Source organism: Pseudoalteromonas sp. Ps84H-4 (assembly GCF_024124645.1).
GTDB lineage: Bacteria > Pseudomonadota > Gammaproteobacteria > Enterobacterales > Alteromonadaceae > Pseudoalteromonas > Pseudoalteromonas lipolytica_C.
Window position 1 is genome coordinate 1 of record NZ_JAMXSK010000020.1, and the last position, 57,671, is coordinate 57,671.

At 39.2% G+C, this 57,671-nt stretch carries 44 protein-coding genes, 19 tRNA genes and 3 pseudogenes (1 of these 66 running past the window's edge); 31 read left to right on the forward strand and 35 right to left on the reverse strand.

The window, feature by feature from the left end; genetic code table 11:
* The first annotated feature begins 434 nt into the window (after positions 1-434).
* Positions 435-1,760: an arylsulfatase gene (locus NH454_RS16410; protein ID WP_253039669.1), complete on the forward strand. Its 1,326-nt coding sequence runs from the start codon at positions 435-437 to the stop codon at positions 1,758-1,760.
* 318 nt (positions 1,761-2,078) lie between these two features.
* On the opposite strand, the gene NH454_RS16415 is transcribed toward NH454_RS16410, so the two are convergent.
* From NH454_RS16415 to NH454_RS16425, 3 genes are all read right to left on the reverse strand, one after another.
* Positions 2,079-3,122, reverse strand: coding sequence for a GGDEF domain-containing protein (locus NH454_RS16415; protein WP_253039670.1), 1,044 nt, complete (start codon positions 3,120-3,122; stop codon positions 2,079-2,081).
* A gap of 110 nt (positions 3,123-3,232) precedes the next feature.
* Complete coding sequence (locus NH454_RS16420) at positions 3,233-4,060, reverse strand: mechanosensitive ion channel family protein (RefSeq protein WP_253039671.1); 828 nt, start codon at positions 4,058-4,060, stop codon at positions 3,233-3,235.
* A gap of 64 nt (positions 4,061-4,124) precedes the next feature.
* Positions 4,125-5,096 (reverse strand): calcium/sodium antiporter, encoded by a 972-nt coding sequence (locus NH454_RS16425; protein WP_253039672.1) that lies wholly within the window; start codon positions 5,094-5,096, stop codon positions 4,125-4,127.
* A gap of 397 nt (positions 5,097-5,493) precedes the next feature.
* Here NH454_RS16425 and NH454_RS16430 point away from each other — a divergent pair, with 397 nt between their 5' ends.
* From NH454_RS16430 to NH454_RS16450, 5 genes are all read left to right on the forward strand, one after another.
* A complete protein-coding gene (locus NH454_RS16430; protein ID WP_253039673.1) occupies positions 5,494-6,198 on the forward strand; it encodes a hypothetical protein in 705 nt (234 codons plus the stop codon).
* A 508-nt stretch (positions 6,199-6,706) separates the two neighbouring features.
* Positions 6,707-7,417, forward strand: a complete 711-nt coding sequence (locus NH454_RS16435) for a hypothetical protein (protein WP_253039674.1) — start codon at positions 6,707-6,709, stop codon at positions 7,415-7,417.
* A gap of 110 nt (positions 7,418-7,527) precedes the next feature.
* Positions 7,528-7,830 (forward strand): hypothetical protein, encoded by a 303-nt coding sequence (locus NH454_RS16440; RefSeq protein WP_253039675.1) that lies wholly within the window; start codon positions 7,528-7,530, stop codon positions 7,828-7,830.
* 80 nt (positions 7,831-7,910) lie between these two features.
* Positions 7,911-9,059 carry a hypothetical protein gene (locus NH454_RS16445; RefSeq protein ID WP_253039676.1) on the forward strand — a complete coding sequence of 383 codons (1,149 nt, stop codon included), beginning with the start codon at positions 7,911-7,913 and terminating at the stop codon, positions 9,057-9,059.
* A 104-nt stretch (positions 9,060-9,163) separates the two neighbouring features.
* Complete coding sequence (locus tag NH454_RS16450) at positions 9,164-10,144, forward strand: hypothetical protein (RefSeq protein WP_253039677.1); 981 nt, start codon at positions 9,164-9,166, stop codon at positions 10,142-10,144.
* 511 nt (positions 10,145-10,655) lie between these two features.
* Here the strand turns inward: NH454_RS16450 and NH454_RS16455 are convergent.
* From NH454_RS16455 to NH454_RS16465, 3 genes are all read right to left on the reverse strand, one after another.
* A complete protein-coding gene (locus tag NH454_RS16455) occupies positions 10,656-10,871 on the reverse strand; it encodes a hypothetical protein (RefSeq protein ID WP_199527584.1) in 216 nt (71 codons plus the stop codon).
* A gap of 517 nt (positions 10,872-11,388) precedes the next feature.
* Complete coding sequence (locus tag NH454_RS16460) at positions 11,389-12,027, reverse strand: hypothetical protein (protein ID WP_199527583.1); 639 nt, start codon at positions 12,025-12,027, stop codon at positions 11,389-11,391.
* A 14-nt stretch (positions 12,028-12,041) separates the two neighbouring features.
* Positions 12,042-12,359, reverse strand: a complete 318-nt coding sequence (locus NH454_RS16465) for a hypothetical protein (protein ID WP_199527582.1) — start codon at positions 12,357-12,359, stop codon at positions 12,042-12,044.
* A gap of 195 nt (positions 12,360-12,554) precedes the next feature.
* Here NH454_RS16465 and NH454_RS16470 point away from each other — a divergent pair, with 195 nt between their 5' ends.
* From NH454_RS16470 to NH454_RS16480, 3 genes are all read left to right on the forward strand, one after another.
* Positions 12,555-13,421 (forward strand): WYL domain-containing protein, encoded by an 867-nt coding sequence (locus NH454_RS16470; RefSeq protein WP_253039679.1) that lies wholly within the window; start codon positions 12,555-12,557, stop codon positions 13,419-13,421.
* Between the two features lie 129 nt (positions 13,422-13,550).
* Positions 13,551-14,486 carry a DUF1837 domain-containing protein gene (locus NH454_RS16475; RefSeq protein ID WP_253039681.1) on the forward strand — a complete coding sequence of 312 codons (936 nt, stop codon included), beginning with the start codon at positions 13,551-13,553 and terminating at the stop codon, positions 14,484-14,486.
* Positions 14,486-17,053, forward strand: coding sequence for a DEAD/DEAH box helicase (locus tag NH454_RS16480; protein ID WP_253039683.1), 2,568 nt, complete (start codon positions 14,486-14,488; stop codon positions 17,051-17,053). The genes NH454_RS16475 and NH454_RS16480 overlap by 1 nt, the downstream gene beginning before the upstream one ends.
* A gap of 1 nt (position 17,054) precedes the next feature.
* On the opposite strand, the gene NH454_RS16485 is transcribed toward NH454_RS16480, so the two are convergent.
* The 4 genes from NH454_RS16485 to NH454_RS16500 are packed head-to-tail and all read right to left on the reverse strand — an operon-like array spanning position 17,055 to position 22,858.
* On the reverse strand, positions 17,055-18,386 hold the full coding sequence (locus tag NH454_RS16485; protein WP_253039684.1) for a site-specific integrase: 1,332 nt from the start codon (positions 18,384-18,386) through the stop codon (positions 17,055-17,057).
* A complete protein-coding gene (locus NH454_RS16490; protein WP_253039685.1) occupies positions 18,383-18,937 on the reverse strand; it encodes a hypothetical protein in 555 nt (184 codons plus the stop codon). The genes NH454_RS16485 and NH454_RS16490 overlap by 4 nt, the downstream gene beginning before the upstream one ends.
* Before the next feature lie 5 nt (positions 18,938-18,942).
* Positions 18,943-20,892: a hypothetical protein gene (locus NH454_RS16495; protein WP_253039686.1), complete on the reverse strand. Its 1,950-nt coding sequence runs from the start codon at positions 20,890-20,892 to the stop codon at positions 18,943-18,945.
* Entirely contained in the window at positions 20,885-22,858 is a 1,974-nt protein-coding gene (locus tag NH454_RS16500) for a hypothetical protein (RefSeq protein WP_253039687.1), read from the reverse strand. Before NH454_RS16500 ends, NH454_RS16495 begins: the two co-directional genes overlap by 8 nt.
* A 358-nt stretch (positions 22,859-23,216) precedes the next feature.
* On the opposite strand from NH454_RS16500, the pseudogene NH454_RS16505 reads away from it, so the two are divergent.
* From NH454_RS16505 to NH454_RS16520, 4 genes and pseudogenes are all read left to right on the forward strand, one after another.
* Positions 23,217-24,092 (forward strand): annotated as a pseudogene (locus tag NH454_RS16505) (helix-hairpin-helix domain-containing protein); the annotation flags it as partial.
* Positions 24,085-24,429: a DUF3392 family protein gene (locus NH454_RS16510; protein ID WP_138557824.1), complete on the forward strand. Its 345-nt coding sequence runs from the start codon at positions 24,085-24,087 to the stop codon at positions 24,427-24,429. The pseudogene NH454_RS16505 and the gene NH454_RS16510, both read left to right, overlap by 8 nt.
* Complete coding sequence (locus tag NH454_RS16515; protein WP_135925429.1) at positions 24,426-24,914, forward strand: DUF2919 domain-containing protein; 489 nt, start codon at positions 24,426-24,428, stop codon at positions 24,912-24,914. Before NH454_RS16510 ends, NH454_RS16515 begins: the two co-directional genes overlap by 4 nt.
* 9 nt (positions 24,915-24,923) lie before the next feature.
* On the forward strand, positions 24,924-25,376 hold the full coding sequence (locus NH454_RS16520; RefSeq protein ID WP_135925427.1) for a hypothetical protein: 453 nt from the start codon (positions 24,924-24,926) through the stop codon (positions 25,374-25,376).
* A 49-nt stretch (positions 25,377-25,425) separates the two neighbouring features.
* On the opposite strand, the pseudogene NH454_RS22455 reads toward NH454_RS16520, so the two are convergent.
* Positions 25,426-25,512 (reverse strand): annotated as a pseudogene (locus NH454_RS22455) (hypothetical protein); the annotation flags it as partial.
* Between the two features lie 13 nt (positions 25,513-25,525).
* On the opposite strand from NH454_RS22455, the pseudogene msrB reads away from it, so the two are divergent.
* Positions 25,526-25,888, forward strand: a pseudogene (msrB, locus tag NH454_RS16525) (peptide-methionine (R)-S-oxide reductase MsrB); the annotation flags it as partial.
* Here msrB and NH454_RS16530 read toward each other — a convergent pair.
* The 10 genes from NH454_RS16530 to NH454_RS16575 form a co-directional block, all read right to left on the reverse strand.
* A complete protein-coding gene (locus NH454_RS16530; RefSeq protein ID WP_253039689.1) occupies positions 25,885-27,834 on the reverse strand; it encodes an ATP-binding protein in 1,950 nt (649 codons plus the stop codon). The pseudogene msrB and the gene NH454_RS16530 sit on opposite strands and share 4 nt — an antisense overlap.
* A 2-nt stretch (positions 27,835-27,836) precedes the next feature.
* Complete coding sequence (locus NH454_RS16535; protein WP_135925420.1) at positions 27,837-29,207, reverse strand: extracellular solute-binding protein; 1,371 nt, start codon at positions 29,205-29,207, stop codon at positions 27,837-27,839.
* Positions 29,208-29,214: 7 nt separating this feature from the next.
* Positions 29,215-30,849, reverse strand: a complete 1,635-nt coding sequence (locus tag NH454_RS16540; RefSeq protein ID WP_138557820.1) for a tetratricopeptide repeat-containing response regulator — start codon at positions 30,847-30,849, stop codon at positions 29,215-29,217.
* A 370-nt stretch (positions 30,850-31,219) separates the two neighbouring features.
* A tRNA-Val gene (locus NH454_RS16545) sits at positions 31,220-31,295 on the reverse strand.
* A gap of 177 nt (positions 31,296-31,472) precedes the next feature.
* Positions 31,473-31,548 (reverse strand) — tRNA-Val (locus NH454_RS16550).
* Positions 31,549-31,600: 52 nt separating this feature from the next.
* Positions 31,601-31,676: transfer RNA gene (locus NH454_RS16555), tRNA-Val, on the reverse strand.
* A 39-nt stretch (positions 31,677-31,715) separates the two neighbouring features.
* Positions 31,716-31,791: transfer RNA gene (locus NH454_RS16560), tRNA-Val, on the reverse strand.
* 43 nt (positions 31,792-31,834) lie between these two features.
* Positions 31,835-31,910 (reverse strand) — tRNA-Val (locus tag NH454_RS16565).
* A 26-nt stretch (positions 31,911-31,936) separates the two neighbouring features.
* A tRNA-Val gene (locus tag NH454_RS16570) sits at positions 31,937-32,012 on the reverse strand.
* 36 nt (positions 32,013-32,048) lie between these two features.
* Positions 32,049-32,124 (reverse strand) — tRNA-Val (locus NH454_RS16575).
* 656 nt (positions 32,125-32,780) lie between these two features.
* On the opposite strand from NH454_RS16575, the gene NH454_RS16580 reads away from it, so the two are divergent.
* From NH454_RS16580 to NH454_RS16640, 13 genes are all read left to right on the forward strand, one after another.
* Positions 32,781-32,856 (forward strand) — tRNA-Ala (locus tag NH454_RS16580).
* A gap of 39 nt (positions 32,857-32,895) precedes the next feature.
* A tRNA-Glu gene (locus NH454_RS16585) sits at positions 32,896-32,971 on the forward strand.
* A gap of 127 nt (positions 32,972-33,098) precedes the next feature.
* Positions 33,099-33,174, forward strand: a tRNA-Glu gene (locus NH454_RS16590).
* Between the two features lie 77 nt (positions 33,175-33,251).
* Positions 33,252-33,327, forward strand: a tRNA-Glu gene (locus tag NH454_RS16595).
* A 169-nt stretch (positions 33,328-33,496) separates the two neighbouring features.
* Positions 33,497-33,572 (forward strand) — tRNA-Glu (locus NH454_RS16600).
* Positions 33,573-33,830: 258 nt separating this feature from the next.
* Positions 33,831-33,906 (forward strand) — tRNA-Glu (locus tag NH454_RS16605).
* A gap of 169 nt (positions 33,907-34,075) precedes the next feature.
* A tRNA-Glu gene (locus NH454_RS16610) sits at positions 34,076-34,151 on the forward strand.
* Between the two features lie 258 nt (positions 34,152-34,409).
* Positions 34,410-34,485: transfer RNA gene (locus NH454_RS16615), tRNA-Glu, on the forward strand.
* 311 nt (positions 34,486-34,796) lie between these two features.
* Positions 34,797-35,744, forward strand: a complete 948-nt coding sequence (locus NH454_RS16620; RefSeq protein WP_138558602.1) for an HlyD family efflux transporter periplasmic adaptor subunit — start codon at positions 34,797-34,799, stop codon at positions 35,742-35,744.
* Positions 35,741-36,667, forward strand: coding sequence for an ABC transporter ATP-binding protein (locus NH454_RS16625; RefSeq protein ID WP_135925412.1), 927 nt, complete (start codon positions 35,741-35,743; stop codon positions 36,665-36,667). Before NH454_RS16620 ends, NH454_RS16625 begins: the two co-directional genes overlap by 4 nt.
* A 2-nt stretch (positions 36,668-36,669) precedes the next feature.
* The gene (locus tag NH454_RS16630) at positions 36,670-37,818 is read left to right on the forward strand and encodes an ABC transporter permease (RefSeq protein ID WP_135926295.1); all 1,149 of its coding nucleotides are present in this window, start codon (positions 36,670-36,672) and stop codon (positions 37,816-37,818) included.
* 67 nt (positions 37,819-37,885) lie between these two features.
* Positions 37,886-39,049, forward strand: coding sequence for an extracellular solute-binding protein (locus NH454_RS16635; protein WP_135925409.1), 1,164 nt, complete (start codon positions 37,886-37,888; stop codon positions 39,047-39,049).
* A complete protein-coding gene (locus NH454_RS16640; RefSeq protein ID WP_253039690.1) occupies positions 39,046-41,283 on the forward strand; it encodes an ATP-binding protein in 2,238 nt (745 codons plus the stop codon). Before NH454_RS16635 ends, NH454_RS16640 begins: the two co-directional genes overlap by 4 nt.
* 14 nt (positions 41,284-41,297) lie before the next feature.
* Here the strand turns inward: NH454_RS16640 and gloA are convergent, their stop codons facing one another.
* Together gloA and NH454_RS16650 are read right to left on the reverse strand one after the other, a co-directional pair.
* Positions 41,298-41,696, reverse strand: a complete 399-nt coding sequence (gloA, locus tag NH454_RS16645) for a lactoylglutathione lyase (protein ID WP_054553771.1) — start codon at positions 41,694-41,696, stop codon at positions 41,298-41,300.
* Positions 41,697-41,915: 219 nt separating this feature from the next.
* On the reverse strand, positions 41,916-43,823 hold the full coding sequence (locus NH454_RS16650; protein WP_135925404.1) for an aminotransferase class V-fold PLP-dependent enzyme: 1,908 nt from the start codon (positions 43,821-43,823) through the stop codon (positions 41,916-41,918).
* A 252-nt stretch (positions 43,824-44,075) separates the two neighbouring features.
* Between NH454_RS16650 and NH454_RS16655 the strand changes: the two genes are divergently transcribed.
* The 3 genes from NH454_RS16655 to NH454_RS16665 all read left to right on the forward strand — a co-directional run bounded on the left by NH454_RS16655 (position 44,076) and on the right by NH454_RS16665 (position 46,346).
* Positions 44,076-45,611 (forward strand): serine carboxypeptidase, encoded by a 1,536-nt coding sequence (locus tag NH454_RS16655; RefSeq protein ID WP_253039691.1) that lies wholly within the window; start codon positions 44,076-44,078, stop codon positions 45,609-45,611.
* Between the two features lie 196 nt (positions 45,612-45,807).
* Positions 45,808-46,044, forward strand: a complete 237-nt coding sequence (locus tag NH454_RS16660) for a type II toxin-antitoxin system ParD family antitoxin (protein ID WP_253039693.1) — start codon at positions 45,808-45,810, stop codon at positions 46,042-46,044.
* A gap of 5 nt (positions 46,045-46,049) precedes the next feature.
* Positions 46,050-46,346 carry a type II toxin-antitoxin system RelE/ParE family toxin gene (locus tag NH454_RS16665; RefSeq protein ID WP_138602595.1) on the forward strand — a complete coding sequence of 99 codons (297 nt, stop codon included), beginning with the start codon at positions 46,050-46,052 and terminating at the stop codon, positions 46,344-46,346.
* A gap of 23 nt (positions 46,347-46,369) precedes the next feature.
* Here the strand turns inward: NH454_RS16665 and nth are convergent, their stop codons facing one another.
* The 12 genes from nth to NH454_RS16725 all read right to left on the reverse strand — a co-directional run bounded on the left by nth (position 46,370) and on the right by NH454_RS16725 (position 55,814).
* Positions 46,370-47,002, reverse strand: coding sequence for an endonuclease III (nth, locus tag NH454_RS16670; protein WP_054553695.1), 633 nt, complete (start codon positions 47,000-47,002; stop codon positions 46,370-46,372).
* A gap of 38 nt (positions 47,003-47,040) precedes the next feature.
* Positions 47,041-47,739 (reverse strand): electron transport complex subunit E, encoded by a 699-nt coding sequence (locus NH454_RS16675; RefSeq protein WP_105175132.1) that lies wholly within the window; start codon positions 47,737-47,739, stop codon positions 47,041-47,043.
* Positions 47,739-48,374, reverse strand: a complete 636-nt coding sequence (rsxG, locus tag NH454_RS16680) for an electron transport complex subunit RsxG (protein WP_199526222.1) — start codon at positions 48,372-48,374, stop codon at positions 47,739-47,741. Before rsxG ends, NH454_RS16675 begins: the two co-directional genes overlap by 1 nt.
* Positions 48,374-49,429 (reverse strand): electron transport complex subunit RsxD, encoded by a 1,056-nt coding sequence (gene rsxD, locus NH454_RS16685; RefSeq protein WP_253039695.1) that lies wholly within the window; start codon positions 49,427-49,429, stop codon positions 48,374-48,376. Before rsxD ends, rsxG begins: the two co-directional genes overlap by 1 nt.
* The gene (gene rsxC / locus NH454_RS16690; protein WP_253039697.1) at positions 49,426-51,987 is read right to left on the reverse strand and encodes an electron transport complex subunit RsxC; all 2,562 of its coding nucleotides are present in this window, start codon (positions 51,985-51,987) and stop codon (positions 49,426-49,428) included. The genes rsxD and rsxC overlap by 4 nt, the downstream gene beginning before the upstream one ends.
* Before the next feature lie 8 nt (positions 51,988-51,995).
* A complete protein-coding gene (gene rsxB, locus NH454_RS16695; RefSeq protein WP_054563643.1) occupies positions 51,996-52,550 on the reverse strand; it encodes an electron transport complex subunit RsxB in 555 nt (184 codons plus the stop codon).
* Position 52,551: 1 nt separating this feature from the next.
* Complete coding sequence (gene rsxA / locus NH454_RS16700) at positions 52,552-53,133, reverse strand: electron transport complex subunit RsxA (protein ID WP_135925394.1); 582 nt, start codon at positions 53,131-53,133, stop codon at positions 52,552-52,554.
* Positions 53,134-53,310: 177 nt separating this feature from the next.
* Entirely contained in the window at positions 53,311-55,254 is a 1,944-nt protein-coding gene (locus NH454_RS16705; protein WP_135925392.1) for an EAL domain-containing protein, read from the reverse strand.
* 183 nt (positions 55,255-55,437) lie between these two features.
* Positions 55,438-55,514: transfer RNA gene (locus NH454_RS16710), tRNA-Asn, on the reverse strand.
* A 29-nt stretch (positions 55,515-55,543) separates the two neighbouring features.
* Positions 55,544-55,620 (reverse strand) — tRNA-Asn (locus tag NH454_RS16715).
* Positions 55,621-55,639: 19 nt separating this feature from the next.
* A tRNA-Asn gene (locus NH454_RS16720) sits at positions 55,640-55,716 on the reverse strand.
* A gap of 21 nt (positions 55,717-55,737) precedes the next feature.
* Positions 55,738-55,814 (reverse strand) — tRNA-Asn (locus tag NH454_RS16725).
* A gap of 1,066 nt (positions 55,815-56,880) precedes the next feature.
* On the opposite strand from NH454_RS16725, the gene NH454_RS16730 reads away from it, so the two are divergent.
* Positions 56,881-57,671: the 5' portion of an MATE family efflux transporter gene (locus NH454_RS16730; protein WP_138558020.1), read on the forward strand. 589 nt of this gene lie beyond the right edge of the window; only the first 791 of its 1,380 coding nucleotides appear in the window; the start codon lies at positions 56,881-56,883; the stop codon falls past the right edge of the window.

The following is a 57,671-nucleotide window of genomic DNA, read 5'->3' on the forward strand; positions in this document are numbered from 1 at the left end:
GTAGCGTTGCCATAGCAGTTTCGCTCGCGCGGAGAAAATTGCGATACTGAGAAAAAATCGATCGCAACCATCTTAAATGGTTTCAAACTAAGAACATACCCAAGACAATTTATTAAAAATTAGTTTTCACACAGTCTGGGCACAAAGCTGTCCTTAGGGGGTACTCTTTTTTGCCCCAAAATCATTCAGAGTAAATGCTCTATAGAGCTGCCTCGTTTCAAACGATAGCCTAAACATCGTTAGTATCGATTTGATACATATCAACTTATATATTGAATATGGTTGAATCGTTTGCATAAACTGAACAGCACGTTCATACTAACTTGGTGGATAAAAAGTAGTCGATGTTTTGCAAGATAATCAGTCAACCAGTCCTTTGATGATTTTCTTCACCAACACTTTATTTTTATTATTCTCAACAGGGAGAAAGTTAAGTGAAAAAGTTCATATTTTTAATATATGTCGTCATAACATGCTTCGCTGGATTCGCTTCAGCACAAGAAAAGCCCAATGTACTCGTTATTTTTAGTGATGATGTAGGCATCTGGAATATTAGTGCTTATAGTCGGGGTCAAATGGGGTATCGTACTCCAAACATTGATCGCCTAGCGAAAGAAGGGACCTTATTTACTGATTATTATGGTGAACAAAGCTGTACCGCTGGCCGAGCGGGTTTTATTACAGGTCAATATGCTGTTCGAGTTGGGTTACCAAAAGTAGGTCTAGTGGGATCACCTCAAGGGCTATCTGAAAAAGATCCAACAATTGCCGAGATGTTAAAACCCTTGGGGTATGCGACAGGCCAATTCGGTAAAAATCATTTAGGTGATCGTAATGAGTTCTTACCAACAGTGCATGGATTTGATGAGTTCCTAGGCAACCTTTATCATTTAAATACACACACTGAGTTAGAGGATGAAGACTACCCTAAAAACCCAGAGTTCCTTAAAAAATTCGGCCCTCGGGGGGTAATACACAGTTTTGCGTCAGACAAAGACGATAAAACGGTTGATCCTCGCTTTGGTAAAGTTGGAAAGCAAACAATTAAAGATACCGGTCCTCTTAACTCTGAACGCATAAAAACGATTGATGAAGAGTTCTTAGCTGGTGCAATGAAATTTATCCGCAATGCACACGAAGATGGAAAGCCCTTCTTCACTTGGTTTAATGCTTCCCGCATGCATTTCCCGACGATATTAAAAGACGAGTCTATGGGTGTTACGGGACAAGGTATTTTTGCTGACGGAATGGTTGAGCATGATGGTCATGTTGGTCAGCTTTTAGATCTATTAGATGAGCTAAAAATAGCAGACAATACGATTGTAATTTATACCTCAGATAATGGCCCGATGAAAATGAATTGGCCGGATGGTGGAACTGATCCATTCAGATCAGAGAAAGGAACTGGATGGGAAGGTGCATTCCGAGTGCCTGCTATGGTTCGTTGGCCCGATAAAATTCCAGCAGGAAATGAGATAAATGGTCTTATTTCACATCATGATTGGTTTCCTACTATTTATGCTGCTATCACAGGTGAGAATAAGCTAAACGAGAAGCTAGAAAAAGGCCTTAAGGTCTCGGGGAAAAAATATAAAGTCCACTTAGATGGTTACAACATGCTGCCTTACCTTACTGGTAAAGTGAATGAAAGCCCTAGAGAGTATTTTCTTTACTTTGGTGATGATACAAGTCTATTAAATGTGCGCTATAAAGACTGGAAATTCACATTCGCGGAGCAGCGTGCTGAGGCCGGAACATGAGATTTGTGGCGAGACCCATTTGTTGAACTTCGAGTTCCGAGGATCCAAAACTTAAGAAGAGATCCATTTGAGCGTGCTTCGGTAGAGAGTGTCCAATATCAGATGTGGATCCAAGAAAAGCAATTTATGCTAGTGCCCGTGATTAGTTTTGTTGGGGAAGCAATGGAGTCCTTTAAAGCATTTCCTCCAAGAGGACAGCCACTCAATCTATCGATGGCAAATGCGCTGAAGACTTTACAAGAAGCCTCTGCAAGATAACTTTAAACATTCAAAATGTGGTCATTACGTTCAGTAATGACCACAAAATCAATACAAGTTTCATTCATTAAATTCAACCCGATTTCTGCCATTTTTCTTCGCACGATATAGAGCTGAATCAGCTCGTTCAATTACTGTTAGCGTATTATCATCACGATGATTAATCGTCACTCCACAGCTGACTGACAATCTTTTTTCGTGAAAATGAATATTATTTATATCTGTAATAATGGTTGTTGCAATCTCTTTTGTTTCATCTAGGGTTGCCCCTTCAATAATGATTACAAACTCTTCGCCACCCCAGCGAGCACATACTGCTTTACTAGAAGATAAAGATTTGAGCTTACTTGCTACAATGACAAGTGCTTTATCGCCTTCTAAATGACCATAGGTATCATTTATTTCTTTAAAATAATCAATGTCTAGTAGTATGAAACCAAAATTCGAGCTTTTTAGTAAACTTGAAAGCGTTCTGTCTAGTTTTTCTCGGTTAAACAATCCCGTTAATTTATCGGTTTCAGCGAGTTTTTTAATAAGCCGATTCTTCTCAGCCAATGTATCATAGGCAGCAAACCGAGTTTTTTCATAGAAACGGAACAAGATAATATGAGCAATGGCAACTTCAATGATATTAAAAACGGAGCCAAGTCCAACTTTAACAGGCTCTGGGTTCTGTGAGTGTTGATATACTATAAATGCGCACACAGCGAAAGCGACAGCACTGAGTAGACTTCCCCAATTTCGGCCTACTAAATAAAATGAAAATGGAGGAATTAATGTTGCCCAAAATAATGAATAGGCCGCACCGTTAATTGAGATAATAAAGGTCAGTATTAAGCTGTTAATCAATAACACCACAGCCCATGAAACCGCTTCAATCTTTGAACCTTTAATGAACCAAGCATACAGCAAAATAGATAAAGCCAGCCCCACAGCATCAAGCAAAGCAATGTCATAGCTGTTGAATTTAAAGATATTGATAACAGTCAGTACGAAGAAGTAAACAGTACATATCAATAAAGAATGGGCAATTAAACGGCTTCGCCAAAATAGTTCAGGACTTTCAGGGTGTGCTGGAATGTTTTTATACCAATAATTGAGCATCGTAAATTCTGTTTTTTTTAATTATTACACGCGAGCTATGCTCTCAAGCAAAGGCTCAGTCCTGTTATTCTATCATAGAAAAACGCCCTAGGACTGAGCAAGGTTTTTCACTATTTTTTATCACCGTTTATTATGTGCAAATCACGTTGAGGAAATGGGATAGTAATTCCTTTGCTCTCCACTTTATCTTTAACTTTACGCTGTGTTTGCCAATATATATCCCAGTAATGTGGTGTAGCTACCCAAGCTCGAAGCTGCAAGTTCACAGAGCTATCTGCTAAAGTGTGGACTAAATACTGAGGGGCTGGCTCAATCAAAATTCGAGATTCTTCACTAACAAGCTCCCTTAATGCCGCAAGCCCATCTTCAATTGAATCACCATAAGAAATACCCACAGTTATATCCATGCGACGCTTTTCGTTTCTCGTAAAGTTTTTTATCGCATTTGCCCAAACCGTGCTATTTGGGATTGATACAAAAACACCATCGGCGGTTTCAAGGACTGTGGTAAATAGACCTAAATCTTTTACACTCCCTGTATAGCTTGACACTTCAACAAACTCTGCCTTTTTTAGTGGCTTTAAGAAAAGTAGCATGACCCCCGCAGCCACATTACTGAGCGTATCTTTTAGAGCTAGACCAATCGCTAAGCCTGCGGCACCGACGAGTGCGACAAGACTGGCCGTATTGACTCCAAATAAATCTAAAATAATCACAATTGCAATTAAATAAACCACATAGCCTGATAGCGTGGTAAGCAGCTTTGTAATGATTTCATCGTGCTTACTTAGTCTGTAAACACCTTTATGTACAGCTCGTTTAAGTAGCTTTGAGCAAATACTAGCTCCTATAAAGATGAAAATAGTAAGCAATGTATTCTTGGCTATCGCTATGAGTTGTAATTGGTGTTCAGAAAAAAAGTTTATGATGGTTTCCATCGGTGATTTCCCTTTAAATATAAATAATATACGCGTTTGTTTCTTAATAATTTGATAACGAAAGCTAGTTAATGATGCTGGTAACTAAGTAACCATTGTAAGCTATATAGGAAGTAAGCAAGACACCACCTTCCCAGCGGTTTACTCTGCCTTGTCGGCCAAAACCGTAAGCCATAATCAGCAACATGATGGAAAGTACAAGCATCACACCCCAATCTCGGTAAAGTACGTCTGTAGAAATATGAGGGATGGGTTCAATAATACCGGCGATACCTATTACAGCTAAGATGTTAAACATATTCGACCCCACAACATTGCCAATGGCGATGTCATGCTCTCCCTTTTTGGCGGCAATGATAGAAGCTGCAAGCTCTGGCAGAGATGTCCCTAATGCAACGATAGTTAAGCCGATAATAAGGTCACTGACACCGAGCGCAGTTGCAATTTCAACCGCTCCCCAAACAAGTATGCGAGAGCTAATAATGAGCAATGTTAAACCCGCGATGAGCCAGAAAATTGCTTTCCCTAAAGACATGGCGTGACTTTTAAGCTCAGTATCAAATTCTGTTTCGAGGGCATCACTTGGTGATTTCATACCTGAATACACCGACCATGCTAAGAACAAGACTAACCCGCCCAGCAACAGACTTGCATCAATCACTGATAAAGCGCCGTCATACAGCAAATACCCACAAAAAAGTACGACAACTAATAATAAGGGAAGCTCGTTTTTAACAATTTTAGATTGAACAGTGATAGGCGCAATGATGGCTGTTACACCAAGGATTAAGCTGATATTTACAATGTTGGACCCGAGTGCATTACCTAACGCCAAATCAGGGTTTCCATCACTTGCCGCCATGGCAGATACAACCATTTCAGGAGCCGAAGTCCCAAAACCAACAATGACCATACCAATTAAAATTGAAGGTAAGCCAGCATGGCCTGCTGTAGATGCCGCCCCTTCAACAAAGCGGTCTGCACTCCATACGAGTAAGGCAAACCCTGCAATAATAGCGGCTATAGCTAAAACCATGACTGAGCCCCTACGGTATCAATACCTGAAAGGCGTATGACAGAGTTGCCTGGTCTATTTACAAAATGAAGTGAGCTTTGGCTGTGACGTAGTTTCATTATTTACCCTTAGGGCAGACTAGACTAAAAAGACAACAAACCATCTCTGCCCGAAATGACTCATTGCCTTAAGTCTTGTCAAAACCTGATACGGTTCGAAACTGCCACGAGCGGTGTTGCTCGGAGACTGTTGACAGTTTCCTTGCTAAATGCAAGAGACTACTCCCCTAAGTGTTTAAAGAATAATCCATCCCTAATAATAATACAATTAACTTGACTGCCTTTTTTAAAAACGATGAATGTAAAGAATCATCAGAATAGGCCGATATAAAATTACATCACTAAATCAGGGACGTATTATGAAGGTTAATTCTGGAAGTTTACCGCCACCACTTAATAATCAAAATGTGACTATAGAGTCACCTATAAATGGCAAGGCTCTTTTAGATACTGAGCTTAAAAAATTGGCGGATGACGTATACCATGAAAGCGCGTCTTCAGAGCTAAGCCAAACATATACCAAGCCGCTGACGATGACATCGAGCCAGATAGACATAACTAAAACAGTTGATGACTATATGCATGAGCTAGCTGTTGCTACTGGTGAATTATATTTGCCGGGAGGTAGTGTGCCAAAAGCGGTAGAAAAAATGCTGTCTCCCTATGACTCACTTCTTTCAGATATAAATAGGCAGAACCCTTCATTGGCCAATAAAAATTGGGGAATCGCTATAAACCAATCTGGTGCTTTAGAAGCGACAGGCACAATTACAGATTTTGAAAAAGAATTCTTAGAAGAAAAACTAAATGATTCAGAGGAACTAGTAAGCACTATAGCTGATTTTAAATCTAATTTTTTAAAATATATTGTGCCTGAAAACCGAGGTTATGGAAGGTATGATGTTACGGCAGGTAATTTTTCAGATGTCTTCGATTTTAGAGAAATGCTTGAAAGTTCAAGGAGCAATGACGACTTCAAAAAGACATGGAAATACGAAACTAATTGGTTAAAATTGAATGATAATATCTTGTCACAGTTAAAAAGAAACGCTCAAAGTTATTAGGTTCAATGCATAATAGTGTTGGAATGAATTCACAGCGTTACTTACTAAATACTACCATGTAGTGGCATGCTTTTATGCCTTAATTGGTCATGACTACTCAAATACTTTAACGCGTTTATGTCCAAAGGCGGGTTATAAATATAGCTCATCTTTGCCCCAAAACAAGCTAGAAAACTTTGCTCAACGGGGTTCAACAGTTCTGAGCGAATATTGCTTAGGCAGCATAAATTCGACGATATAGTTTAAAAATGGTGAACGAGTTCTCATTGAGTTAGCTCTAAAATAGACTGTATTTATATACAGTTCCACCGTATTTCTCCTATAGTCAAGAAAACGACCCACTGGGTCGTTTTTATCCTTTTCGTAATGATGAAAAATATCTGTGTAGCAACAAGTTAATTATTGCGATAAAGCTGGTACAATGAGATTAATGAGCCATGACTCGGTAGAGAAACGACCCATTGGGTCGATATGAAATTGTTATGTTGTACAAGGAGGTTTCGCGTAAATGACTAGTCTAATAAAACCTAAGCTAGGTACTGATTCTAAAACTGGTTGGAAATTTTATGCTTTACACCTTTCTTCTTCATATATTGTTAATGAATTCTTTTTAGTTTCAAATTATAAACGTTGTATTAAAAATTCTCGTTCTACAGGTATTAAAGAGCTAAGCAAGTGGGCTCTTCAAATGGAAGAGCAAAAGTATCACGACTTATATGTTCACTCTTTTATCGGTATGTGGTCATCATTCGAGTCAGGCTTAGTTAATATAGTTGCCGACTTTATTAAAAATGATCGTGAAGTAGCAGTAAATTTAAGTAGTAAATTTAAACCTGGTCGTTTTGATATTGATACTTGGCCATGGGATACTGAGGTATGTCTAGATTTAGCGCAACGTATTGAGTCAAAAGCGAAAAGAGACGTTGAAAATGGTGGTATTAATTTCTTTTTACGAATTCAAAAACTTTTCTCGTGGTTAAATATAAACATTGATATAAGCCCACAAGAACAGTCATTCTTATCAGAGGCAAATAGAGTCCGTAATATTTTATTACATAGGTATGGTGTTGTTAGCGAAAAAGATGCTCGAGAGTTTACTTGTCTATTACCTTGGGTTGGCTCTGTAATGCCACTATCTAAGGAAAAATTTACAAATTATTATAATGGTATATCTCAGACTTTGATTTCAATAATGAGAGGCATAGCAAGTACAACATAACAAGCAAATAAATCAGGACAAATAACAGTTGGTTTTTGCTCCTGCGTCGCTTATTTTAACCAACTATTATTTGCCCATTATTTGGGCGTTAGCAGCCAGAAGTTACCATCATGCAACCAAGTAATCTGTTAAAAATTGAATCATTAAATGATGATTGGCGGGATAAAGACTCCATACTTTTACATGCCTGTTTTCAGCTGCTAAAAGACTTCGTAGAGAAAGAAGACTTAGCCCTTGGAAATACGGATTGGAATGCAGATGAAAAGCATCGACTAGCCAAAGCTGAGATAGACGAATTGTATAAGTGGTGGATTAGCTATACCGAATCAGATACAGCTGAAGAGGATAGCTTTGAGTTAGAGAATAATATGCTAATCCGTTTAATTAAAATAAGGTGGGCCTTGTGGACATAGCTGCTAACAAGTCAAGTCTAGGGACTTGTACTCGCTGCGCTCCCACAAGCCCCAGCTTTAAGCGTTAGGCCTTATAAAATATGGACGATGCACTAAAAACAGCAATTAGTAACGTCAAGCTTCGTTTGAGGGATTTTGCTGTCCCAAAAAAGGATGCCCCAGATCTCGTTTGGGGAAGCGAAGGACAACGAATATCAATAGATCGTCATCAGTTCCCTGTTCCTAATTTATTGCTGTTCATATTGCATGGCGTTTGCGGTTTTCCATTAGGCTGGCGCGGTGAAAAAATGCATTGGTGCGTTCCTTTTGCATATAAAGATATAAATTGCACAATCGCATTCGAGAAATTCGGACTTCGCCTTTATATAAATAAATCAAATAGTAAAGTAAATCCAAAAGAGGTATTAGGTAAACTAGAGAAGGCAATTGGATCGGCTGAAAAGCACATCTTGTCAACCTTGGCACAACAACAAATCAGCGATGGGAACATAACGATAGCTAATAATTTCCATAAGCTTGACGGTCAGTACCATTATTTTCGAGAGCAGGCTGAAACAGCCTACATCCCACAAGAACATTATAAAAGTAATGATCCTGTAGAGGGAATTTCGGAGATTCTCAATAGAAATTTTAATGCGGGAAGAAGCGGCTCGTTTAATGCCCTAGCAATGATTGATGCGTATTTTAGTCGTCTTGAACATTTTTTTGTACTCGCACTAGCATTCTCTAATTATGATCGACAATCAGATAATTTAGTTGAATTTGTTGGCATGGTTTGGTCCGATAAACTGAAAAGAATACTAAATGTAAATGAGACCTCTGTGCAAACATTTTACGAGCAACTTGTAAACGTAAAAGAAAAATACCGCAATACTTTCGCTCATGGGGGGTTTGAGAAAAGCGGACAATCATTTTATTTTCATTTACCGAGCTTCGGGGCAATTCCAGCAAGTATGTCGGGGCATCGAGAAAGCGTTCATTTCAACCTATTTCCAGTCGAGAACGACAGTTTCAACAATATTTGTAAACTATTTGATGAGTTCGATAATTATCTTAAAAACGACGCCCTTATTTCCGCGTGGCAGTTTGCCGATAGCGGGCTCGATCTGATTCTAGAGGAAAAAAAGTTATCCGAGATGCTAGCTGAATCAGAAGATGTCGATTCCTTTGAACAGTGGATCGATAGGGAAGGCTACATTGCAGATATGTATGCAAATGCAGATTATTAAAAAACGGCCTAACAATGCCATAAACTCGGACGCCAAAAAGCTACGCTGCGCTCCGCTTTTTGGCGCCCGTTATTGCGACGTTATAAACCAATGGAGATTAAGGCGTGGACTTGCAGGATGTAACTAAAAACCAACATTTTGTTCCTCAAGTAGAACAAAGGCTTAATGCAATTAATCCGTTAGCTAAAGAAGAAAATCAAAAGATTTATTCATTCAGCCTAGATGATCGAGAATCTTATGCAATAAATCTAGACTCAGAGAAAGGCTTCAAAATATCAAACACTCTAAGCCTAAACGATGTATTTAGCTTTGATGTTCTAGAAAAAGAGGCTGCACGATATAACTTTGAAAACCTATTTCATCAATATGAAGCTAGCATCAAAACAAATACAGAAAGCCTAATTTCAAAATTGCCTACCGCTGGAGCAGATATAAAGTCTGAAATATTAAATATTTTCCTTTCCAAATTTCTTAATTTTGTTAGAAATCCATACTCAATTAAAAAAGTACTAAATACCTTTCCTCAGCTTAGAAACGTTCATCCAACTGATCCTGTTCATTATAAAAACTTTGAGCGTGTACTGAAAGGAAGAAAGCCACAACAGGCATATCTTTGTAAGCAGTTGGAAGTAACCGAAAAAGAGTATGCGGACTGGCTTTCTGTAATATTTCTTTTATTAAATCAATTGGAGAAAGGCCAACCAAATTTTCTAGAGCAAGTTGTAAAAGGGCTATATGAAAATCCAGATTCGTTCATCATGGTACTAATATATACCTACGATGATAAAACCTGCCTTCTTTCTGATAGAGGTTATAGTATCCCTCTCCCTGAAAATGAACATATGGCATGGGATTTCAATCTGTATTCTCATGGCTTTATAAGGTATATCTTTGGAAACTTAGATCTACTTGCTCCAGCAACCGCTCCTAAGGAGCTCCTAGAAAAGTTCAAGGCTGGGCCTAAGTCAATTGATGTACACAATATAGTCAATGATTTGAACGCACTTGAGCAATACAATAAACATGTAGTGTATCAGTGTAACAAAAATGTATTTAATTCTAGCTCTGAGTGCTATGGCTTATAACAAGTTGCTGCACTCGGAAAAATTACTCGCTATGCTCCTAATTTTTCGGTGTGCAATGCGCTACCAACGACAGAGTTTGGCACAGCGCCGACTCTCGGCTCTAAATTGTTTTTGTCCAAAAATGAGTTTGCTTGACCATCCACTGTTCGATCTTTTCGGCAATTAATCAGTTGCTAACTGTCCGATTTGGTTGAGCTCAAAAACCCTAAGTTACCACAGATCGTGTTCTAGTCAGTTGAGATTATTACTAATTAGGAGAAGTGAATGATTTGTAAATGTTACATGTAACGTTTAATTTTTGATGTTGCTATGAATTTTAAGCTTTGTTTAATTTAGTCGTTACATATAATGTTCGTTTATTGTTCCCGATAATTTATCTTTACATCATCAGCTGAGTAAACTTGCTGTGTATACCATAAGTTGTGCATAGTTTTCTTTCTTTCTAATTGAATAAGGGGGCTTACAGCCATTAATGACTAAGATACCGAATAAGTTATTTAAGTCGAATAGCTTACTTGTAGTCTTCAGGGTTTAGTGGCTCAACACGGACTAAAGAGCCGTGGGCTTTTATTTGTTCATTATTTAAAGATTGATCTGAAAACTTTTCAAGCTCAATTAAGCACTTATCTTCAGTAAGCTTACATAATAGAATATCACCGATAGCAAACTTGCATCCTTCGTTGTCAGGTAGCGGAATAGCCCCATTTTTACCTACTTTCACAATCATATATCAACCTGCGTATGGTATTTAATTAGCCTTGAATCAGCTCTTGATATTAGAAAAAGGCTTCATTCTGATCTCAATACTAAAATGAAGCCTTGATGATAAGCTCGAATATTCAAATAAGGCTTCATTCTGATCTCAATACTAAAATGAAGCCTTGATGATAAGCTCGAATATTCAAATAAGGCTTCATTCTGATCTCAATACTAAAATGAAGCCTTGATGATATGCTCAAATATTCAAATAAGGCTTCATTCTGATCGCAGTACTAAAATGAAGCCTTGATGATAAGCTCGAATATTCAAATAAGGCTTCATTCTGATCTCAATACTAAAATGAAGCCTTGATGATTAGCTCAAATATTCAAATAAGGCTTCATTCTGATCTCAATACTAAAATGAAGCCTTGATGATAAGCTCAAATATGCAAATAAGGCTTCATTCTGATCCCAATAGTAAAATGAAGCTTTGATGATAAGCTCAAACTTTGAAATAAGCCTTCATTTTGATCACCAAAAATTTTATTTACGTGAATTATCAAATTTTCGTTGTGCGCGTAACCAGAATTCACGCGGCATTCCGCATACCACTTCAAGTCGTTCAGCTAAAGAAACTGTTACGCCTATTTTCTCTTTAAGAAAATCGTCGTATTGCTCGATCGGGAGGTCTAACATTTTACTGAGGTTAATATTGCCCAGTCCTTGAGCTCGGAATTTATGTAAGTACAGAACCTCGAAATATCTAGCAGGATGTAGCACTTCTTTGCCATCTGGAACATTCACAATATCATCGTCTTCAATATCAGCAATATATTTAAGCTTTTGTCGGCTGCGAATTCTAGAGGTCGTAACATCAATTCCAGGGTTATCCAAACCGTTGTTATTGAAAGGGTTTGGTTGTTGCTTTTGGCTTGTTTGCCAACTGTCACACGAAGCCTGGATAATTTTTGCACTCGGGATAGCATTCATTACCTCGGCAACAATTGATTCGACTAAATCAGAATAGCTAGTTGCATCTCGAGTTAATTCTATTGCAACTCTTCCGTCTCTTGGATGACTAACAATCGCATCATCGAATCCTGCTTCAAAGAGGGCATCATCTATCTCATCCATAGTTAATGAATTATCTTTTATTTCAAAATTAACTATAACTTCAAACATTTAAAGCCGGTTCTCTATTTATAAAAATCATTTTTCTGAGCGGCTATGGACACACTTAGGGGGTGGTTTTCCTTAAATATTTGTAGTGCTTCTGAGTAATTCATTTTATCCATAAGCGCTCCTACTTTTGTTAATGCTGACTGATATGTTGCATACGATTTTGCCCCCAGATAAAGGTACTCATCAGGATCGACGTATTGAGGAATTGCAATAATTTTCTCCTCATTCTTTGCCCGAAGAAATGTTATTAATTCGAGTGGGTAAGTACCATTCTTAATGACCCATAGTGTCATCATAGACACAAATTCATCATCATTAACATCTTTGTTCATATGCTCACCTTTTGCGTAATGTTTCCGTATTTAAATACATCGAGATATACGTAGCTAAACGTAAATTAGAATGCTCTTATTTACTAAAGACTACACCATCAACCCTGAAATAACCAAAATGATTACATCAATTTGATTGCTCCATAGCTCTAATTAAGCTAATGTACTTTGATTAAAACTTGGTTTTATTAAAGTATGCAGCTCGAACATTTGAACCATGCACAACGCGAACGCCTTGCTTTTATTGACTTTAGCCTTGAATTTTTTGGTCAAATAGCAAGAGCTGATTTAATCCAAAAGTTTGGCACTGGCCTCGCTTCGTGTACTCGCGATCTTTCTCTTTACAGAGAACTAGCACCCGACAACGCTGTGCTCATGCATGAGAATAAGCGTTATGTGCGCTCAGACGCATTCAGAGCCGTTTTCGAGCACGATCCCGAGTCTGTACTTAGAACATTGGCAAACGGCTTTGGAGATGGCTTCTCGTTACCACAGGAGAAATCGCCAGCATGCTTTGATGCGATTCGGCTGGTTCATCCAAACGCTGAAATCATTTCGGCTATCATGCGAGCGATTTACTCTAACTCAGCAATCCGGTGCCAATATGAGTCACTCAGCAGCGGTACAACCAAACGAGAGTTAGTACCACACGCCATTGTTAATAACGGCCATCGTTGGCATGTGCGTGCTTATGACCGTAAGAGCAAAGAATTCAGAGATTTTGTTTGCACGCGATTTAAGCGAATAGAGCTAATAGAAGCAGAGCCTCATAATTATGAATTAGCCGAGGCAGATAGTGTTTGGAATACGGTGTGTGAATTGCAACTAGTACCGCACCCAAAATTAGCCCATAGCAGAGCTATCGAAATGGACTATGGCATGATAAAGGGCATGCTGCACCTAGAGGTTCGATCCGCTTTAGCAATTTACTTACTCCGCCAGTGGAATGTTGATTGTACAGAAGACGCAACATTAAATGGTGACGAGTACCAATTGTATTTGAAGAATAAAAACAGTTTGGTCGATTTAATCGACTATAAATCAATTTATAAAAGCAGATGATAGTTTTGACTGACTAAGACAGATTGATATTGAAAGTGTAACTTATGATGTCACAGTGAATGTATTTCTTAATGTAAGTGTCATTGTATGTTATTAAAAATTAATTAAAAAAAGATAAAAGTGAATATTATGGAAGGGAATCTCGATAAAATCGGTGAAATGCTAAAAGACCTAGCAAGGGGCAAGTTAGATGACATTTCCAGCTTTATTTCTCCTGTCGTTAAGCACCAGTATAACGATAACAAAGTGGATTGTTATCACCTTAAGGTCGATGCTAACGGAAGGCCTCGTTTGACCGAGTTAATAAAATACATGAGCTTGAAGATAACCGATTATGCAATTCCAAGAAGTAAAGTGCAGGCAGCATTGTCAAAATTGGCTCAGACAGGTTCCACAGAAGAATTTACGAGACTTACTCTAGAAGCAAGGAAGTTGTTTACTAAGTTGGAACAATCAGGGGAAGGAGGAGAATTACTTCTTTTCGCTTTAACAGAAAGCATACTCAAGTACCCTCAAATTCTATGTAAAATGAATTTAAAGACAGATGAGCAGGTGCATTTTCACGGTGCAGATGGTGTTTTTTTAGGTGTAGATGATGATGGTATGCTTAGTGTCTTTTGGGGGGAGTCAAAACTTCACGCAGATCACTCATCTGCATTAGCAGAATGTGTTGAAAGCATTGCTTCAATATTAAAAATGGAATCCGAAATTGATAGCGATATCCGTTTGATTGATTTCATTGATTTAGATAATGAGCAGTTAGAAAAAGCAATTAAAGAGTATTTTGATTTTAATTCTCCGAATTATGACAAATTAAAATCATGTGCAGTCTGCTTAGTGGGTTTTGATCATGTTTCCTATAAGTTTGATCCAGCAAAAAAGCTAACCAATGAAGACTTGAAAGCCAAAGTGGAGCACTCCTTCAATACTCACTGGAAAAAAAATCTAGAAAGAAAATTAGCAGAAAATAATATTCAGTTTTGCAAGGTAATATTCTTTTATCTGCCAGTTCAGTCGGTTGATAACTTTAGAAGCACATTCCGTAAAGAGTTGGGGTTAGCATAATGATTCAAAGCTTAATCCCACAAATTGTTACCTCTGAGGCTTTCATTAATCAATTTAATTCGCTTTTAGAAAAAAATATTGGAAGCCAGTTTCATGAGCAAATAAAGCGGAAAGATATTGGTTCATTTGATATTAAGTACTTATTAAAATGTGCGGATGTCTTATCATTCTCTAATAATTACAGTGTGTTAGATAAAGTGTTGAGAATTTGTCAAGCTACTATAACTGACCCTGATTTATCCGCTTTTTATCGTGATAAAGCAATTTTTATTTTACAGAAATTAGGGAATTACCCTCTTATATCCCTAGCAAACTCTAAAGGTTTACTAGAAGCTGAAGATACAAATGAGATTGGATTGGATGAAGTTTTAATTCAAAGCAAAATAGAGTTGCAACACACTAACTTTTTGCCAAATGGAAATTCTTTTAAAGGTAATGCGTTTCAAAATAGTTTTTGGAATAAAGCTTCTAGTAACCAGGTGTTATCTGTTTCAGCTCCAACAGCAGCAGGTAAGTCTTTTATATTTTGCCAAAAGCTTTTGGAGATAATGCTCTCGGGAAATGAGGTAAATATACTCTATTTAGTACCCACTAGGGCACTGGTTAGTCAAGTAAGCGAAGATATTAAAAATAGTGTTAGAGGAGCTTTGGATAATTATGAAGTTGTTACTCTCCCGAACCATGAATTTCTTGACGCTACACTTAAAAAGGTTTTTGTATTTACCCAAGAGCGGCTGCATTTCTTATTGGGAAGTCATAAAGTCGAATTTGATTATATATTCGTAGATGAAGCTCATAAACTATCTGACTCTTACAGGGGAGTTCTTTTACAGCACGCAATTTTTAGAGCTGCTTCTATAAAAACCGTAATCGTTTATGCCAGTCCATTCTCGAAAAATCCCCAAAAGCTCTTAGATTTACATTCAAATAAAGAGAAAAAGGATTCTGTTTATGATGCCGTTGCGACTGTTAATCAAAACTTGTTTTGGGTCAACCAGATACCAAAGAAGCCTAAGAATTGGAACATACAATATGTATCCGAAAAAGTTGTGGATATAGGAGAGTTGGAGCTTAGTAATACCCCTAATAGTGAACTTAAGCGGCTAGCTTTCATTGCTCATAACCTTGGAAAGCATAATCATGGAAATTTGGTTTATGTAAATATTCCCAGTGATGCGGAAAAGGTTTGCAATTTAATAGTGGATTTAAAAATAAGAGAAGGCTGCAAGGATCTAGAAATTCCAGAAATACAGGATTTAATTGAACTGTGCGAAAAAACAATCCATAAAAAGTTTTTGTTAGGGAAGTTTCTAAAATACGGAGTCGCATTTCACTATGGAAATATTCCACAGCTAATAAGAGGTAAAGTAGAAGAATTATTTAAACTCGGTCATTTACAGTTTTTAGTATGTACATCGACTCTAGTTGAGGGTGTTAACCTTTCTTGTAAGAATATTTTTGTAAGAGGGCCTAGAAAAGGCAGAAATAAAAATATGGCTATGACAAGCGAGGACTTTTGGAACTTAGCTGGTAGGGCTGGGAGGTGGGGTCAAGAGTTTCAAGGTAATGTGTTCTGTATTGATGTGTCTAGACAAGATTTATGGCCTAACGGAAAACCAAGAGAGCGCGAGCCATATGAAATAAAGCCATCTGTTGAAAAGGAATTACGGAATTCAAGTCAGTTTATAGATTATGTAAATCGTGGCACACCAAGAAATGAATCCGCAGAAAATATTAATTTCGAATATCTTTTAAGTTATTTAGTTGAAGGAGTGACTAAAAAAGATCAACGAATCTTAGATAGTGTTAGTGGTAATCAGGATTACACTCGGCTAATTGAATCAGTAGAAATGGTTGTAGATGAATGCAATTTGCCGCACGAGATTTATCAGAATAATCCAGGAATTAGTCCGATAGCAATCGATGAAATGCACAAATATTTTCTGATAAAGAAAGAGAATGATGCACTTGAGTCGCTCATTCCTCCGCATCCAGCTAGTGAAGAACCTGTTATTGAACTAACCAAAGTTTTGGCTCGAATTAATAAATATTTGGCTCCTAATGCATTTGGTTTTAAATCACAAGCTACATTTGTACTTTCAATGTTAATTACAAAATGGATGAATGGGTATAGTGTGGCAAGATTGATCAGTGATAGAGAGAAATATTTAACTGACAAAGGTGAGGTTGTAAAAATTAATGGTCTGATAAGAAGTGTATTGGAAGACATTGAGAATGTAGCTCGCTTCAGGGCACCTAAGTACTTATCTTGCTACAACGATATTCTTAAACATGTGTTAGCGGAGGAAGGTAAGTTAGACTTGGTAAATCATCTGGGTGATGTTCAATTAAGTTTAGAATTTGGTGTTAACATTAAAACCCAATTGTCTATGATATCAATTGGTCTATCTAGAACATCTGCAATAGAATTATCTTCATACGCATCCGATTCAGAAATGTCAGTTCAAGCTGTTATTAAATGGATAAAAGAACAGAATCTTGAGGACTTTGATTTGCCTAAGCTTGTACATGAAGAGATTAAACTTCTACTAAAAGAGTTGCATTGAATTAGATCTCTTTAATGATTGAGACCATACGTTCAAGGGCAAATGATTCATTTATTTGCCCAGATTCTAACTGTTTTTGTAACCTCTTAAGCTTTTTGAGTTCTGTTTTTACAATACTGTTAACTTGTGCGTGTTCATTCTTTAACCGATATTTGTTGTTATATTCCTGCGCTAGGTGGACGTAAGTTTCCATTGAACTGGCAGATGCGTGTAATGTGAGCTTTCTAACTGCATGCATAGCCAGTGAATATAGATTCGGGAACGGCGAACTTGGTGATAATTCTTTTATTTTTTGAGCAACGTTTAAAGTTATGAAACGATGACGGAAGGAGTGGTTGTTTACATTCTTTAGTGAATTGCCATAAATACTATTTTTTATAACTGATAAAGTATAATTTTTTATATAGCTCGGTTTAAGTGGCTGGCCGTCATCAACATTAACGAAAAGGTTATCATGTTCCATATTTGGCCACTCTCTCTCAATAGTTTTTATATACTCCATTAAGAGTTGAATAGTTCCGTTAGACATATGAATTTTTCGAAATTTACCTTTGTTTTTACCTTTATTTATAGGTATGCACTTAAGTTCAGAGGTATCGTTACCATCAGCAAATGGGTTATATATATCTTTAATACTGCTACGAGTGATTTTAGCTAGTTCGCTTATTCTTGAACCGGTCGCATCTAATAAGTAACTAATTGCTTGCCACCTTAACTTTAATAATTTATCTGGGGAAGGATGCTCTGTAGTGTGGTTGATAGCGTCAAGCCAATCGATAAACTCGTCATCTCTAATATAGTCAATATCTTCCTTTACTTTAACTAAATGCTCAAAAGATTTATGGTCGAAATACGGTGTAACTTTACCGCCGCCGCTATAGAATTTCTTTGTTACATGTATCTGATAGTTTTCTTGTTCATTCGCTTTATCAGTTATAAGATTTACGTGCTTATTCTTAGCTTGTAAGTAAAATATATAATCAATTGCGGTTCTGCAATGAGTTTTAATTGTACCATTGTCCACGTTTCTTTTTTTAATATGTTTTACATACGTAAAAAGGTGGTCGTCACAAAGATTTAGTTTATTTATTTTTAAAACATCCTCTATAAAAGTTAAAAAAATCGCCAAACTCCTTGCTTCCTTAACAATATCAGAAGGTTGCGGCTTTGCACCGTAGCATAGCCTTCCCCCACCATATTCTACTAGATATGTATTAGCATCCCAATCAAATCTCCCCCCGGAATCAAGAAGGTAAGGGTGATCATATGAGTGTTCAGGGTGAACCATCAGAAAACTTAGATCAGGATTGTGAGCTATGCGTGCTTTGCTCATTTTACTTTACTTAAATATTGATTTTCAGTTTGACAGTGTAACTTTAGTAATTCGTGATACTGCCTGTTTTCAAATCCATTTTGCTTAATGAAGTGGTTTAATTGAAGATAAGCTCGAAAAAGTTCAACGACCTGCCTATCTAATTTTTCAATCATACTTTTTAGCTCTTTATTTTCGAGCTCCAACTGAGCGCGTGTTTTGTATCCTGAATTTGAGTTCTCACATTTCCCAACGGTTACAGTTATATTGTTGTTAGCGAGCCCTTCATTCAATTTGAAAATTGCACTTTTTAGATTAGCTGAATGTGGTTTGTTTTTTTCTGTAATTGTTGCATTGTATGAGTATCCCACTATTTTAAGTTCTTTTGACTCCCATGCGTGGACGTCAAGTAAGTTTAATTTGGTTTTTGTTTTATTTAGCGGAATGTATTCTGGGATACTCTTATGCGCAATGGCTTCTCTGATCAGTCTGGTTTTTTCTATAATTGAATGTGTAATCTCATTACTCTTAGCTTCTATCTCTGGTGAGGTTTTCCCTTTCTGATATGCCATTAGCTTTACTCCATTGAAAAATAGAAATAAATATCTTTATCATCTACTCGCTTGAAATGAACTTTTTCTCCAGTAGTCTTAATTCGTTCGTTAATTGCTTCATATATAACTCCTTCCAATTGGAGATTAAGCTTCAAAGATTTCTCTTTTGATACTTCAATAATTTTAGCTATCTCCTTATCCGCATTTAAGTTTCGATTAATGCTTGTCGCTCTCTTAGATATCGATATTATTGCTTCGTCTATCCATTCACTGGATGGGTCGACTTCAGCATAATGAAACGCCATTTCTAAATCCTCATGACCCAGAAACCAAGCTAACTCTTCAATTCCAGTTTCATCAGTGAGGTTAAAATATAAAACAGCAAACAGCCTTCTAAACTGATGATCATTGACGTACCAACGTTTACCATTAATAAGCGGAACGTCAGTCCAATCACTAAAAAAGTCTAAAATTGACTGCATTGTATCTTCGTAGAAATGGTTAGGTGTATCCTCGTAAGACAAGCGATCAAAATGACGAGTTATGATTTTTTTTATTCCGTGAAAGCTGGTAAATAAGTAACTTTCATGGTCTTCATTAAATACTTTGAACCTATTTTCTAGGTATTGAGAAAACTCAGCGTATTGAAGCCCTAGGCGATAGATTGGCTTTGGTATTGGTCGATGTATTGTTTGGAGCATATTAGTAGTATTCGCTTTCTGTTGTTTGAAACTAATATCAAATAGCCCGTCTAGCGGGGAATGGTTGAAACAATCTCGCTTCAACAGTAAAAGTGAATACTCTCTTGTTGCAGAAAATGAAGCGAGCAAAATGTACATTGAAGCAGCATATAAATAAATAACCTGTGTTAGGCTAAGTGTGGCAGGGATTTTTGGCTCTTTTTCTAGACCTAGGGTTTTGATATTTAGAGAGGTCAGTGGCTCAGGAATTTCCACTTCATGGAATAGTTTCTCCCTCCTATTGCAATCTGTTAGTAAAGTCGACTTTTTTAAATGTGCTGTGTTGATTTTGTAGTGCTCATCAACAGATCTTAAATACTTAAGAATACTTTCGCCATAGTCGTATTGAAATTTCAGTGCGTTGGATATCAGGTGAAATGCAACCTCAAGTGGAACAATCGAAGTTTTTATGTTGCGCTGAAATTCCTTAAATATGTTTGCTAAGCTTTCTTCACTACTAAACAGCTCATATGGAGAAAATTGTAAAGGAAACATTAGGTGGTTAGAGTTATGAAAAATGTGATTAATATCTGAAATGTAGTTCTGAATTGTTTTCTTATTTGGTGCATGAAAACTACAGATATCTCTATTTAAATTTGCATCTTCAAATCTTTTTCTTTCAGTCTTTGATGATTTATATAATTTTGAGTTTTTAGAACTTGTTATACGACTTTTAAGAATGGAGAATGTTTTAGATCTTATCGAATATTTATTTTTTATATTAAGCCAATCTTGCTTTTTTGGTTTTCCTTCACGGGATATTAACTCACTTAAAACTGAGTTAATAAGTTCAGGTTCGATCGCGAATGATTTTAAGAAGTCAAAGATATCGTCTTCTGTTATTTGGTTGAAAGCCAGTATTGGTGGTAAACCATATTCCGAACGGTGCTCGTTTACAGAGATGATTAGGTAAATAATATTGTTACTTATACTTCTCAAACGATATGGCTTTTGAGTAGATCCATTTTCAAAAATGTTAATCAAACATTGTTTTAAGTCTAATAGCAGGTTGTTGAACAAACTATCAGTCAGGAAGCCTCCTGGACAAATTTCTTTTTCAAAACTTATTTTTTTTAACTTGTCTCTAGGTGTGTTGCTGTCTACGTTATTCGGGTAGCCCGATTTAGCAACTAACCAAAAGTTGCTAGTGATATCGTTAGCAATCCATTCCTTCTTAGTCGTAATTGTTTCAATTGTTACTTCTGAAAATTTTGGATTTAAAGTGTTATCCATTATCAATCACCTCATCTTCCAAAATTTTTTCAGCTTCAAGTATCATGCTCTTAAAGATTGTTGAACCTGAAGATGCTTTGTTGATGGCATCTAGGCAAACTTTATATTTTTCATCAGCCTTGTCAGCTGATGTTTTGATTACTTTTATTGCATATGCGAAGTTTTGAGGTGAGCAGATAAAGAAAACTTCAGTGACATTATCATCTGAAATATCGTCTATTTTGGGGTTGAGTAATTCAAAAAGGGGGCCGCCAAAGTCATCATTTTTGTAAATTGTTTTTATACAATTATTGTACTGATTTTCTGTCATACCCAGCATTTCAAGTTTTTTTGATTCGTGGGCTGTGGCAAGTAATAAATATAAATGTTGAAAGACAGATAACTTTCTTCTGTACATAACCTCTTGTAAATATAGAGGTATATAGGTGCTTAGAGTTGTTTTAACTTTATTTCCTAAGTATGTAGCCGTTTTTATTACGTCGCCGTTACTGCTGATGTAAATTTCTATGGCTCTAGATGAGCGCAGTTTCATCAAGGTAGGTTTTAATTTTGCGAAACCTGACGGTAAATGGGTGTTACAAAAGTCACGGAAATCTTGGTCAAACGCATTTGATGTCCGGACTACTTTTTGACCTTTTCTCAGCCAAAGTAAATTGCTATTTAGAGCTTGCCTTTTTCCCTCTGTCAAAATTATGGCAAATTGAATACAAAAAGAAGCGTTAACATCTTGGCTTTGGAGCATTTTATTTTGAAGTGTAGCAACTGACTTTGTCGTTCTCTTTTGAAGGTAACGTTGTCTCCATTTAATAATATTGATTCTTACGGTGCCATCATCGTCTATTTTTACAAACTCTTTTTTATTTCGTCTGCCAGATTCAATGCTGACTTGTAAACTATAAAGAGAGGTTGGGTTAATTCCCATCTCATCAACGATGACTATATGCATGGCTACTATAACTTCTGGGCTCATGCCATCAGATGGAAAAATGCCACTTTGTGAAAGTTTATTATAAAAATCAGCAACGACTTTTTTAGCAGCAGAGATTAAATAATCCAGCTTTATTATCAAATCACTATAGAAATTATCAATTAACACTTTTGCTGAACTCATTGATTCCTCGATACTTAGAGAGTCAACATTTATGACAGAAAATGTCGGATTAGTGTTTCTCATTAGACTTGAATATGCAGGTCTTTTTATATTTCTAGGTAGTACCGTTTTTTTATCAATTAATCCTATAGTTTTAAAGTAATTGAACAATTCAAGGACCCGGCCTGTTTCATGGTATTTAGTATTAAGCGAGCCCGTGTCAGTGTTGAAATGATCTCTATATTCCTCAATACCCAACCTGATGGCTGTTGGAGTCCAATCAGGATCTATTTTAGTTATGTTCTCAAAAACATCGGCGTAACAGCGAACATAGTTTTTAATGACATTTTTAGAGCTGAGAAATTGTTCTGTAGTTTGTGTGATTTCTATGTTTTTAGAATATTGCTCTAAGCGCTTGAAGTGTTTTCTTAGAATCTCGCCGCCATTTTCTGGACATAGCTCATAAATGTTAAAGTTATCACTAAGTTCATCACTATGAAAATATTCACGTTTCTCGAAAAAGAAGTAAATTTTCTTTAAAATTGAATAAAAGGCAGTATCAATCTTTTCTTGTTTTCTTTGAATATCATTTATGTAGTCAGTCAGAGATGATTGAAATGAGCTTAATCCAAGGGGGGGCAGATGACATTTATTATTGTGGTATTGGATTAAGTCTATTGCCAGTCTAATGTGATAGCGGATGTAGGTTTTACTACTTACTCCACTTGTAATTTTATAAAACAGATCAGAAGCTAATTTTTTTGAATTTAATAATTTGCCTAGCTTTTCTATTTTTGGTTCTAGATATCGAGTGTCAAAATCTGGCTTTTTGATGGTGCCATTATTCTCGTAATGATTGTTTGTGATTTTTTTCAAAACTATGACTCTAAATTTAAAGAATTTAGATACAAATATTACTCACTTTTACTGAAAGTCAATTATTTATGTTTTTTAAGTTGTTGATATGTTTGGTAAAAACTTTGTTTTATTAAAGTGCTGACGAAGTGGATGGTCAACAGTATTTTTCTGTATAGGTTAAATTTACTCTGCTAGCTCTAGTCTCACCGTCATTTAATCTGATAAAATTAGAACAAATAATCAGAAGCTTCTGTTTGAAATTTTTTTCAATTAAGTAGGGTGTGTGACAAGTAATCAATATGTTGAAAATGCAAGTAGATATACGCAATTCGTTTTTCCGAATGTCTATTTGAAAAAAGATCTAACATTACACTCTGATGTTATCCCGCAAATTACCCAAGTTGTGCTTGAGCGCCGTCCTGAAGACGCCAAAGATATTGTTTTCCCTGCTACATGCCCAATTTGTGAGTCACATGTGGAACGCATTGAGGGTGAAGCGGTTGCCCGTTGTACAGGTGGCTTAGTTTGCCAAGCGCAGCGTAAGCAAGCCATTAAGCACTTTGCGTCACGTAAAGCGCTTGATATTGATGGGCTAGGAGACAAGATTGTTGATCAGCTTGTTGATCGTGAGCTTATCAAAACACCTGCTGATTTATTTACCCTTAAACAAGGTCATTTTGAATCACTTGAGCGAATGGGCCCTAAGTCTGCTAAGAACTTAGTTAACGCGCTGCAAGAAGCTAAGCAAACAACATTAGCTAAATTCTTATATTCGTTAGGTATTCGCGAGGTTGGTGAAGCAACAGCGCAAAACCTAGCAAACCATTTTTTAACCCTAGAAAAAATCACCCAAGCAAGTGTTGATGCGTTAACTGAAGTAAGCGACGTAGGTGAAATTGTTGCCAAGCACGTTCGTGGCTTTTTTACTGAAGAGCATAATATGGACGTGGTTAACGCGCTAATTGAGCAAGGTATTAACTGGCCCGCGCTAACAGCCCCAAGTGCCGATGCGCAGCCATTAGCGGGCTTAACTTACGTACTGACCGGCACATTGAGTGAGCTTAACCGTAATGATGCAAAAGCACGTTTACAAGCGTTAGGTGCGAAAGTGTCGGGCAGTGTTTCGGCGAAAACAGATGCACTGATCGCGGGCGAAAAAGCGGGCTCAAAATTAACCAAAGCACAAGATTTAGGCATTGATGTATTAACAGAGGCAGACCTCATTGCGCTTTTAAGTGAGCACAATGGATAGTTTATTGCAGGCATTGTCGTCAGTTGCTTTAACAATCGGCAGTTGGCTACAACCACACCTTTACAATATTTCATTATTGCTGGTGGTGTGTTTTATATCCTTGTATGCAAACGATATTATTAAAGTGACCAAGCGCTTTGTGGCGCGTCGTCACTTTATTATTCGTGTGCTTTGCTTTGTGCTGGTCACAGGGTTTGGTATGGGCTTACTTGTGGTGTTTGTGACGCCTTTTTTAAGTAAATTGCTAATGCTACTCGGTGTTAAATGGCTGGCGCTTACACTTACAGCAGCCTTTTTGGTACTTGGCATCATTGCTGATAAGAAGAACCAAATATGAATCGCTACGGCCCAGAATACTGGGATAAACACGGCACTTACCGGACGCCTGTGGCGTTCCACTTAACCTTACTTGTGCTTTTGCGTAGTTATTTTATTTGGCTGATGGCGGCGCTGAGTCGTCGCCCTGATCTAGATATCATGTCGTTGTTCTTTAAATCTAAAGCTGATTTTTTTATCGCTATTGCCATTGCTGCGATTGCTTTATTACCTGCGGTGATCTTTTGCTTGCGCCGGCCACAAGAAAACGCAGATAGTGCAAAACGTTTTGCGTCGATTTGGCGTTATATGCGCTGGCCATTAATTCTATGTGCAATCACAGATTTAAGTTGGTTAACCTATCAGGCTGCACACAGCCACTATCAGTTTTCGTTGTTCTTAGCTTGCCAAATGGTACTGGTGTTATGGGTACTGTTATATTTATTAAAAAGCAGATACTTGTCTGTCTTTTTCAATGATTGGCCAGATCCAATAGCAAAAAAATAGGGCAGCAATATGTTGGCAATTAATAAGCTTTTAGCAAAAATCTCATTTACTATCGCATTCGTATTAATCGCTATATGGGTATTTACGCCACTTTGGCACAGTGCAGCATTTTCACTGTTTGTGATGTTATGGGGCTTTATAACACTATCAAGCATTTATCGAGTGACGCCGCTATTTGTAGCGCGTAACCCCATTACTGACTTATTAAAACGCGATGTTAATCAGCTAGCACTCATTAGCCTTTCTGGGCTGTTTGATTTTAAACGCAAGGCTGAGTTTGTGTTAATTGGTCAAATTAAGCAGATTGAAGTGGGTGAAGGTATTATCCATATTACTGACGTCAACGGACAAAAAAGCACAGCAGTATTGAGTGTTAGTAGTGACAAAATTAATAGCCATTTATCGCAACTGCTTTCTGAGCGCGAACGTGCGCAAATAGATATCCGTTTACAAGCGAATTAATGCCACTTGCTCTTGGCTGTGCTTGTGATGTACTGTGCAATAGTTGTATTCAACCTTGAGGGAGCACTATGTTAACTTGGCAAGATATTTTAGAGTTTGCCCATAACGGTAACCCAACACCTCCGCGTCGAGTCGAAAAGTCACCATCTGAGTGGCAAGCTGAGCTCGAACAAGATGCATACTATGTTACTCGCTTAAAAGGGACTGAGCGTCCGCACAGCTCTGATTCATGTACGATATTTGAACCTGGTCAATATGCCTGCGTCTGTTGCAACAATTTATTATTTGATGGTGATGAAAAGTTCGACAGTGGCACTGGTTGGCCGTCATTTACTCAGCCTAGCAGTGTTGAAAGCATTGCTTATGTAGCTGACTCTAGCCATGGTATGCAGCGTATTGAAGCGATTTGCAATGTCTGTGACGCGCATTTGGGCCATGTATTTCCTGATGGCCCAGCGCCTAGTGGTCTGCGCTATTGCATGAATGCCATAGCGATGAAAAAACGTGATTAATCTAAATACTGTGCGATGATAAAAATAAGGTGCTCACGGTAAATTGGCTTGCTAATAATGTAGTCAGTCAAAATACTTGATTGCACCTTATCATCCCTTATCGCTGAAGCCGTTACCGCGATTATTGGAATATGTTTAAAACGATCATCACTGCGAATTAACTGGCTTGCCTCTAATCCACCCATTACCGGCATTTTTAAATCCATTATGATAAGGTCAGGTTGGTTTTGCTCAATTTTCATTAGAGCATCTTCACCATTAATAGCTGTATCTATCGTAAAGCTCCAGCGTGATAAGAAGGATTCTAAATATTCCCGGTTGTAAGGAATATCATCAACAATCAAAATGCGCGCTGGATTAAAATGATAGCTTGATATAGCAGGGTAATTACGATGTTCAACTTCGTTTTTAGATTCGGCTAATTCAACATTCGGTATCGACACAATAAATTCACTGCCTCGATCTTTTTCGCTGATCACCGATAACTCTCCACCCATTAACTTGATAAAGCGCAATGAAATAGCTAAGCCAAGTCCTGTACCACCAAACTCAGAGCTACGTTGCCCTTGTACTTGCTCAAAATCATTAAAAATGAGCTCTTGTTGATCACTAGGAATGCCTTTACCTGTGTCTTTAACATGTACTTTAATATCAATATGGCTATTGTCATTATGCGTTTTAAAATCAAAAAACACTTTTACACTACCTTGCGAGGTGAATTTAATAGCATTACCGATTAAGTTTGTTAGTACTTGACGAAGTTTATTACTGTCTAGCAGCACAGGTGTTGTTAGATCAGGATGCGCAGTAACTTGTAACTCAAGATCTTTCTGAGCGCTTAATTGTAAGAACATCATGTTGAGTTCGTGACACATGGTAGGGATCTCAACTCGATCAATATCAAGTTGCATTTTACCGGCATCCACTTTTGATAAATCAAGAATATCGTTCAATACGTTAAGTAATGAGTTACCCGATATTGAAATAGCTTCTAGATAACGACGCTTATTTTTATCAGTTTCACTGTCTTGTAATAATTGGCTAAAGCCCAATACGGCATTAAGTGGTGTTCTTAATTCATGTGACATATTAGCTAAAAAGCGGCTCTTAGCTTGATTCGATTGCTCAGCTTGCTCTTTAGCATCAAGATACTCTTGGGTGCGCTTAGCGACGGTTTCTTCAAGTAAGCTATGTTGCTCATGCATACTATTGATTTGTTGCCTAACTGCAGCACGCATCATTTTAAAACCACTTGCAAGAGTACCAATTTCGTCTTGGCTTTTAATATTTATAGGGCAATTTAAATCACCTGTGGTCACTGCATGCGAAAACTCGACTAGCTGCTCAATGGGCTGCAAAATGATTCTTCGAATAATGATGTAAGCAATGATGAGCGCTGTGAGTAAGTATATCGCAAATAATGAAACAGCATTGCTGATGATAGCTTTTGTCTTTGCAGCTAAGTCAGTATCTGAAAAACTAACAATCACGTAGCCAATATTTTCGTTTTGGTAACTATTAATGGGGACCGAAACTACATACTGTTCATCCAATGGAATGATTGTGTTTAGTGCAGGGTTCAATTGCTTCAGGATTTGCTGGTTAGTTTCTAAAGTATCAACCTTACTGTTATCAGGGTGTGCAGCAATAAAGTTATTTTGATCGATAAAGTAAATAGTTTTGAGATCATCAAATGTATTATTCTTTAGAATATTTTTTAAGGAGATACCTTGAACTTTCATCACCCAACTACCGACACTATTATCTTTCGTTAGCTTTTTTATCTCTGACAGCATAGGGGACACAATAGCATCTGCTTTTTCACTCATGTTTAGAAGTGTTTGTTCTTTTAACTCCATCACATGCAATGAGGTACTCGCCCCTAAAATGAGGGTAATGGTGAATCCGATTATCATCAGAATTTTGTGGGCAATGCTTATCCTCATTGCTAGTTTTCACTCCTTGACTTGAATGTGTGCATTGTTTCATTAATTTTTTTATCAGTTGTTTTAATTGTCTGGTTTATATCTGCACCATAGAATATTTGGCTAAATGCTTGCGAGATAATTTCACCAATGACAGGGAACTCTACCATTCCAGCTTGTAGGCGATCAGCTGTGGCATGATCAAATACCCACAACATTGTAGTATTAAACCCGGGTTTATTTACCAAGGTAAACAACTTTTCGTGCCACACTTTTTTTCTGGGAGGGGAGCCGCCAGTACTAAGTAGCGATGACGTTTGCTCGCTTGTCGCCCATTGAATAAAAAGCCAAGCCGCAGTTTTTTTGTTGGACTTGCTATTTATAGCAAACGCCCATGCCCAAGGAGAGGTTTCTCTTGCTATGGGACCTTTGGGCAAAGGGGCTGCTTCCCATTTATTCCAAATATTAGACTCTTCAGCTGTGTCTATTTCATTGTAAAAATGGGAAGCTAAAAATGCGGATGCCAGCTTACCTTGTTTAAATAAGCGGCGGATTTCATAAAAGTGCAGCAAGCGGCTATTATCAGGATTTCCATACCCTGTCGCTAAATCTCGGTACACTCTTAGACTCTGCGCTGTTTCAGTGCTATTAAACACAGACATATTTTGCTCATCGATAACTTGTGCCCCGTATGCACGCATTACTGGCAAAACTGTCCAGGTGTTTAGCCCCGCACCTGGCAATGTGCGCGCCGCAAATGCATGCATTCCAATAAGATCTGGCGTTGCATCAATAGCGCGTTGTAACTTTATCTTTGTAGCGTAGAGCTCTTCATAAGTATCAGGTACTTTAAGGTTAAACCGTTCAAATAGATCTTTTCTGTAAAAATAGATTGGCGCCGAAAAATCAAAGGGCAATGAATACAAAATATCATTGATCTTACATAGTGCTAAGCTTCGATCGCTAATGTCGTCTAGCTGATACCATGTTTTATCAGTTATCTTGGGATTATCTAAATAGGGCTGAAGAGGCTCTATCCAACCTTGGCTTTGCGCTTCTCCTAAAAAAGTAATTCCCATAGGCAATACATCGTACAAGCCTAAGCCTTCACTCAAATCTTGATGGCGGCGCGCTCGCATTTGTGATTGTTCTAAGGCATGAAAGCCAACCGAGATCCCCGTTAGCTGTTCAAATAATGGTATATAAGGCTTTAACGCTGTGAATGCTGGTTGTTCGTCTGCAAGAATATTTATATGACTTCCGGCTTCACTGCGCCAATCTATGTTTGCTTGTTGCCAGTAATGCAGTGTAGAGGAAGCAAAACTGTTGGCACTGTAAAAAAAAATCGCTGCTGTAATAAAAGGCTTGATAAGTTTTGACAAACGCGGTGCCATCTTTCGGTTACTCCGTTAACTTAATATTTAACTTATCAGCTTGTGCTTTAATTTTTTCAAATCGTATTGCTTGCTCATATTCGAGCTCTTGGCTAGCAAGTAAAGTAAAGCATTTTCTAGCAAGTGATAAATTAAAAGACTGGCCTTGATTATTAGTATCGAACAAACATTGTAATAAATTAAGTGCGATGCTGGCATTTTTGGGCATAACCCTAAATGCTTGCGTAAAGGCTTCAAGAGCTGTATTAAGTTGTCCTTTATTAAACTGTGTTACTGCATGGTTGTTAAGCTCTTTAGGGCCTAACTTGATATCTCGACGTTCTGTTTGTTGCTGTTGAATATATCTTAAATAAACAGGATCACTGACAGATGGGTGACGTTCGCAATGGTCAATAATTTGGTTAAACAGCCTTTGCGCTTTTTGATGAAAACCTAATTCATGGAATGCTTTGGCTTTGTCGAGGGCACCATCAACAGAACGAATTTGTGTATCACTCTCATCAAGTTGATTGATAAGCGCTTTTGCTTTTTGGTGTTCATCTTTTAAGTAATGTAATCGAGCATTTAGTACATCAATTTGAGTTTGATTATTACTATTGGGAAATTGCTTTTTTAAATCATTTAAATATTGATTAGTCTGCCTAGATATACGGTTTATCTGATCGCTTTGATCAGTCGTTAACGCAAAATCGATACCTGCGCGCGCCGCATTAAGGTAGATATCAGGATGATCATGAATAGAAAATTTTGCGTAAGTCGCAATATCTTTTTGTGTTAAATAGTTCTTTTCATAATCATGATTAAGTAAGGATACATGGCTCAAAGCTTTTTGACGGTTAATGTTACGTGGTGCAATATCAACAGCTTGGCTAATTAGTTGTTGAGCTTCATCATACTTATTAAGTTTAATTTCTAGTCGGCTTAGCAGGTCCAGAGCAACTAAACGAGTTTCACTGCGTTGTAACATCGTTTTCAACATTCGCTGTGCAAGTGAATGCTCATTACATGCAATCAAAGCTTCAACTAAGCCTACCTTTGCCCAAGTGAATTTTTGAATATCAAGAACAGATTTAAAAAAGGTTTTAGCTTCTTCATTACGTTTTAGTCGAAGTAGGGCATCGCCTTTTAGTCTAAGTAAAATAGCACTAAAACTGTGGCTTTTGTTTTGTAATAATTCGTCGATCTTTTTTATTGCTTTTGAATCGTTCTCGTCATCAATAAGTTGATATACCTGATGTAAATTATTTTTTCGCATCAGTACTTTTTCGATACGATTTTTTAATTCATTGATAGTGAAAGGTTTAACAAGGAAATCATCAGGTTGTAGCTCTAAGACACTGTGTACAAGAGAGCCACTTGTTTCAGCAGAAATAAAAATAAAGCCTGTGGAGTTTTTAATTAGGCGCTTCATTTTCAGCTCTTCATATAGCTGATAGCCATCTTGTTGCTTACTCAGATTAAAAGAGCAAACAATTAGATCAAACTGCTCTATTTGGCACTGCTCTTTTGCTGAGTTGGCATGCTCTGCAAAACGTAACTGACGAAACCCCAACCCCTCTAATGATTGTTTCATATAGCTTTGAGCAAGTGGTTGCTCTTCGACTATTAAAATTTTGGCTTTCGAAAAAATCTTTGCAGGCATTAGACTTGCGACCGAGTGACATTAACAGTGACTATAATAAACAGTCTAGCTGCTGACAAGGCAAATTACAGCTTTTGCTGCTATTAAAAGTTTGGCTAAGGTCTTTGTCGAAAATGCGAGAAGTATGAAAGATCAACTTTTAGGTATTTAGGCTTGTTGAACAGTGGGGGAAATTAAACCATTTGCCTATGTTTTATAGAAAGTGGCGATGCTTTTGAAAACTAGAGATAAAATAAAGAGGTTTTATATGTGGTGGGTCGTACTGGACTTGAATCATCGAGCCTGTGTTTTATAAAGAGTGGCGATGTTTTTGAAAATTAGAAATAAAATAAAGAAGATTTAAAGAAAGTATTTATGAAGTGTTTATATGTGGTGGGTCGTACTGGACTTGAACCAGTGACCCTCGCCTTGTAAGGGCGATGCTCTCCCAACTGAGCTAACGACCCACATATAAATTTTTCAGATTAAATGGTTGTTTTTACTGAACTTAACCACCGAGCCTTTTCGTTGTAAAGAGTTGCGATGCTCTTTGCTTCAAAAAGTAAATGGTGGGTCGTACTGAACTTAACCACCGAGCCTTTTCGTTGTAAAGAGTTGCGATGCTCTTTGCTTCAAAAAGTAAATGGTGGGTCGTACTGGACTTGAACCAGTGACCCTCGCCTTGTAAGGGCGATGCTCTCCCAACTGAGCTAACGACCCATATAATCTTTTTCTTCGCTACCATTTTTAGCTTTTTGCTTCAAAAAGTAAATGGTGGGTCGTACTGGACTTGAACCAGTGACCCTCGCCTTGTAAGGGCGATGCTCTCCCAACTGAGCTAACGACCCGCGAAGATAAATCTAAATGAAATACCATTAATTTAATAATGGTGGGTCGTACTGGACTTGAACCAGTGACCCTCGCCTTGTAAGGGCGATGCTCTCCCAACTGAGCTAACGACCCATTTAGATTTTTGTAATATGAAACACCATCAAAGTTTATTTAATGGTGGGTCGTACTGGACTTGAACCAGTGACCCTCGCCTTGTAAGGGCGATGCTCTCCCAACTGAGCTAACGACCCATATTACATACAGCAAATTTTCTTAATGGTGGGTCGTACTGGACTTGAACCAGTGACCCTCGCCTTGTAAGGGCGATGCTCTCCCAACTGAGCTAACGACCCATTAAGAATTTAGATATGAACACCATTAGGGAATAATGGTGGGTCGTACTGGACTTGAACCAGTGACCCTCGCCTTGTAAGGGCGATGCTCTCCCAACTGAGCTAACGACCCATATCTAAAAACAACGTATTGCTGCGTTGTTGTGGGGCGCTATTATAGATAGAGTTGTAAATGTGTCAACACTTGAATGAGTAAAAATGTGTTAGATGCAGCTTTTATAAACAATGACATGGCTTTTAAGCATTTTTTGGCGAACAAATATGCAATTTATATTCATAAGCTTATCTGTGGCGTTGTCATCGTTACTCTTTTTCCTCTAATTTAACTGAACTCGATGTTGTTTTAACGATGCTTGTCATTTTTTAAAACACAACTTATGTTGAATATTAAAACTGAATAACTAAATAGCTGGTAATTTTGCTGTGTTTAAAACCAAAGAGGGCGAGGGGCTCTCCGTTGGGATTTAACCGATAGTTTAGCTAACTTAAATTTGCATATAAATGTATACCTTTTGTAATGTTTAATATCACGTAATGTATACTTAAATCTCGGTATCAGTATTGATAATTGTAAAATTTAGTCAATTCCTTATTATACTGTTCGAAATGTCTGCGTAACGGATTGATATTTAGTCAGCTTGTTGAAATTTAAATCATTTAAATAAAGTTAGATAAAAAACTGTTGACTTTATTTAGGGGGCTGCATAGAATGCGCCCCGCACTCAGCGATACACAGCCAACATTAATTGGTAGTGTGTATGCAAAGTCGGGGCTATAGCTCAGCTGGGAGAGCGCTTCGCTGGCAGCGAAGAGGTCTGCGGTTCGATCCCGCATAGCTCCACCAAATTTGCATAGTGTTTGTCCTAGGGTTGCAGTTTTCTGCGTCCCCATCGTCTAGAGGCCTAGGACACCGCCCTTTCACGGCGGTAACAGGGGTTCGAATCCCCTTGGGGACGCCACTTACTTTTGTAAGTGAGCAATTGCCAAGAAGTTATATATGCTAGTCTCGAGTACTTGCATGTTGATTAAGTAACCTTAGCTCCGATATGAGTAAAACTATCACTTTGTACTAGTGACACATTTTGTGTCCCCATCGTCTAGAGGCCTAGGACACCGCCCTTTCACGGCGGTAACAGGGGTTCGAATCCCCTTGGGGACGCCACTTACTACAAGTGTTGTGTTATTAAAGCTCGCCTGAATCGAGTTTAACTATTCAGTTGTCCTAGTGACACATTTTGTGTCCCCATCGTCTAGAGGCCTAGGACACCGCCCTTTCACGGCGGTAACAGGGGTTCGAATCCCCTTGGGGACGCCACTTATTCAAGTAGGTTATGTGTAGTGGGGCGGTGAACACCGCGCAATCTATGCACGACGTTATCAAGAGTACGAATCTCTTGGGGACGCCACTTACTATAAGTGTTGTGTTATTAAAAGCTCGCCTGAATCGAGTCTAACTATTCAGTTGTCCTAGTGACACATTTTGTGTCCCCATCGTCTAGAGGCCTAGGACACCGCCCTTTCACGGCGGTAACAGGGGTTCGAATCCCCTTGGGGACGCCACTTATCTAAGTAGGTTATGTGTAGTGGGGCGGTGAACACCGCGCAATCTATGCACGACGTTATCAAGAGTACGAATCTCTTGGGGACGCCACTTACTATAAGTGTTGTGTTATTAAAAGCTCGCCTGAATCGAGTCTAACTATTCAGTTGTCCTAGTGACACAGAAACTTTCTGTTTAAGCTAAGGCCATTCGCCTCGCAGGCTCGGTCTCATCTTACGCAGAAATAGCAAATCAATGATTTGCAAACCAATTTCTGCGTCCCCATCGTCTAGAGGCCTAGGACACCGCCCTTTCACGGCGGTAACAGGGGTTCGAATCCCCTTGGGGACGCCACTTATTTAAGTAGGTTATGTGTAGTGGGGCGGTGAACACCGCGCAATCTATGCACGACGTTATCAAGAGTACGAATCTCTTGGGGACGCCACTTACTTTAAGTGCTGTGTTATTAAAAGCTCGTCTGAATCGAGTTTAACTATTCAGTTGTCCTAGTGACACATTTTGTGTCCCCATCGTCTAGAGGCCTAGGACACCGCCCTTTCACGGCGGTAACAGGGGTTCGAATCCCCTTGGGGACGCCACTTATTCAAGTAGGTTATGTGTAGTGGGGCGGTAAACACCGCGCAATCTATGCACGACGTTATCAAGAGTACGAATCTCTTGGGGACGCCACTTACTATAAGTGCTGTGTTATTAAGAGCTCGTCTGAATCGAGTCTAACTATTCAGTTGTCCTAGTGACACAGAAACTTTCTGTTTAAGCTAAGGCCATTCGCCTCGCAGGCTCGGTCTCATCTTACGCAGAAATAGCAAATCAATGATTTGCAAATCAATTTCTGCGTCCCCATCGTCTAGAGGCCTAGGACACCGCCCTTTCACGGCGGTAACAGGGGTTCGAATCCCCTTGGGGACGCCACTTATTCAAGTAGGTTATGTGTAGTGGGACGGTGAACACCGCGCAATCTATGCACGACGTTATCAAGAGTACGAATCTCTTGGGGGCGCAACTTACGTTAAGTAAGTTAACGAGTTATCAAGATTATATTTTGTAATCTCATTTCAAGTAGAAAAAATCCTTTTCAAATAAATACTCTTTATTCTCCATATAACTTTACGATATAGACTACATATATTTCTAAAACTTTAATTCCTATTGATCACTTTTACTGATCATTTTAATACTTTATAGTATTTAGTAACTCATCAGCTAACCATAAGGAAATTAAAATGTTAGCTAAACGTGTTGTACTCATACTAATTTCTTTAGTCATTACAGCTTGCTCTGACTCAAATGAGGGAGTGGCGCTGGGTACGCTTGAACGTGAGCGTGTGATCCATCCTGCAACGACTAACGAAATTCTGATAGAACTACCCGTTTCAGCAGGCCAGTTGGTCGAAAAAGGGCAGGTGATTGCAAAGTTCGATGCCGAACTTCAGCAAGCGATTGTCGCCAAAGCACAAGCACAACTAGCTCAAGCCACTGCATTTCTTGAAAAAACTTTGAATGGTGCTCGTCCCGAAGAAGTTGCTGCCGCATCAGCCAAAGTAGCAGCAGCCAATGCTGCATATACACAAAGCGAAGCTAATTTTCGCCGTGCAAAAACCTTAGTTAAAGATAAACTTGCAAGCCAAGAAACCTTAGACAGTGCTACCGCTGCACGAGATGAGACTTTTGCTAATTTAGAATCAGCAAAACAGCACTTAAATGAGTTAACAAATGGTTCTCGCGTTGAAGATATTAATAGTGCGAAAGCGCAAGTTCAGGCGGCAGAAGCAGAACTAAAAGTACAGCAAAAATACCTCTCAGATCTGACAATTAAAGCGATGCGTGCTGGCAGGGTCGATAATTTACCTTGGCACGTAGGTGAGCGAGTTACTAAAGGCAGCCCTGTCGTTATTATTCAAGCAAACAGCGCACCTTACGCACGCGTTTATATCCCTGAACCATATCGTGCCAAGCTCAATCAGGGCATGACACTTACGGTTCGCGTCGATGGTATAGATAAAAATATTCAGGGCGAACTGACCTGGATTGCGACAGAGCCGGCGTTCACGCCTTTTTATGCCCTAAATCAAGAAGAACGCGCGCGATTAATGTATCTTGCCGAGGTAACACTACCCGCAAGTGAAAATAACTTACCGACAGGCGTACCTGCTCAAGTGGTTATGCCATGACTGAGTCGGTGATCCAGGCCAAAGGTTTGATAAAACAATTTGGCGATTTAAAAGCGATTGATAACCTTGATCTAGACATTGAACAAGGGCAAATTTATGGCTTTTTAGGCCCAAATGGCTGTGGTAAAACGACTGCAATCCGTATGCTTACCGGGTTATTGAAGCCAACTTCTGGTGATATCAATGTGCTTGGCTTGAGTCTGCCAAAAGATGCTGAAAAGCTCAGAACACAACTTGGTTATATGACGCAAAAGTTTTCACTTTATAGCGACTTGACCGTGCTTGAAAACCTCAAATTCATGGCTGCGCTTTACCCTTTAAAAAAACAGCAAAAACAACAAAGAATAGACGAACTACTTCACACCTACGGCCTTGATCAAAGAGCAAGTCAAATGGCCGGAAGTATGAGTGGGGGCCAACGACAGCGCTTAGCATTGGCTGCTGCAGTGATTAATAAACCAAAAATTTTATTTCTTGATGAGCCAACATCGGCAGTCGATCCACAAAATCGCCGTGACTTTTGGGAAACACTGTTTGATTTAAGTAATGCTGGTACCACCATATTAGTTACCACTCACTACATGGATGAAGCTGAGCGTTGCCATCGTTTAGCCATTTTAGAATCAGGTATTAAGCGCGCGGATGGCTCACCAAAGCAATTAATGACAGACATGCATGCTCATGTAGTAGAAATCGCAGGGGCGCAAACCAGAGAATTAAAAAAACAACTCGCAACAATCGACCATGTTATCTCGGCAACTCAGTTAGGTGCACAGCTGCGAGTATTAGTAAAAAAAGATGTTCAAGACCCCGTTGAGTTCATAAAACAGCAATCATTTTGTCAGGATACATGGCAAGTAAATAGCGTTCGCCCAAGCCTTGAAGACGTGTTTGTCACCTGTACAGGGCAGGGCAGACAATGAGCATTGTTACTTCATTAAGCCGGATAAAAGCAATTGTAAGCAAAGAATTATTACAATTACGCCGCGATAGAATGACCTTTGCGATGGTGGTGATGATCCCCCTTATCCAGCTGATTCTATTTGGTTACGCTATTAACACCAACGTGAAAGATATCCCTGTTGCCGTGGTCGATCATAGTAAAACCGCGCTCAGTCGCATTTTAGTACAAACAGTATCAGCCACAAATGTGGTTAAGGTGACAGATTATTACGACAGTATAGAGCAAGCACAAACAGCAATCGCCAGTGCGAAAGTCCGCGCCGTGTTCTTTATACCTCACGATGTGGCAAACCGACTTGCTCAGCACCCAACCGTTGGTTTTGGTTTACCTGATGGTAGTAATGAGTCGTTAGTCAGGCCAATTGCGCATTGGTTAGTTGATGGCTCAGATACAATGGTCGCGTCGAGCATAAAATCACTGCGCAATATGCCGCTTGCAGAGCTTCTCGATAAACCTGCGAATAGAACTTACCCAACCTTTGAGACAACCTTATTTTATAACCCAGAGCAGCGCTCAGCGGTTAATATTGTGCCAGGTTTAGCTGCTGTCATTTTAACCATGACGATGATTATGTTTACCTCTGCTGCCATAGTTAAAGAGCAAGAGCGAGGTAATATGGAGCTTTTAATCACCTTACCTTTAAGCTCACTTGAATTGATGATTGGTAAAGTAGTGCCTTATATCTTTATTGGTTTTATTCAGTTATTTATTATTTTAGGCATGGGCAAGGTCTTGTTTCATATTCCTTTTGGGGGTGGATTAGTTGCATTGGTTGTCGCAACCTTTGCTTTTATATGCGCCAGTCTAGTGCTTGGCTTAGTGCTTTCGACCATCGCTAAAAACCAGCTTCAAGCAATGCAAATGACAATTTTCATTCTTTTACCCTCGATTCTATTATCAGGTTTTGTATTTCCCTATGAAGGCATGCCAAAGGTTGCGCAGTGGCTTGCAGAATGCTTACCTGCAACGCACTATTTAAGGCTAATAAGAGGGATAGTGCTAAAAGAGGTTAACCTAATAAGCATGAGTAATGACTTAATTTGGCTTTCAGTCTTTACTATTTTGGGTTTAGCTGTGGCTGCATTTAGGTTTAAGAAAACCCTTGATTAAGCTAGGCAACTTACTGCATATGTGCTTAACTAAAGGGTAATTTCACTCTTTTTAAGTAGATGTTAGCGTGTGGCGAGTATTTTGGATGGCGATGCTAATAGTGACGTTTGATAGCTATTCAGCAACGATAAACCTAGCCCATACCATGAAACATGAACACTTTAACCAATTGCTTAGTGAGTTCGCAGAGCAAAGTGGTTTAACTGTTAATTCCGTCTTGGTTGACCAAAAAGAACTAAAAGTAAGGTTGGTACAAAATGCCAGTACCAGCACATCAACAGATGTAATTATTGTACCCGCTGATCATTTAGGCCTTGATAAATATGCCAACTATAGCGTTATCCCAGACTCACTCATAGCTGACACCACAGACAAGCGAACCTTAGAAACTGCAAAGCTAAACAATAAGCTCTTAGGTATACCCATCATTCAAGGCAATCACCTGTTACTTTTTTATAATAAGCAGTTTGTTAAAGAGCCAATAGAAAACTGGCAGGATATATATAGTTTCCAATCATCCTTGCCTGAAGAGGTTAAACTTGTTACATGGAGTTTTATGGAAATGTACTGGTTTATTCCGTTTTTATCGGCTTTTAATGGTGACCTAATTATAGATAATCAGGTTCAGTTAAACACCCCAGCAATGCAATCTGCTCTCAAATTTGTTTGGGATTTAAATAAACAAAACCTGGTTGATAGACAGTGCGATTACACTTGCTCAAATAATGCATTTAAAGCGCAGCAAGCCGCCTTCACCATTGATGGTGCATGGGCATTAAAAACGTATGAACAGACGCTTGGTGATAATTTAGGGATGCAACAGTTACCTAAACTCAATGGTGAGTATATGCAGCCTTATTACTCTACCTTTGTACTGGCGTTTCCAAACGATGGCTTAAACGGGGCAAATAAAGAAAGTTTATTTAAATTTGCTAAATTGGTTCAAGCAGAAAAATTCCAAACACTGGTTTGGCAAAAGCTTCAAGATATTCCAATTAACATTGAGGTTTTAAATAACCTAAAAGCACAACAAGGCACAGAGTTATCAACCTTAACTGATGCCATACAATTCACAAAACCTATGCCCTCTACCGCATCTATGATCATCGTGTGGGAGGTTTTGAATAAAGGCTTTATTCGTTATGGTAGTGGTGCCTTAACAGCTGAGCAAGCGGGGCTTTTTATGCAAGGGTTGGCAGAGCGCTCGATTGCCAATGAAGGGAATGAATGAGTAGTCCACGCTTTAGTCGCGCTTTGTTTATCAGTGTTTTACTACTGGTCATTATTCCCTTATTTATTCTTGCAGGTTTGATGATAGGGCGTTTCTATTTAAGCTCAATTGACCAAGCAAATACGAGTTTGCAATGGCAAGCTAGAAATAATGCAGCCAGTCTTGAACAACTCTTATTTAAGCTTGAGAAAAATAGCCAATTACTAAGTAGCACTAAGGCGATAACTGAGCTGCCAAATAAAGTGGTGTACTCACAGTTCGCGCTTGTGCAGCTACAAGAGTTTGTTGCCCAAAATCCACAGATAAAAGCCTCGATAGTAATTGATAATCAAGGGTTTATAGTTGAAGGATATCCGATTAGCTCTTTAAATTTGAATTACAAACTCACTAAAAGCATTCTCGACAGTGCTCAAACATCAACAGAGCAAAACACAATTCAAATTATCGATAATCTACAAGTCACTGAGCTACTCGCACCTCTACAGGCAACACAAAATGCCTTACTGGCTATTACATCTAAGTTATTACATGAGCAAGATTCTCTCAGTGAGCCAATAATTAAAACGGGCGTGTTAGTGTCTTTTGTGCCTTTATCAGAGGCGTTAAAGTGGCTTGCTATACATAATGAGCAACCGGTTTATCAAGCGGGTAAGCAAGTACAAATTTCAGCACAAGAAAACATTTTATATAGCGTGGGTGATGCTGGCGATTACGGCAAATTAATGGAGCAGGCCTCAATCAGTAATGTTTATTATAAAGGTAAGCTAACCAGTTTACAGTTCCAAATAAATGAAGCAAAAACTGCTTACACCAGCGCTGTAAAGCAAACGGCCATATTAGCAGGCTTGTTAATTTTAGGACTCTCTATTATTTCATTTTTCTTAGTGCGTTGGTTGACGGCACGACTCCATAACCCGCTAAATCGCATTACTGCTCTTAGCCGTGAATATGCATTAGGTAATTACAAACAAGATACAGACGATTTTCATTATCAAGAGTTTAAAGATATTGCAGATTCGCTCAGCAGCATGGCTGATACCATTGATATACAAATTACTTCGTTGCAATTAGAAAAGCTTCGAGCTGAGCGTTCTGAGCAAGTTAAAAGCCAATTTTTAGCCAATATGAGCCATGAAATACGCACTCCGATGAATGGTATTGTGGGCTTTTTGCAGCTACTCAATAAAAGCACGCTAACACAAGAGCAAGCAGAGTTTGTAAGGCAAATAAATAACTGTAGTGATGTGTTATTAACCGTGATTAACGATATTCTCGACTTTTCAAAAATAGAGGCCAATAAAATAGAGCTAGAGTCGCGACAATGTGATTTAGTCGCGCTTTGTCATGACCTTATCTTACTATTTAAACCGAGTTGTGATGCCAAAGGGGTTGGCTGCCGGCTTGATGTCTCCTCATTACAATCGCTGAATGTAGAATGTGATGAAATACGCGTTAAGCAAGTGCTGATTAACTTGCTCTCTAACGCCGTTAAGTTTACCAATCAAGGGGAGATCGTTCTTTCGCTTACTCTGCAAAGCCGAGATGAACACCAAACAGCCGTCGTGTTATCGGTAAAAGATACAGGTATAGGTATCGCTGAAGATAAAATAACGGCTTTGTTTAATCCCTTTGTACAAGCACAAAGTAGCACCACTCGTGAATATGGAGGGACCGGTCTTGGGCTTGCCATTAGTAAAGGAATGATTGATTTAATGGGAGGCACTATTGCTATTGTTAGTGAACTTGGTAAAGGCACCGAGTTTAAGATTAATGTTAATTTTAAATCACTAAACCCACAGGACGCTAACGCAAAAGTACACCAACCTGATGAAGACACTCAGTTCGATTTTAAAGCGGTCAGCAAGCCAATATTAATTGCTGAAGATAACCCGATTAACCAAATTGTTATTACTAAGTATTTAACTCAATTAGGTCTAAATTATGAATTGGCCGAAAACGGTCAAATTGCTTGTGAAAAAACTCTAACACAGGATTACGCACTGATTTTAATGGATATTCAAATGCCGGTGATGGATGGCTTAACTGCCAGCAAAAATTTACTTGCAAGGCCAGATTTTAATACGCCGATTATTGCCATCAGTGCCAATGCAATGAAAGACGACATCGAAACAAGCGCAAAAGTTGGTATTAGCGATCATATCGCAAAGCCAATTAATTTTGCTGAACTAGAAAAAGTACTCGCAAAGTGGCTATCTCAGCAATCGCTGAAATAGCCAGTATTTATATATCAAAAAGTGTTGTTATCTTTTTTCTGAATTAACTCAATCGCATAACCATCAGGGTCTTTAACAAATGCGATTTCAGTTGTGCCGCCTTTTACTGGACCCGGCTCTCGGCTCACATTACCGCCAGCAGCTTTAATGTCTTCGCAAGCTTTATAAATATCATCAAACTCGATAGCAATATGACCGTATGCATTACCCAAATCATAGCTGTCTGTATCCCAGTTATAAGTAAGCTCAAGCACAGTCGAATCTTTTTCGTCACCATAACCGACAAAAGCAAGGGTGTAGCGGTACTCTTCGTTGTCTGCACGGCGCAGCTCTTTCATACCTAATACCTGCGTATAAAATTCAATTGATTTATCTAAATCAGCAACGCGAAGCATTGTGTGTAATAAGCGCATTTTAAGCATCCTCTTTCTTGTCTTTAAATTCGTACAATTCTAATAGCGCAGTATGGCTGTGCATTAAAATTATTGAAAATGGATTATAAGATATTTCGATTGCTTGCACAGTAGCATTGAGACAAAGCATAAAGCGTTTGCTATGAAAAGGGTGATGTTATGCAGCAATGAATAGGGATTGCTGCATAACAATGAGGTATTTGCTGTATAAGCGAAAGCTTAGCTTTTTACTTTACCTTTAAGTACATAAATTTCGCCATCAAAGCTCCCTTGAATTGTCAAACCTTGTCCCGCCAACTCTTTTAGGTATTCGATATGCTCATTAGTGATATGTTGCCCCGGCACTAAAAGCGGGATACCAGGAGGATAAGGCGTGACTAATCCGGCACAAATTCGGTTGTTACTTTTGCTAATTGGCACAGATTCACGTTCGCCATAGAACGCATCACTAGGAATACAAGCTAAGTCTATAGCGGGTAGATTCTCTGGTAAGCGTGTTCGTCTCATTGAAGTGGCGAGTTTTACTTTACCGCTATCGAGTTTCTTCAGCGCATTGTAAAGGCGAATGATCTTCGAGCGCGTGCCGCCAAGAGTCAGTAAAACTAAAATGGTGCTGTGCGTATATTTTTCGATTTCAAGGCCAATTTCATCTAATAGAAACTTATGAATATCCTTTAATGAATAAGGTAACTCACTAATATCGATAAGGATCTTCAGTGGGTCGTGACCCATGTTATCGCCACTAAAGTGAGGGAATATATCCATGAAATCTTGCTTATCGAGCACTTTTATATGTTTGAGTGAAGCCATTTGCTGCTTAAACTCTGCAACGTGATTCAGCAGGGCATTCAGTAATTTATAACCTTCCATTTCTAATTGCTTTTGGCATACATCCAGCGAGGCAATGAGCTGATATTTTGGCGAGGTACTGGCGTAAATACTGTAGATCTCACGGAAGAAATCGGCATCGAAATCAGGGTCGTTAACATGAATATAAGACGCCTGAGAGAACGCTGAAACCACTTTATGTGCTGAATGGGTAACATAATCTGCGCCAGCATTTATAGCTGAGTAGTGGCGTAAGCTCGGGTGGAAAAGCGAGTAAGCAAACCACGCTTCGTCGATAAACACTTTAATACCGTGCTGATGTGCAAATTCCACTACTTGTTTTAAATCGCTAAGCAGACCATCGTAGGTACAGCCAGTTAAAACCAGTAATTTAGCATCGCTATTTTGTTCAATCGCTTGCTTGATGTCAGCCAGTGAAGGGGGCGCGAAGATACCATATTTAGGGTTTAAAATACTCGATAAGTAAATAGGTAAACTAGCCGATTGCAAAATGCCATAATGTACTGATTTATGGCAATTTCGGTCGATGATCACCTTATCGCCTTTACGCAGTAAAGTTTGCAAAATAATCTTATTTGAAGTCGATGAACCATTGGTAACAAAGTAGGTATGTTTTACTTCAAATGTCGCCGCAGCTGATTCTTGAGAGCGGCCTATGGTGTTGGTGCTGTCAGACAGTGAGCCAAGCGAGTCGACAGAAACCGATAGGTCGCCAACAAATACGTTACGGCCATAAAACTGATAAAAGTCTTTAATATACGGAGAATTTCTAAAGCTAGCACCGCCACTGTGACCAGGTGTGTGCCATGAATCGTTTGATTCACCGACATAACGACGATAGGCGGTCCAAAATGGAGTTTCTGAACGGTCATCAAAGTCATTGATCATATAGCCCAAAATAGCTTCAGGGTCTGAGATGACTTCGTCTTTAAAAAAGAAAGACTCAATTTCTTCTGACTCGTTGACTATCTCCAAGCCTTTCGTATCGTCACCAATAACATAGACAGGCAGTTCTAGGCGTATGCCTTTTAATTGCTCGATAAAACGGCTATAGGTGCGCTCGCCATTATTCAATACATCCCAGCTAAGTACCACAGCTTGAATATCGCCATCTTCCTCTACACATTTCAACGCTTGCTTAAGCTCAATGCACTCAATAATGTCGATATCAACATCACTGCGCTCAAAATTAGGGATTGTTTTTGCTAGGTTCGTTGAAAGCTCTTGCAAAGTGGCTGGATCTTGTTCAATTAACAAGATACGAAGTAAAGGTAACATAGCAACTCATATAAAAAATTCACATTACTCAACAGCATAACGAAAGGATGGAAGCTTGTGAAATGATTACGCTGATATTTTTTGTTCCGAAACTGATTATACTTTTTTCGTGTTAATCGCAGATAGTTGAAATTACATGTTCTTACTGTAAAAGTAATGCCTAAGTAAAAGGTTAATTGAGCACTCAGCGATAAAACCACTCAAGCCAGATACAGATAAAAATAAAGATAAACATGCTAGGGAGAATAAAACATGGCATATGTTGCCAATTTCAAAACTGTAGTCATCTCTACATTGTTTGCGTTTTGTACGAACGCAGTTAATGCAGATGAAGTCTCAGATTCAAACAATAAAAAGTCGATACCCGAAGCCACTAAATTTGTGACCCAGCATAAAGGCACTTTCAATGGCAAAAAGCTAAAATACAAAGCTGTAGCCGGTGAAACTTATTTATTAAACAAAAACGAAGAGCCAACTGCTGCTATCTTTTCGTTTGATTACCTAGCTGCAGACGACAACAAAAATAGACCTGTTACATTTATCTGGAATGGTGGTCCGGGCTCATCGTCTAACTGGTTACATATGGGCGCTTATGGCCCGAAACGTGTCGTGGTCCCAAGCGATGCAACAGCTCCTGGATTGGCTCCTTACGAATTAAAAGATGCGCCTGAGACGATTCTTGATGTGACTGATATGGTGTTTGTGGACCCTGTTGGTACAGGTTACTCGCGCGCTTTAGGTGACACTGAGAGCAAAGCATTTTGGGGCTTGAAAGAAGATGCATCTTCTATCGCTGATTTTATTGCCCAGTGGCTAACAAAAGAAAATCGCTGGAATGCACCCGTATTTTTATTGGGAGAGAGCTATGGGACAACTCGAGCAGCTGCTGTTTCTAAAGTACTTATGGATAAACACCTGATTAATGTAAATGGCATTATTTTTGTGTCGCAAGCTTTAGACTATCAAGGTTCAAGCCCTTATGTTGATGACAACATCATTTCTTACATCACCTACATACCCACACTTGCTGCAACTGCTTGGTATCATAAAAAAGTAGACACATCAGGAAATTTTGAAGCCTTTATAGATGCGAGCCGACAATTTGCAGTTGATGAATTACTACCAGCATTATTTAAGGGTAATGCCCTTAGTAAAGCTGACAGAACGCGAATTGTTGACGGTCTTCACCGTTATACAGGGCTAAGCAAACAATATATTGAGCAGGTTGATTTACGTATTAACGCCTTTAGATTCGCTAAAGAGTTATTGCGTGATGAGGGTGTCGCAGTAGGCTTGCTTGATGGACGCTATAAGCTTGATGAAAGAGACGATTTAACAGCGGCTCCTAAGCAAGATGCGTCTAAAGTGATAGGGCCTGCATATAAAGCGGCACTGATGAAATACATGCGTACAGATTTAAACGTACAGTGGAAAAGAAAATACTTAAACCCTGGCGACTCTGAGTTATCAGATAACTGGCGCTGGCGTACTGCTCCTGATGGACAAGGATGGGAGCCAAGATACGTCAATACCGCGCCAGATTTAAATTATGTGCTTCGCAGTAATCCGCAAATGAAAGTGATGGTTGCCTCAGGGTATTACGATATTGTCACGCCATTTTTTGATGCAGAATACACCTTAAACAGACACGGTATATACGCTGATAAAATTGACTATCACTATTATCACGGTGGTCACATGATGTATGTTCACGAACCAGCAAGAGTATCGTTGTTAAATGATACGCGAGAGTTTATTAAAAAGCAGGTGAGCCAAAACCAGCGATAATGGCTAGGATTATCGTGCCAAACCTTGTGTTTGGCACAATGCGCAAAGTGTGCTTATGGTATGCTATAAAAGGTTAAGAACTTTGCAGATATAGCGCCTTTCAAGGATTAACCATTGGTGCACATCGACCATATTTGTTGCTAATGTTTGCCAATATCTGCCATAATCAAAGACTGTAAATATATAGGAATTAACTATGGCAACTTTAAATATCTCTATTCCAGATGAAATGCGCTCATGGATTGATGCCCAAGTTGAGTCAGGTCGATTCTCAAATGCAAGTGATTATATCCGCGATTTGATCCGCCATAATCAGAGTGAAAAAGATGCTATTAGAATGGCATTAGTAGAGGGTGAGCTAAGTGGTGAGAGTAAGTTAACGGTTTTAGATATTATATCCAAATCCAAATCCAAATCCAAAAACAAAACTTAAAGCGAATGGCTAAATATATTCTCTCTAACAAAGCTCAGTATGACTTGGAGCGTATTTTTCAGTACACCGAAATTGAATTCGGTGTTTCTCAAGCAGAAAACTATTTAATTGGAATTCATGAAACGCTAATGGCTTTGTCTACTGAGCCGAGCCTTGCTCAAGATGTTAGCGATATCAAGCCAGGATATTCTCGGTATATATTTAGAAAGCACTACATCTTTTTTAAAAAAAGAGCCAACGATATTTTCATTGTGAGAATTCTGCATCAACAAATGAAGGTTCAACTACACCTAACAAGCTAATGCAGGTCCGCAATAATACTTAATTACTCTGTCTTCTCTTTAAACTCACACAAATCTTCGATAATGCAACTGCCGCATTTAGGTTTACGAGCAGTACACACATAACGGCCGTGAAGAATCAACCAATGATGCACATCGACTTTAAATTCTTTAGGTACCACTTTTTCTAGTTTTTGTTCTACAGCAACTACATCTTTACCCATAGCAAACTTAGTGCGGTTAGAAACGCGGAAAATATGCGTGTCTACGGCAATAGTAGGCCAGCCAAAGGCACAGTTTAAAACAACATTCGCGGTCTTTCTGCCAACACCGGGTAATGCTTCGAGTGCTTCACGATTCTCGGGTACTTCTGAGTTATGTTTATTGACCAGAATTTCACACATTTTATAGACATTATTGGCTTTAGAATTAAACAAACCAATGGTCTTGATGTAATCGCGAAGGCCTTCAAGGCCTAAATCAAGAATCGCTTGAGGCGTGTTAGCAACAGGGAATAGCTTACGGGTTGCTTTATTAACACCGACATCTGTTGCTTGTGCTGATAAGGTAACCGCAACTAATAATTCAAACGGGCTTGAATATTCAAGCTCTGTTTCTGGGTGCGGGTTTTGCTCACGAAGACGAGATAAGATCTCATAGCGTTTTTCTTTATTCATGGTGGCGTAAAGCACGCAGTGACGGTGCGTGCTCTCCTTTAAGTTAAACTTGTTACTCGGGCTCTTGGGCCTTTTTCTACTTCTGGAGTAACAACTTGCTTAGATTTTATTTGTGTATCAATGACATTTTTTGCAGCAATCAGTAAACCAAGTCCTAAAAAGGCACCCGGTGGTAAGATTGCTAATAAAAATTGGTTATCAAAACTGAATACTTCAATTCGAAGTGCTGCGGCCCATGGTCCTAATAATAAATCGGCGCCATCAAATAGCGTACCTTGACCAATAAGCTCTCGCATTGCCCCTAGCACCACTAAAACTAACATAAAGCCAAGTCCCATCATCAGTCCGTCAAAGGCTGAAAGTGGCACCGTATTTTTAGAAGCGAATGCTTCTGCGCGACCGATAATGGCACAGTTGGTAACAATCAGTGGAATAAAAATCCCTAATGATTGATAAAGCCCAAATGTATAGGCATTCATCATTAGCTGAACTATCGTTACAAAGCCTGCGATAATCATCACAAAAACAGGAATACGAATATCTTTAGGCACCCAGTTTCGCACAATCGATACGGTGACGTTAGAACCAACCAGTACTAATAACGTCGCTAAACCTAGGCCTAATGCATTGGTGATCGTAGAAGTAACAGCAAGTAGCGGGCATAAGCCTAATAACTGCACAAGGGCAGGGTTATTAGCCCACATACCATCTTTAAATAAGGTTTTAACTTGGCTCATTACTTGGCTCCTTGACAGATGTTTGGTGCAGCAAACAGATTATCAAATTCAGCTCGGGCAAACAGCACAGCTTGTTTAACCGAGCCGACAACAGCACGCGGTGTAATGGTTGCACCTGTAAATTGATCAAATTGGCCACCATCTTTTTTAACAGCCCAGCGGCTGTCATCTTCAGAAAGTACATTTTGCCCTTTGAAAAGGGTGATCCAGTCTGATTTTTTGACCTCAACTTTATCGCCAAGGCCCGGTGTTTCTTCGTGTTTAGTGACACGAACACCCGCTATTTCACCATTGGCAAAAACCGCCGTTAATAAGTTGATGTCGCCGCTATAACCACTTGGGGTAACATGGCGCATCACTAAAGCATACGGTTTATTGTCTTTGTAGGCGCGGTAAATAACTTGATCTGGACGTGGCCCAAGGCGCTCATCGGTGATCACAACACAATCTTTGTAAAGTTGATTGTCGTAATGATGGGCATCAAGTACTTGTTGCAGCTGCTCTGCAAGTTGTTGCTTTTCTTGCTCTTCAATACGCTCAGCAGTCAGGCTATGAGTCAGGGCCACAGTGCCTGTGGTAATGAGCGCAAATGCGGTAAGAATAGCGCCATTTTTAGTCATTGAGGAAAGGATCATTATTTCACTCCATGGCCGTAAGTACGTGGTTGCGTATAGTAATCAATTAATGGCACTGCCATATTTAATAGCAATACACTAAATGCTACTGCATCAGGGTAACCACCAAAAGTACGAATTAAGTAAACAAGCAGACCAATTAACGCGCCGTAAATCAAACGGCCTCTATTTGTTGTTGATGCCGAAACCGGATCGGTAGCAATAAAAAATGCACCTAACATGGTCGCACCACTGAATAAGTGAAATACCACGCCTGGCTCTGTGCCAGGGGCTGCGATATAACCAATACCACTGCACACTGCTAATGAGGCTAAAAAGCTCACAGGGATATGCCAATTAATGATTTTAGCTTTTAATAAATAAAGACCACCGACTAAAAAGCCGAGGTTAACCCAGCCCCAACCAAGGCCAAACCAGTCATTAAAAAGAGGCTTACTCATACTCTCAGCCACCGTTAGGTGATGGGCGACATCTGTTTTAACGGTATCAAGTGGTGTTGCCATGGTTGTGCCATCAATCGCTACACGTAACTGATCGACACTAAATCCAGCGCTGGTAAAACCATTGAAAATAACAGACAGCTGTTGTGAGAAGCTGATCGGAGATGCAAGTAAATCACTCACAGGTAACCAGCTGGTCATTTGCACCGGAAACGATACAAGTAGTAATACATAAGCTGCCATAGCAGGGTTAAATAAGTTAAAGCCAAGGCCGCCATAAAGCTGTTTTACAATAACAATTGCAAAGAGACAGCCAATTACGATGATCCACCAAGGCGCTAAAGGCGGAATACTCAACGCCAGTAATACGCCTGTTAACCACGCACTACCATCACTGAGTGTTGGCCAAACTTTGCGTTTACGAAGTATCAATACAGCGGCTTCACAGGCGCTAACTGTAATTAGCGCGAGAACAAGCTGAATTAAAACAGCGCTACCAAAAAAGAAAACTTGCGCGATTAAGCCTGGAATACACGCAGCAATCACTGTCATCATTAATCGGCTTAATGATTTATGGCTATGATTATGCGGCGAACTCGCCATGGTTAGTTTCATGACTTATCGTTTCCTTCTTGTTGTAACTTTTTCGCTTTAGCTCTTGCAATGGCACGAGCGACCGCTGCTTTTTTCTTATCTTCGCTAGACTCAGGTTCATCAACCTGCGGCTTTGAATCATCCGTATCGCTTGAGTCATCAAGTTGTTCTGATGATTCGTCACTCTGCGCTTGCTCTTTAGCGGCCTTTTTCGCTTTAGTGCGGGCAATAGCAGCGGCAACAGCAGCCTTTTTCTTATCTTCGCTAGACTCAGGTACATCAGATTGCGGCTTTGAATTAGCCTCATCGCTTGAATCATCAAGTTGCTGTGATGAATCGTCACTCTGTGCTTGCTCTTTCGCGGCTTTTTTCGCTTTAGCGCGAGCAATAGCAGCCTTTTTCTTATCTTCGCTAGATTCAGGGGCATCAGATTGCTGCTTTGAATCAGCCTCATCGCTTGAATCATCAAGTTGCTGTGATGAATCGTCACTCTTTGCTTGTTCTTTAGCGGCTTTTTTTGCTTTAGCGCGGGCAATGGCGGCAGCAACAGCAGCTTTTTTGTCATCAACTGGCGCGCTATCTTCTTCAGCTTCAGTTTGATTCTCAGCAGCTTGTGCTGCTTTTTTCGCTTTAGCACGAGCGATTGCAGCAGCAACAGCAGCTTTTTTATCATCAACTGGTGTTGCTTCTTCTTCAGCTTCAGTTTGATTTTCAGTAGCTTGTGCGGCTTTTTTCGCTTTAGCGCGGGCAATAGCTGCAGCAACGGCGGCCTTTTTATCGTCTTTAGGTGCTGTGTCTGCTTCTGGGTTCTCTTCAGCGGTTTGCGCGGCTTTTTTTGCTTTAGCACGGGCAATAGCGGCAGCGACAGCTGATTTTTTATCATCTTTATCGACGCTTTCTTCACCTTGCTCTTGTGCTTTTTGCTCTTTGTATTTACGTGCTTGTTCTTTACGTGCTGCACGCTCTTTAGCTACTTCAGAGTTATCAGGCTCAAGCTCTGCACCTTGCTTTTTCGCTTTCGCACGGGCAATAGCAGCAGCGACAGCTGATTTACTGTCTTTATCATCAGATTTAGCTTTAACTCGGGCGAGTGCATCTGCCACTTTTTGTTTTTCGCCATCTGACTTAGCAGCAGGTTTACGTTTGTGGCGGTTTTGGCGCTCTTCTTGTTCGCGCTCTAAACGTTCTTTACGCGCTTCAAAACGTTCTTTTGCTCGCTCTGCTTTAATTTGCTCTGCTTGCTGCTCTTTTATTTCAGCTTTAGCAACGCGATAGTACTGCACCAAGGGGATTTCGCTAGGGCATACATAAGCACAGGCACCGCATTCGATACAATCGAATAAATTGTGCTCATTGAGTTTGTCGTATTCTTTTGACTTAGCAAACCATTGTAATTGCTGAGGTAATAATGAAGCAGGGCAGGCGTCAGCACAGGCACTACAACGAATACAGGCTTTTTCATCACCCGGCTCAGCAAGCTCTTGGTGATCTGGTGCTAAAATACAGTTTGTGGTTTTAACGACACCAATGCGCACAGTTGGTAAGGTAAAGCCCATCATTGGACCGCCCATGACCACTCGTTGCTGTGGAACTGGCGAAAAGCCTTGGCAATCTAATAAATGTTTTATTTCGGTGCCTAGTAAAGCCCACACATTACCCTGTTTATGAATGGTGTTACCCGTAACTGTCACCACGCGCTCAATCAGAGGTTTACCTTCATTTACGGCTTGATTTACCGCAAACAAGGTACCAACATTTTGCACCAGCATACCAATATCGGCAGGAATACTGCCACTCGGGACTTCTTTGCCCGTAAGCAATTTAATTAGCTGTTTTTCACCGCCAGAAGGGTAAACCGTTGGCACTGTTTGTACTATTATGCTGTCGTTATGTTGTGCTGCGAGTTTCATGGCAGCAATAGCATCGGGTTTATTGTCTTCGATGCCAATAATCGTTAACTGTGGATTTAACAGCTGCTGCATTAATTCAATGCCAGCAATTATGCCATCGGCATGCTCGCGCATTAGCATATCATCAGCGGTGATATAAGGTTCACACTCAACGGCATTAACAATTAAAAACTCAATGGCTTTTCGGGTATCTGCTTTTACATAAGTTGGGAAACCAGCGCCGCCCATACCTGCAATACCGCTTTGGTGAATAATATCTACAAGCTCATCATGGGAAAGTGCTTTTGCATCAGACACAGGGTGAAGCTCGCACCATTTATCTTCACCATCAGGTTCAATAATCACGCTAAGCTCAGGCAATGCTGATGGATGAGCAGATGGCATTGGGCAAATATCACTGATAAGTCCAGATGTTGGTGCGTGCACAGGCACAGACCAATTACCGCTTGGTTTAGTTAATGCTTGGCCTTTAAGTACCTGTTGGCCTTTTTCAACAATTAGTTTGCCGTTAGCACCAATGTGTTGTTTTAAAGATACAACAAGCTTATCTGGTAGTGGCAGTCTTGCAATTGCGTGTGTTGTTGATTGCAGCTTTTGACCCGGTGGGTGAATGCCCCCAGGTATAGACCACACTTTACCTTGTTTAATTTGATCTATTAACTTTTCCATCTGTGCTCCTAATCTACCTGAGTCACAGGGATTGCGTTTAATTGCCATTTCCAAGTTTGTTTGGTTTCTTTTACAGGCAGCATATCAATACAGTCTACAGGGCACGGTTCAACACATAAGTCACAACCGGTACATTCATCGATTAATACAGTGTGCATTTGGCGGGTTGCGCCGACAATCGCATCAACAGGGCAGGCTTGGATACATTTGGTACAACCAATACATTCATCTTCACGAATATAGGCAACGGTTTTAACAGGATCTGCTTGCTCACCGCCAGCCAGCGGTTTTGCTTCAACACCCATTAAATCAGCGAGTTTTTTTACCGTGGCTTCGCCACCTGGTGGGCATTTATTGATTTCGTCACCATTGGCGATCGCTTCAGCATATGGACGACAGCCAGGGTAGCCGCATTGGCCACATTGTGTTTGCGGTAAAATGGTATCAATTTGGTCAACAATAGGGTTGCTCTCAACGCGAAAACGCACGGCGGCAAAACCTAAAATTAAACCAAATATTAGCGCTAATGAACCTAACGCTATCAAAGCATAAAACAAGGTCATATTAAAACTTCACTAATCCTGTAAAACCCATAAAGGCCATCGACATCAGGCCTGCGGTGATCATAGCAATTGACGCACCTTTAAATGGTGCAGGGACGTCTGCAGCTGCCAAGCGTTCACGTAAAGCTGCAAATAAAACCAGTACAAGAGAAAAACCAACAGCTGCACCAAAACCATACACAGCAGATTGCAAGAACGAATGATCTTCTTTGATATTTAGTAGAGCAACACCTAACACGGCACAGTTGGTGGTAATAAGCGGTAAGAAAATCCCTAATAAGCGATAAAGTGTCGGGCTGGTTTTTCTTACCACCATTTCAGTAAATTGCACGACTACCGCTATCACTAGAATAAAGCTCATAGTACGTAAAAAGGCGATATCAAGTGGAATCAAAATATAATGATTCACTAGGTAACTCGTTACAGAAGCTAGTGTAAGCACAAAGGTTGTGGCTAAAGACATACCGATCGCGGTATCTAACTTACCTGATACACCCATAAAAGGGCATAAACCTAAGAACTGTACTAAAACAAAGTTGTTGACTAGCACGGTGCCAATCAATAACAAGACATATTCTGTCATGCGTGCCTCACGAGTTTAAAATCGGCACTATTATCCTTTTTTCTGGGGGCTGACACAACACATCAGGGACGAATAGCTAAAATTAACAAAGCTGTTTATGATTAAACTGTTAAAGCAAGGTTAATGAATAGAATAGGCCCAAAAAACGTGTGGTTTTTTGGGCCATGGGTAGGGGGCTTAAATGTCTTTTGGCTTTTCGATGTAATAGCCTTGTACGCCATCTAAACATAACGTTTCAATGATATGTTTCTCTTCTTGGCTCTCAACACCTTCTGCAAAAACACTCACGCCAATACGGTGAGCAAGATCAACCATTAAGCGCATAAAATATTGATTATTTTTATCTTCTTCAAGGCCGCGGGTATAACTTGCATCCATTTTGATGAAATCAGGTTTTAAGTCTCTAAAGAATTTAAATGACGTTAAACCAACACCAAAACGCTCTACAGTGATACGCGCACCTACACGATGCACCATATCGATAAAGCGTTTACTTGCTTTAATATTTTGTTGTAAGCCAAACTCGCTCACTTCAAATATAAGCTTAGAGGCGATATTACTGTCTTTTAATAGGCGGCGCTCAAGCCAGATCACAAATTGATCATTATGGGCACTTGATGCAGTTACATTAATGCCAAAGAATTTCTCAGAAAAATTACGAGTCTTAATTTTGTCCAGAGTAGTATCGATAATCAATCGATCAATTTCCATTGCCATTTCTAGCTTTTCAGCCATAGCTAAAAATGAAGCCGTTGGTAATGTTTGGTTCTCAGCAGTTTTAAATCTTACTTGAATCTCAGCATAAGCTTTAACGCTCTTACCAACCGGCATAATATTTTGCATTACTAAATGTACACGTTTAGATTCAATAACTTCGTTAATCACTTTACGCCAGTTCTGGTTACCAAAACCTGCGCTAGCATTATTTACTAAGTCTGTTTCTCGTTGTACATGCCAAGCATTTGCTTGTTTTGACTGCGCCATACTCATTGCATTATCAACAACTGAAAGCAGCTCACCTAAAGGCTTACCTTTTTCATAACCAACGATACCTGTATTTGCTACAGAGCTTAATTCTTGATTTTGTTGATATTGGGTGAAACGAGATTGTAGATTATCACCAAAGCGTTCAGCTTCTTTTAGTGGTGTGTTCGGTAAAACCACAGCAAAATCTGAGCTATTTAAACGAAAAACTTGGCTATTTGTGTACGTGCCACTGATATGTTTGATGATATCAGCAACACCTTTAACGTACTCGTCACCTTTCTGGTAGCCACGGGTTTGGTTTATTGCTTGTAACTCACTGCAACGCACCATGGCAAGCGAGCCAAAGGTGCTTTTATCTGAGTTTTCAATATTTTTCTCGTAATACTCAACAAACATGTTGCGGTTACCTAAGTTGGTTACAACATCTTTGTACGCTTCTTTTTTAATATTTAGCGCGTTATTTTGAATATCATCATGTTTTGTCTGTAAAAAGTGAGACAAACGATTAAACGAAGGGATTAAATCTTTACTTAGCTTTTTAATTCGCGACGTGTCTATCGCTTGTTCAAGGTCGCCACCTACCTGATTCTGGTTAATGTATATATCAACAATATCAGCAATAGTGGTGCTGATTTTACGATTAAGTCGCTTAAACATGCTCTTCATGAAGAAAATAGGGAGAAGGGCAATAAGACCAGAAACTAAGATAACAACGAACATCGCCTGCTGCATTAAATTGGCAAGGCTTTGTGCATTAATAGTAAATTCAACTTTTATATCAGAAGCGTTGTTAACAGCAAATTGCGGACGGATAGAATTAAATGAACTGTTAACCATCTCTGCTAGAAGCGGAAGCGACTCTGATGATTGAACTGCTACAAGGGTTTTACCAGCGTGATCACGAAGAGTAAAGCTTGAAAAGATACTCGCATCAGCAAATGTACGTTGGATTTTCTCTGCAGATAAGTCATCCATTGTTAAGTCGCTAATGTATGAATTAACGGTCAGTTGTGCTTTTTTTTGCGTATCACTCACTGAGCTATCAAAACTAAGAGCAACTAGATAGCCACCTAAAACGGTAAACAGTAACCAAGATATAAGTTGTATAAATATTAGTTTTTTAAAACCAGCCATTTTTCTTATCTTTTAAAAGCGAAAAGGAAGGAATCAATTCCTTGATTCATTGCTGTAATAATTTTGCATCATATTCTATAGCAAAGTATAGAAATTACTTAAAGTAGAGTAGATTATATGCGCTTTAAAGTCTAATACAATCGAAGAATAGTTGTAGATGAAAGTTTAATAGATTCTTGGAGTTGGCTCCCCCTCCCCGACTCGAACGGGGGACCTGCGGATTAACAGTCCGTCGCTCTAACCAACTGAGCTAAGGGGGAACTAAATAGAGTAGTGTGTTGCTATGATTTGGCTCCCCCTCCCCGACTCGAACGGGGGACCTGCGGATTAACAGTCCGTCGCTCTAACCAACTGAGCTAAGGGGGAACAATCATATTCATAAACTTGGCTCCCCCTCCCCGACTCGAACGGGGGACCTGCGGATTAACAGTCCGTCGCTCTAACCAACTGAGCTAAGGGGGAATCGTTTATGGCTGAAAAACTTGGCTCCCCCTCCCCGACTCGAACGGGGGACCTGCGGATTAACAGTCCGTCGCTCTAACCAACTGAGCTAAGGGGGAAGCGTCATGCCTTTCAACGGGGCGAAATATTAATGACAGCATTGCAAAGTGTCAACATAAAAACTTCATAAATTCAAAAAAGAAGCTTATTCGATGTTTTTATGTTCGATCTGAGCAAAATATGGCTTGAAATCATGTTGGGTAGCGCCATTCAGTTAAAGTTTTATGTCGCTAAAACGCTATCATTGCATTTTTTTTGAGCAGGCTTGTGGTTTTAAACGTCAAAAAAGTATTAGTTAAGATGTTTTTTACAATTTAACGGAGAAAATAATTACTTATCTAGTATTTGTATTTATCACAAAACGACAGTACTGAATTTTTAAACACCGGTATGTTTGTAACTGTATCGAGTCGTATTTTTTAGCTGTATTTATCTCACAGAAACGATAGGTTTTTTTGCCAATAAATAAATATGGCAGTTTAACAAAGCTTGGTTGGTGGTTTTTTAATCATTTAAATCAGTTGTTTAGTTTGAAAAAAAGCTACTGCATCCTTGTTTGTTGTTTTCAATTTTGGTTCAGGCTGTAGAAATTTTTGCTGATTTCTATTGCGGAACAATTAAAAGGCTTAAAATAATACGCTTCAGTCTTTAAGCTTAACTCAAAGATCGATAGCTGTTAAAAGCCTTTATATTTGCGGCTTACAGAGAGTTATCCACGATTTCTGTGGATAACTCTGTTTATGAAACTTTAAGAACAGCGTTGATGCCAGAAATATAGGGCGCTCTAGCAATTTCAAGTATTTAATTCAGTTTTTTTAAATCTAATTAAATCAGTGGGTTAATATTTTTACCTGAAGCCGTGCTGAATTGATTAGTAAAATTATTTGTGACGATGAAACAACAGTATTTAGTGTGTAAAAAAACAGCGATATCTGCCTTTTAATTGTAATAAAGATATTAATGATGTTTGTATTTTGTTTTTTATAGGGGTTAGTCACTATTTATCAATGAAAGCATCAAAATAAGGAGTTTTATCTATCTCGTTTGTTTCTTTTAATAAAGCATAGCTTGCAAGCCGAGGATGCTTTAAACTTACAAGCTAAGATAAAGAGGCAAAATATTCTTATGAGCGTGACACCGCAGAGCAAATCTAAACCTGATCTTTTAAACTCTCCCATTCTGCCGACCTTAAAGAAAATGACCATTCCGATGATTTTTGGAATGATTACACTAATGATGTTTAATTTGGTAGATACCTTTTTCATCAGTTTACTTGGAACTGAACCTCTCGCTGCGGTGAGTTTTACGTTTCCCGTGACGTTTACCGTTATTAGCCTTGCTATCGGTTTAGGAATAGGCACTTCAGCAGTTATTGCAAAAGCACTTGGCAGCGACAAGCTAGACGAGGCGCGCTTTGATGCAAGTATGTCATTACTTGTCGCTGTTGTTATGGTGTTTTCTTTATCGGTTGTCGGTTATGTATTTATCGAACCTATTTTTAAATTACTTGGGGCTGGGGAGTTAGTACTGCCTTTGATCCATGATTACATGAGTGTGTGGTTTTTAGGCAGTGTATTTTTAATTACCCCAATGGTCGGAAACTCTGTGCTACGTGCCAGTGGCGATACTAAAACACCGAGCATAGTAATGGGTGGGGCGGGGCTAATTAATGCCATTTTAGACCCTATGCTTATTTTTGGCTTTGGGCCTATCCCCGCTTTAGGAATTCAAGGTGCAGCCATCGCAAGTGTCATAGCTTGGGCAGTGGCAGTAATTATCATCCTTTATATTCTTGCTGTTAAGAATGGGTTGTTAAGTTTGCATGCTGGTTCGCAAACGCCATTGAGCTCAATTCGAAAAGTCCTAAAAATTGGTTTACCTGCGGCTGGCGCAAATATGTTGACGCCAATTGCAAT

Excerpts from the sequence above, each read along its gene's own strand:
- NH454_RS16415 (WP_253039670.1), bottom strand. The coding sequence starts at position 3,122 with ATGCTCAATTATTGGTATAAAAACATTCCAGCACACCCTGAAAGTCCT.
- NH454_RS16420 (WP_253039671.1), bottom strand. The coding sequence starts at position 4,060 with ATGGAAACCATCATAAACTTTTTTTCTGAACACCAATTACAACTCATA.
- NH454_RS16425 (WP_253039672.1), bottom strand. The coding sequence starts at position 5,096 with ATGGTTTTAGCTATAGCCGCTATTATTGCAGGGTTTGCCTTACTCGTA.
- NH454_RS16430 (WP_253039673.1), top strand. The coding sequence starts at position 5,494 with ATGAAGGTTAATTCTGGAAGTTTACCGCCACCACTTAATAATCAAAAT.
- NH454_RS16435 (WP_253039674.1), top strand. The coding sequence starts at position 6,707 with ATGACTAGTCTAATAAAACCTAAGCTAGGTACTGATTCTAAAACTGGT.
- NH454_RS16440 (WP_253039675.1), top strand. The coding sequence starts at position 7,528 with ATGCAACCAAGTAATCTGTTAAAAATTGAATCATTAAATGATGATTGG.
- NH454_RS16445 (WP_253039676.1), top strand. The coding sequence starts at position 7,911 with ATGGACGATGCACTAAAAACAGCAATTAGTAACGTCAAGCTTCGTTTG.
- NH454_RS16455 (WP_199527584.1), bottom strand. The coding sequence starts at position 10,871 with ATGATTGTGAAAGTAGGTAAAAATGGGGCTATTCCGCTACCTGACAAC.
- NH454_RS16460 (WP_199527583.1), bottom strand. The coding sequence starts at position 12,027 with ATGTTTGAAGTTATAGTTAATTTTGAAATAAAAGATAATTCATTAACT.
- NH454_RS16465 (WP_199527582.1), bottom strand. The coding sequence starts at position 12,359 with ATGAACAAAGATGTTAATGATGATGAATTTGTGTCTATGATGACACTA.
- NH454_RS16470 (WP_253039679.1), top strand. The coding sequence starts at position 12,555 with ATGCAGCTCGAACATTTGAACCATGCACAACGCGAACGCCTTGCTTTT.
- NH454_RS16475 (WP_253039681.1), top strand. The coding sequence starts at position 13,551 with ATGGAAGGGAATCTCGATAAAATCGGTGAAATGCTAAAAGACCTAGCA.
- NH454_RS16480 (WP_253039683.1), top strand. The coding sequence starts at position 14,486 with ATGATTCAAAGCTTAATCCCACAAATTGTTACCTCTGAGGCTTTCATT.
- NH454_RS16485 (WP_253039684.1), bottom strand. The coding sequence starts at position 18,386 with ATGAGCAAAGCACGCATAGCTCACAATCCTGATCTAAGTTTTCTGATG.
- NH454_RS16490 (WP_253039685.1), bottom strand. The coding sequence starts at position 18,937 with ATGGCATATCAGAAAGGGAAAACCTCACCAGAGATAGAAGCTAAGAGT.
- NH454_RS16495 (WP_253039686.1), bottom strand. The coding sequence starts at position 20,892 with ATGGATAACACTTTAAATCCAAAATTTTCAGAAGTAACAATTGAAACA.
- NH454_RS16510 (WP_138557824.1), top strand. The coding sequence starts at position 24,085 with ATGGATAGTTTATTGCAGGCATTGTCGTCAGTTGCTTTAACAATCGGC.
- NH454_RS16515 (WP_135925429.1), top strand. The coding sequence starts at position 24,426 with ATGAATCGCTACGGCCCAGAATACTGGGATAAACACGGCACTTACCGG.
- NH454_RS16520 (WP_135925427.1), top strand. The coding sequence starts at position 24,924 with ATGTTGGCAATTAATAAGCTTTTAGCAAAAATCTCATTTACTATCGCA.
- NH454_RS16530 (WP_253039689.1), bottom strand. The coding sequence starts at position 27,834 with ATGAGGATAAGCATTGCCCACAAAATTCTGATGATAATCGGATTCACC.
- NH454_RS16535 (WP_135925420.1), bottom strand. The coding sequence starts at position 29,207 with ATGGCACCGCGTTTGTCAAAACTTATCAAGCCTTTTATTACAGCAGCG.
- NH454_RS16540 (WP_138557820.1), bottom strand. The coding sequence starts at position 30,849 with ATGCCTGCAAAGATTTTTTCGAAAGCCAAAATTTTAATAGTCGAAGAG.
- NH454_RS16620 (WP_138558602.1), top strand. The coding sequence starts at position 34,797 with ATGTTAGCTAAACGTGTTGTACTCATACTAATTTCTTTAGTCATTACA.
- NH454_RS16625 (WP_135925412.1), top strand. The coding sequence starts at position 35,741 with ATGACTGAGTCGGTGATCCAGGCCAAAGGTTTGATAAAACAATTTGGC.
- NH454_RS16640 (WP_253039690.1), top strand. The coding sequence starts at position 39,046 with ATGAGTAGTCCACGCTTTAGTCGCGCTTTGTTTATCAGTGTTTTACTA.
- gloA (WP_054553771.1), bottom strand. The coding sequence starts at position 41,696 with ATGCGCTTATTACACACAATGCTTCGCGTTGCTGATTTAGATAAATCA.
- NH454_RS16650 (WP_135925404.1), bottom strand. The coding sequence starts at position 43,823 with ATGTTACCTTTACTTCGTATCTTGTTAATTGAACAAGATCCAGCCACT.
- NH454_RS16655 (WP_253039691.1), top strand. The coding sequence starts at position 44,076 with ATGGCATATGTTGCCAATTTCAAAACTGTAGTCATCTCTACATTGTTT.
- NH454_RS16660 (WP_253039693.1), top strand. The coding sequence starts at position 45,808 with ATGGCAACTTTAAATATCTCTATTCCAGATGAAATGCGCTCATGGATT.
- NH454_RS16665 (WP_138602595.1), top strand. The coding sequence starts at position 46,050 with ATGGCTAAATATATTCTCTCTAACAAAGCTCAGTATGACTTGGAGCGT.
- nth (WP_054553695.1), bottom strand. The coding sequence starts at position 47,002 with ATGAATAAAGAAAAACGCTATGAGATCTTATCTCGTCTTCGTGAGCAA.
- NH454_RS16675 (WP_105175132.1), bottom strand. The coding sequence starts at position 47,739 with ATGAGCCAAGTTAAAACCTTATTTAAAGATGGTATGTGGGCTAATAAC.
- rsxG (WP_199526222.1), bottom strand. The coding sequence starts at position 48,374 with ATGATCCTTTCCTCAATGACTAAAAATGGCGCTATTCTTACCGCATTT.
- rsxD (WP_253039695.1), bottom strand. The coding sequence starts at position 49,429 with ATGAAACTAACCATGGCGAGTTCGCCGCATAATCATAGCCATAAATCA.
- rsxC (WP_253039697.1), bottom strand. The coding sequence starts at position 51,987 with ATGGAAAAGTTAATAGATCAAATTAAACAAGGTAAAGTGTGGTCTATA.
- rsxB (WP_054563643.1), bottom strand. The coding sequence starts at position 52,550 with ATGACCTTGTTTTATGCTTTGATAGCGTTAGGTTCATTAGCGCTAATA.
- rsxA (WP_135925394.1), bottom strand. The coding sequence starts at position 53,133 with ATGACAGAATATGTCTTGTTATTGATTGGCACCGTGCTAGTCAACAAC.
- NH454_RS16705 (WP_135925392.1), bottom strand. The coding sequence starts at position 55,254 with ATGGCTGGTTTTAAAAAACTAATATTTATACAACTTATATCTTGGTTA.